Raw genomic sequence first — 57,552 nt, forward strand, 5'->3', positions numbered from 1 at the left:
GGGGACACCTTCATCTACAACGCCGGCTACGGTCAGCTGGAGATCAACGAGAACGGCAACGGGCTGAATGTCCTGCATCTGGGAAACGATGTGCAAGAGGGGGGCGTCGCGGTCTCTACTTCCGGCTCAAACGTTCTGCTCACTGATGGTGTCGCCGGGGATCGCGTTCAGCTTGACAGCGAGACAAATGGGCCTGGACAAGGGGTTTCGGCTATCGACTTCGCCGATGGCACAAGTTGGTCTCAAACCCAGCTCCAGTTTCTCTGCAGCCACGGCTCGACTGGTTCCGAAGTTCTGCAGGGAACTATGACTAGTGACATTCTCGATGGCCGCGGCGGCACCGACACCCTGATCGGAGGCGGGGGTAATGACACATATATCTTCAAGGCAGGCTATGGTTCGTTGACCATCGAGAATGGCACATCTACGGGATTGGCAGCTGCCGGGCAGCTCGATCTCAGCAGCGGGCTTACCGCCAGCAACCTCTGGTTCAGCCAGAGCGGTGACGATCTCCTAATGCAGGTAATCGGATCCGCCGATGTTGTGGATGTCAAAGGGTGGTTCGGGGGTAACGCGTCTGCGGCATTGACGAAGATACTCGGTGGCGACGGCAGAACCCTCGATAGCGGTATCGATCAACTTGTATCGGAGATGGCCAGCTACCAGACGTCGCATTCTCTCTTCAACGCCGCAACAGCCACAGCAATGCCCACCGATCCGACCCTCCGTTCGGCACTGGCGACTGCCTGGCACTAATCCACCAAATTGTAAGCGGCTGACCCCAAAGCTAGCTCAGCCGATACGTGTGACGTGGTCTATGAGTGCTCCCGACGCAGCCTCGCTTATAGATGGCCTAAGAGACCGTTTGAAAATGGTTGTGGCGGCTCGGGCTGGGGTGATTCAAGCTCTGGATGTGGACACCGGAGAGCCGTCTCCCTCCGGTGAGGGCCGCCCGCCTTGGTTCTGGGGTTTGAGCCAGTCTGATCGGGTCACAACGATAGTGTGTGTAAGTGTCCACGATCGAGATAATGGACACTATCAAGCGTCGGCGGCGAGCCTGGCCTGAGCCGCTCAAGCGAGAGATCGTCGCGGCGGCGTTCGCGCCAGATGCGTCGGTCTCGGCGGTGGCGCGGCAGTATGACGTCAATACCAACCTCGTCTTCTCTTGGCGTCAGCAATTTAGTGCGCCGATTGAGACCGCGCCGCAGCTTGTGCCGGTGACGATCAGGCCCGATGTGCCGCTCACCAGTGCGTCTTCGGCTGCCCACGACATGATCGAGATCGAGCTTCCGAGTAGGTGTCGCGTGCGCGTCGGCCCGGACGTCAAACCCGCGGCGCTGCGGCTGGTGTTGGACGCGCTGGAGCGGCGGCGTTGATCGCGTTCCCGGCGAGCGTGCGCGTCTGGATCGCGGTCGGGCGCACCGACATGCGGCGCGGGATGGATGGTCTCGCTTTGCAGGTCCAGCAGGCGCTCGGGCGGGATCCGCACGCCGGTGACCTTTACGTCTTCCGCGGCACGCGCGGCGACCTAGTCAAGATCCTCTGGCACGACGGGATCGGCATGTCGCTCTACGCCAAGCGGCTCGAGAGCGGCCGGTTCTGCTGGCCCACACCGACCGACGGCGCGGTCGAGATCTCGGCCGCACAGCTCGCCTACATGCTGGACGGGATCGACTGGAGAAACCCGCGCTACACGTTCCGGCCAACCGCTGCAGGATAAGGCTGGAGCTGTCGATTTCACGAGTCACGGCCCCGCTTTTATGATTCCATTGCCGTCATGGTCAGCGTCTCCGAGGCCCTGCCGGACGATGTCGACGCGCTCAAGGCCGCGCTGCTGGCCGAGCGCGCCGGCCGGCGCGATGCCACCGACCGGGCGCTCGAGCTCGAGGCCGAGATGGCCGCGGCGCGGGCCCATGCCTCCGATGACCAGGCGCTGATCGCCCACCAGCAGCTCCAGATCGCCAAGCTCAAGCACGAGCTCTACGGCCAGCGCTTGGAGCGCTCCGCCCGGCTGATCGCGCAGATGGAGCTCGGGCTCGAGGAGCTCGAGGCCGACGCCACCGCCGACGGGATCGCCGCCGAGCAGGCCGCCGCCCGCGCGACCAACGTGGCCCCGTTCACCCGCAGGCGACCCTCACGCCAGCCCTTTCCCGAGCACCTGCCGCGCCACCGGGTGGTGGCACCCGCGCCCACAAACTGCCTGTGTTGCGGCAGCGACCGGCTACGATTGCTCGGCGAGGACACCACCAAGACGCTGGAGGTGATCCCGCGGCAGTGGATCGTCCTCGAATACGTCCGCGAGAAGTTCACCTGCCGCGACTGCGACAAGATCAGCCAGGCGCCCGCACCCTTTCACGTCACCGCCCGCGGCTGGGCTGGGCCGAGCCTGCTGGCCATGATCATGTTCGAGAAGTTCGGCCAGCATCAGCCGCTGAACCGGCAGGCGGAGCGCTACGCCCGCGAGGGCGTCCCCCTCAGCCTCTCCACCCTGGCCGACCAGGTAGGCGCCTGCTGTGCCGTGCTCCAGCCACTCCTGCTGCGGCTCGAGGCCCATGTCCTCGCGGCCGAGCGGCTGCATGGTGACGACACCGTCGTGCCGGTGCTCGCTCACGGCAAGACTGACATCGCACGATGTTGGGTCTACGTGCGCGACGACCGGCCGTTCGGCGGCCACGAGCCACCTGCGGCCATGTTCCGCTACTCGCGCGATCGCAGCGCACAGCACCCGCAGGCCCATCTGGCAGACTACACCGGTCTGCTCCAGGCGGACGCCTATAGCGGCTATGGCAAGCTCTACGAGCCTGGGCGCAAGCCGGGGCCGATCCTCGAGGCGGCGTGCTGGGCGCATGCGCGACGACCGTTCTTCAAGCTGGCCGATGTCGAGCAGAGCGCCCGCCGTCGCGCTCGGGGAGAGCCAGCAGGCGCCATCTCGCCGATCGCGTTGGAGGCCGTGCGTTGCATCGACGCGCTCTTCGCGATCGAGCGCGGGATCAACGGGCAGTCTGCGGAGCACCGCCGGGTCGTCCGCCAGGAGCTGTCCGCACCTCTGGTCGCGAACCTCGAGAGCTGGATGCGCGAGCAGCGCCCGAAGCTCTCGCGCGGCACCGATCTCGCCCGCGCGATGGACTACATGCTCAAACGCTGGACGTCGTTCAGCCGGTTCCTCGACGATGGGCGCATCTGTCTCTCCAACAACGCGGCCGAGCGGGCACTCCGCGGCATCGCGCTGGGTCGGAAATCCTGGCTGTTCGCGGGCTCAGATCGCGGCGGACAAGGTGCAGCGGCAATGTATTCCCTGATCGTCACGGCCAAGCTGAACAATGTCGACCCGCAGGCGTGGCTCGCCGACGTGCTTTCCCGCATCGCCGAGCATCCCGTCCAGAGGCTCGACGAGCTTCTCCCGTGGAACTGGCAGCCTCGCCCAGTCGCCTGCAAGGCAGCCTGATCAAAACTGCCAAGACGGCAACGCGACGCCGCTCCCCACGAGCGACATAGCGCTTACTGCGGTCTTTACCGGGTGCATACTATGCGAATGCCAAAGCGTACGCCTCTGTTCTCACGGCGGCGCCAACAGTCCGGCCTAACAGGACCATTCTAGGCTTAGCCTTCTCATGAAAGCCGACGTCACGCACAACAAAAGAAAAGCTTTCCGGGGAAAGCCTTCACTGGCGAACGAGAGCTGCAATACTAGGGAGGCTCTATATAGCCTGGCATCTATTTACCCAAAACGACGTAGACTTTATCACTAAGTAGCTCACCCTTTATATAGGATTTAATCGAGCAAGGCGAACTTAGGCGTTTTGAAGACAGACCCTACTGGGCCAGCGCCATGAAAACTATAAGAGCGGTTTGCATCGTAGAAAGCGTCGCATTGAAGAGCCCGTTTTACCTCCTCACGCCGAGAGAGAACAACCTCCGGGTGATTCTCGAGATCATCGATATTTTCAGTTAGCTGTACGTAGACCTTGTCACTGCCTACGCGCTCGACTTTCGCTGCCGGAAGATTGAGGATGGTATCAAGGCCAAACATTTCAATATACGCTTGTCCAAACAGCGTTCCCCAAAATATGTCCGGCAGCCAATGACGCAACACATGTGTAGTCAAATAGAGGTCACTGAAAGGCATTGCGTAACTCGCCCTGGCGCGTTCCTTGTAAGTCCCTGTAACCGCTTCAATAATACCGAGATCCGCATCTAATTCAGCCGATGCCCTCAGCAAGTTCCCGACCCAAAACTCTGTCTTACACTCCTTGAGCTCGCCGCTAATGGTGAAGATAGAATGAGTGTCCAAGCAAGACGGCACTTTGCTAATCCATCGTCCGGCTAGCGAACACAGCAACTTGGGTGAGCTATTCCGTTGCCAACCAATTTGACTCCCAGACGGTAAATCGCCGGCCTCACTTAGTGCGCGACTAAAATCGCTATGAAAAAAGACTAACTCGTCCGGCTCTCCCCATCCCCACTTGGTGGGAAGCGTTTCAGGATTAGCAGCCATGAAAGCCTCGGCAACTTTTTGCATTGCACCCGCTTGGAGAAGAGACTTTCGGCCGAGGGCTTGCATGATGAGCGGTTGATTTAGCTTAATCATCAATTATGGTCCGATTTCCGTTACTGTTTCATAAGTAAAGACGTCAGTGTTAAGCCTTCGGCCCTAAAAGCTCAATCATTCGGTACCCATTTCGAGAAGGTGTTGGTAGCCGGGTCAAATACATCGATCTGACCCATACTCCGCGCAATGGCAGCCTGGAGTGGCTTAGAGATACTGACGTTCTTAAAAGAAATTCACGCTCGTTCAACTGACCCTGTAGATTTTGATTTTGCTATTTTGCATGCTGTGCGTGAGAGCAAGAGTCTCACGAGCAAATTTTATCTCTGGGAAATGAAGTACAACGCTAAATCTAGGACGTGGGACGATGTTCATATTAACACTCAAGTTGGAAGTTCATCATTAGTATTAACAAGAGGAACCGGGGGTTCCCATATAAGGCATGCCGTGGAAGCATGGAAGAAATCTTCATCAGGTGGAACTAGGAGGGCTATATTTTCAGCTTTCTGTGATGCCGTTCTTGGTGCAGCTGATATGAGAAGCGGAGGTGCGCCACAGTTAGTTGGATTATACAGAGACGGACCTGGCCAAAAGTTCGGGTTTGTTGTTGATGGACAACGTTACTTTCTTGGATCGCCAGTGCCATTCGGCACCGAGTTAACCATTGAATGGCGCGACAGGTTGTTTCAACGCATTGATGGGACTTCGCTCGCTTTGGTGTCAGGAGCGCCACAACAGCCACGGCCGAAGGACGTATGAACACCGTTCGAAGCTGATGGAGGTTCGTCTATATCAGTTTCCTACCCAAACCGGCGGTAGGCGTGCCGAAAACTAACGTTTGATGCACGAGCTAAAGACCGTTCGAGCATACGGCCCTATGCGCCTTTGGTTCCGCATCAATCCGTGCATCTATCTACCGCCCGCAAACCCCACTCCGCCTTGTGTTTATGCTGAATCGAACTTTCGGGTCCGTTACTACCAGACCCCCCAGGTTGCGCTCCATCTCGGCGAAGACGGCGCCACTCACTCTGCAGCATAGCCTTGCCCTTGACGGAGGCTGGGTCGATGCCGTCCTGGCACGAACGGAGGTGGATGCCTTCGGTCTCGAACTGCTCCAGCAGGTTGACGAGTTGATGGGTGATGCGGCCGAGCCGGTCGAGGCGCCAGACCACCAGGATGTCGCCGCGACGCAAATGCGACAGCGCGGTCGCAAGCCCGGGCCGGTCGGCGCGGGCGCCGGACGCGCGGTCCTCGAACACGCGGTGGCAGCCAAGATGGGCTAGAGCATCGCGCTGGAGGTCAACCTTCTGATCCTCGATCGAGACGCGGCCGTAGCCGATCAGCACGCCGGTATCCGGTTGGGGCAAGAGGGGAAAGCGGCGCGTCGTTCGTGCCTAATCTCGCTCATGCAAGATGAGCGAGAAAGTTGTCGATCGGCTCACTGGGGATGGGCGCGCCGAAGCTCCTCCCAGAGCTCACCCGGGCCGAGCAGCGTCGACAGAATGCGAGCACGGATGCCCTCCGAACCCAGAGCCTGTTTGCTCATCTCCTGATGGGCGGTCATCGCGTCCATGATCGCGTTTGTCAGCTCCCGCCCCAGGTCGGGCGAGCTGCTGAACTGCTGCTTGGAATTGGCAGCTGCCTGCTCCCGCAGCGTCTTGCTTTCCAGCATTTTGGCTTCGAGCACGCCGTGATACGCAACGGCGTCGCCCTCGGTAATGTCGCCCTCGAACAGGTCGTTGATGGCACGGATGATCTCGGCCAGACGCAGCTTGTGCTTGTCCTGCACCGCGCCTGACCCCGCCTCTGTCACTGACTGCAAGGGCTCGGCTAGATCGCCCCCCAGTAGATTGACCTGCTGTTGCCCCAGGTCGCGCATCCGGTGATGCGTCAGCCGCAGCGCTGACAGGTCCACGCCATCGCGCTCGCGCCCGAACTCCAGCAGCGGCGCCAGCATGCGCGTGAACAATTGCAGCTTCTCGTAATAGGTGTTCCCGTAATCGAACATCTGTCCCATGAACTCATACACTCGCACGTAGGTGCCCAGGTCCGCCCGGAACAGGCGCAGGGCATCCATCTCCCCCTTTGCTCCACTCTGAGCCCCGCTACCCTCCGGCGCTGCACGGAACGCTGCCTGCGCCTCCTTGTAGCGCGTCAGCAGACGGTTGCTGACCGGGCCGATTGCGGCATCCAGCTGTCCTTGCGTGCCCTTGGGGTCAACTACCACGACGGCCACCCGCTCGACTTCGAAGACGTCGTAATAGCCCGTCGCATCCAGCTTGGCCTTCAGGTCCAAGACCACGTTCGGGTTGCTGACATCGGCCAGCTCGGCCGTCGCGTGATACTGCTTGAACGCCGCCAGGACATCCTGGGGCTCGTTGACGAAATCGACGACGAAGGTCGAGTCCTTCCCGGGATGGGCACGGTTCAAGCGCGACAGCGTCTGCACCGCCTGGATGCCGCCCAGCATGCGGTCGACATACATGGCGTACAACAACGGCTGGTCGAACCCGGTCTGAAACTTATTGGCAACGATCAAGATGGAGAACTCGTCGGTCTTGAAGGCCTCGCGGATGTCGCGGCCGCTCAAGCGCGGGTTCATCGTGCGCTCGTTCAACGGCCCTTCACCGCTTTCCGGGTCGTCCACGTCACCAGAGAATGCGACCAGCAGGCCGATGGGATAGTGGCGCTGGGCGATGTAGCGCTCCATCGCCCGCGTCCAGCGCACAGCCTCCTTGCGGCTGCCCGTCACCACCATCGCCTTCGCGTGGCCGCCGAGCAGGTGGGACACAGTCTGGCGAAAGTGCTCAACGACGATCTGCACGCGGGACGCAATATTGACGGGATGCAGGCGGACCCAGCCCATGATGCCCTTGCGGGCCTCGCTGGCATCCACCTCCTCCTCGGTAATCACCTCGCCATCATGCGTCAGCTGAAACGCCATCTTGTAGGAGGTGTAGTTCCGCAGTACGTCGAGGATGAACCCTTCCTCGATGGCCTGGCGCATGGAATAGACGTGGAACGGGCGCGGCAGGTTGTCGGCGGCGGCCGGGCGCCGCGGGTCCAGCCGCGTGCCAAACAGCTCCAGCGTCTTGGCCTTCGGGGTCGCCGTGAAGGCCAGGAAGCTAATGCCCGCATCCTGGGCCACCCGGCTCGCCATCCTGGCGGCCAGCAGGTCCTCCACCCCAACCTCGCCCCCGTCCTCCAGCGCCGCGAGTTCCTCGGCGGTCAGCACCGTCTTGAGGTCCGAGGCGGCCCGGCCCGACTGCGAGGAATGCGCCTCGTCCGCAATCACCGCGAACCGCTTGCCCTCGGTCGCGGCCAGCTCGCGCACCTTGTCCAGCGCGAAGGGGAAGGTCTGGATGGTGCAGACAACGATTTTCTTCCCGGTGGCGAGGGCTTCGGCCAGCTCGGTGCTCTTGGCCGCGCCCTCTCCCTTCACCACGGCGACGACGCCCTTCGTGCGCTCCAGCGCCAGGATGGCTTCCTGCAACTGCGTGTCCAGCACCGTGCGGTCGCTGACCACGATCACGCTGCTGAACACCTTGGCCTGTGCCGCGTCATGCAGGTCCGCCAGGAAATGCGCCGTCCAGGCGATCGAGTTCGTCTTGCCCGACCCGGCCGAGTGCTGGATCAGGTAGCGGCCCCCTGGCCCCTCGTCGCGCACGGCCGCCAGGATGGCGCGGGTCGCATCGAGCTGGTGGAAGCGGGGGAACAGCCAATCTACCAAGCGCTTCTTGTCATCGCGCACCGGGGTGATGTAGCGGCCCAGTATGTCCAGCCAGCCCTCCCGCTCCCACACCTGATCCCACAGATAGGCGGTGGCGGTACCGGCAGGGTTCGGCGGGTTTCCAGCCGCGCCGCCGTTGCCCTTGTTGAACGGCAGGAACCTGCTGTCGGCCCCGGCCAGCCGGGTGCACATCCGCACCTCGCTGTTGCTGACAGCGAAGTGGACGAAGGCACCGCCGGGGAAGCCCAGCAGCGGCTCCGGCGTGTTCTTGCCAGGCATGCGGGGTGGCCGGTCGTGGCGGTACTGGTCCACCGCATCAGCGGCCGACTGCGTGTAGTCGCTCTTCAGCTCCGCCGTCACGACCGGGATGCCGTTCAGGAACAGCACGAGGTCGATGCTCTGCTCGCCATGCAAGGAGTAGCGAACCTGGCGGACGACGCGTAGGCGGTTGGCGGCATACTGCGTGGCGAGGGTGGCGTTCATCCCGAGCGCCGGCCGGAACTGCGCGACCGCAACGGCCTTCTTCAACCCAGCGATATCGACACCCCCGCGTAGCACAGCAAGCAGCCCGGCCTTGTCCAGCGTGTCCCGCACCCGGTCACCCAGCACGTCCGGGATGATGCTGCGGGCCGCCATCGCCGCCCAGGCGTCCGGCTGCGTCTGCTCGATCCAGGCCAGCAGGTCGGGCATGAACAGGGCGCGCTTGCGATCGTATAGCGCCGCGTCATTCTCGGCGTAGAGCCAGCCCTGGGCAGCGAGATGCTGGCAGACGCCGTCCTCGAAGGCTCGCTCCTTGTGGATGCTCATTCAGCGGCCAAGGCAGGCCCTGTGGCGGGGGCGGGGGCACGCACGTCCAGCTTGCCGGTTACTGCGGCAGAGATAAGCGCGGCTCGTCGTTCGTGCAGCAGGCCTCGTGCAATCTCCGCCTCACTAATCAGTTGCCCGATGCTCGGCAGCACCCCAGCTAAGTACTCAACAATCCGCTGCTGTTCGGCGCTTGAGGGTTGCGGTACCTTCAGCTTGCGCAGCATCTCAAGGGTGATCTCCTTGAAGGTGGTTCCCTTTGCGATAGACGCAAAGTGCTGCTGACACGGAACCGAGTTCAGAACATAGCAGAGGAATTTTCCCAGAATGTTTCTGCCTGGTTCAATCTTTGCCGTTCCCTGCGTAAGATTGCCGCCAGCAAGCTCAGGGGGGACGATCAACGTTTTGCCGATGCTGGCCCGGATCGCGATGACGAGGTCACCAGCTTTGATGCTTGATCGCTCATAGGCCGCCGCAATCTCAGGCGTTGTTCGCAAGTAGCCGGTGAGCGGCAACTCAGTGCCTCTCATATCGGAAGTCCGAACGTAGGGTATGCCGCCTTCGATATCAGGGCCGGCCTGAACGATCCCGTAGGTGATCGTCGAAGCCGGCGCTTTAAGCACGTTCGTCGTGGCAACAGACCAATGCGCCGGCACCTGCCCCAGCCATTCCACGCCGCTGTCCTTCATCGGCACGGTTGGGTCGAGGCCCCTGGTGACGGCGTTCGCGATGCCGGTCTGCCGCTTCTCCTCGAGTAGGACGAGAAGGCGCTCCTGCTCCGCCACAAGCGCATCGATCTTGGCCGTCTCGCGGTCAAGGAAGGCGGCGATGGCTTGAGCACGGAAAGGCTCGAAGGGCACAGGCACTTCGACTTCGGCGTAACGCTGTCCGTTGAAGTTCGATATCGTGCTCTCTACTGCCGCGCTCTTAACTTGATCGAGAAATCCATCTGACTTCGTAAACCAGAAAAGAAATCTACGTAAATACGGCTCCTTGGGTCTAAACCTAATGAGGTAGCCAGCAAACGCACATGGGCCGTGGCTGGACAAGTCATAGAGAAATGAGCGTCCTATGGTGCCGCTACGAGAAAGAAGCAGGTCGCCGTCGGCGAGCGTCTCGGAAACCGCGTCGGGTGAGACAAAGACTCCCTCCTCCAATAGCTGGCCGGACGCCCCATCAATATCCGTCGTTCGGATAAACCTCAAACCCTGCGGAACGTATGCCGACGCAGGAATATTCTCTCCATACACAGGGCCGCCAGTGCAAAGCCATTTTAGCTTCCAGTTTGTCCAATCCTTCGAGAGCAAACTCACGCCGCCAGCCCGTCCAGCATCGCCCGCATCCGGTCCGTGCTGGCCTTTAGGTCCGCGTCGATCTCCGCCAAGGGGCGCGGTGGCTCAAAGACGTAGAAATGCCGCGTGAACGGGATCTCGTAGCCGATCCGGGTCCGCGTCTCGTCCACCCAGGCATCCGGCACGTGCGGCAGCACCTCGCGCGCCACATAGGCTTCGACGTCCTCCGCCAGCGGCACATTCTCCGTATCGCGCAACGCCGGGTCCGGCACGGGCTTGCCTTTCCCTTTGCCTTTCTGCGCCAGCACCGGCGGCCCCTTGGCCTCGCGTAAGGGCCGCTCGACGGTGATGCTGCGATAGCCGAACGCCTCGGTGCGGAACAGCAGGGACAGCGGCGCCAGCCTGACCTTGCCGCCAGCGGGCGCCGCCGGCGCCGCCTCTCCCTCCATCACCACCGCCTGCGTCGTACGGCCGTCCGCATCGGTCAGCGTCACCAGCCGGGCGGGCTGGCAGGCGCTGAACAGCCGGGTTACGGTCGCGATGTGCTCGGCGCTCATCCGGCGGCGCTTGCTCCCCAGGCTACGGCGCATCTTCTCCCACAGGGCCGAGGCGTCGATCAACTGCACTAGGCCGCGCCGGGATTGCGGCTTGCGGTTGGTCAGCACCCACACATACGTGCTGATTCCCGTGTTGAAGAACATGTCCGTCGGCAGCGCCACGATGGCCTCAACCAAGTCGTTTTCCAGCAGGTAGCGCCGGATTTCGCTGGCGCCCGACCCGGCTCCGCCCGTGAACAGCGGCGAGCCGTTCAGGACGATGCCGATACGGCTGCCGCCCTCCTGCGCCGGGCGCATTTTAGCGACCAGGTTGAGCAGAAACAGCATCTGCCCGTCGGATACGCCCGGTAGGCCGGGGCCGAAACGCCCGGCGAATCCTAGCTGCTCGTGCTCCTTCGTGACCTCCGCCTGCACCTTCTTCCAGTCGGACCCGTAGGGCGGGTTGGCTAGCATGTAGTCGAAGCGGCGGCCGACGTGCCCGTCCTCGGACAGGGTGTTGCCGGGCACGATGTTCCTGACATCCTGACCCTTGATGAGCATGTCTGCCTTGCAGATGGCATAGCTCTCGTCGTTCAGCTCCTGTCCGTAGAGCACGATGGTAGCTTGCGGGTTGTAGCCGACGACGAACTCCTCGCCGGAGGAGAGCATGCCACCTGTCCCGGCCGTGCAGTCATACAGGGTGCGGACCACGCGGTTGCCGGGGGTGAGGATCTCGTCATCCTCAATGAACAGCAGGTTGACCATCAGCTCGATGGCGTCTCGGGGCGTGAAGTGCTCGCCGGCGGTCTCGTTCGACAGATCAGCGAACTTGCGGATCAGCTCCTCGAACACGAGTCCCATGTCGTGATTGGTGACACGGGCGGGGCTGAGGTCGAAGGCGGCGAAGCGCTCGGTGACCTTGTAGAGCAACTTGGCCTTCCGCAGCCGCTCGATCTGCACGTCGAAACCGAATCGCTCGAAAATGTCGCGCACCACGGGCGGGAAGGCGGCAATGTAGGCTTCCATGTTGGCGCCGATATGGTCGGGGTCGCCGAGCAGCTTGGGCAGATCGAGCAGGGAGGCGTTGTAGAAGGGCTGGTTGGCTTTCCGGAGCAGGAAAGGTTCGGGGTTCACCCCCGAGCCTTCGCGGGCCGCGTGCTCCTTCAGCACTGCGTCCTTGGTGGGGGCCAGCACGCAATCCAGGCGCCGCAACACGGTGAATGGCAGGATGACCCTGCCGTATTCCGCCGGCTTGTAGTCTCCACGTAGCAAGTCCGCGACGGACCAGATCAAAGACGACAGTGACGAACCGCTCACGCGCTTGCTCCACTTCTTGATCCGCCTACCAGGGCTGCAAGATCGTCCATGCGCCGAAGAAGCCGAATGGGTGTGCCCGGTATTCGAATGAAGCTTTCCCGTTCGTAGAAGGACGCGGCGGTCTCATCCTTGGCGTCGAGCACCAGGGCAAAAGACGCGATCTCACTGCGGACAGCCCGCGTGATCGCGTCGATCAGCAGAAAGCGACCGAGCCCGACACCACGGGCAGATAGGTCGGTCGCAAGACGCCCGAGGAGGGTTGCCGGCAGGCGCGGATAACGAGGCAGCTTCTTCGCGAGCGCTGCCGGAACCTCGGTCAATTGTATGGACGTGGCGGAGAGCGTGTAGAAGCCGAGTACCGTCACACGGTCGCTGGATGCCACGAAGGGTGCGGCCACGCGGCGGCGCGCATCCTGGCCAGCCTGTTCCCGCAGATACCGGTCGAGAGCCGGCACGCCGCACGAGAAGGCGCTTCGATCATGCTCGGAGCCAAGGGGCTCGATGCAGATAGCCGCAAGGTCCAACGCCCTCTCAGCCGCCCGTCACGGCTCGGTAGCGCCGAACGCTGTCTCGCAGGCGCGCATTGACCGGTGAGGGATTAAGTAGTGCATCGACAAACGCCCGGCTCTCCGCAGCACTCAATACCATGACGTCGTGCGCCTCAACGGTCCGCTTGGCGGCGTCTTGCACGCTGCTGACGACGTAGTCGGTCACGCTGCGACCTTCGAGCTCGGCGGCACGCTGGATCAGCGCTTTCTGATCGGCGGTGATGCGGGCCTCCAAGCGCTCGCCTCGGGTGCGATCGATCGCCTTTCGTGCGGTGTTGGCCATAATAAACCTCCAGGCCAATTGTACGGCCATCTGCCGGCTTGTTCAAGGCATATGCAGATGTAAACGAGGTCATAAGCAACTGCTCAGAACACGTGAGGGCGCCAATTAGCGACAAAGAACGTCCGATCATCCCGAGAGTCACCGGGCAGGCAGCGTGCGTCCACCCTACAGGGCCGAGCGAGGGCGCTACGCTGCCTCGTCCTGGGTTGTGGGCACCGCTACGAGAAGTTTTTGTAACCGCATTTTCATAATGATCCTACGTGCATCAAAGAAGGCCGCGAACTCGATGGCGGAGTCTGGGACGGAGCCGAGGTCGTGCTTTGAGACGAACTCCACTCCTGCAGCCTCAGTCGCGAACGCCGAGGCGAGCCATGCCTTCGGCAGCTTGGCCCGCTTCTCGTTGTTCTCCGCGCCGCCAAGCAGCTGAAGGTTAGGGAGCCTGTTTGTTCTTGCTGAGAGGTCATCGATGGCTTCCGCGGCGATGCCCGCTCTCCGAAGCTGCGCGGGGGTAAGCATCGACTTGGGGAACACGTGATCGACGTGGAAGTGGTTCTTCAGGTCCACAAATGGATAGAGGAAGGACAGTAGAAGGAAGGTGCGGTAGTCGGGGTAGGAAGTGTCCAAAAGAAAATCCACCTCCGCTTCGGAGAACTCCAGGCCCTTCCCACGCGCCTTCATTTCCGCCTCTAGCGCCCTAGCGGGAAACGCTCCGTCCTGGGAGGCCCGGATGACCCCGCGAAGGGCGGTGAGGAGGGTGTCCAATGCACTGCCCCAGATGCCAGACGGCTTCACGAGGGACCGCACCAGCCAGGACTGGATCGCCGCTCTGTCCGCCGCGCGGGAGCCATGGGTGACGAAGTTGTCAGGCGCCCTGAGGCGATGGAGGTAGTATGCAATAGGTAGAAGGGAACTTTCTGCCCACCGCCCTTGGCCGCTTAGGCCGAAGAAAGCAGCCAGCTCCACGGCTAAAATGAGCGCGCGTCGTATGTCCGACCAGCGTTTCTCCAACTCGGCCATGTTTGGCTTCGTGAAGTTCTCCACCTTAAACCCGACGCTGCTGATGTCAGCGAGCATCAGTCCCGCCTTGAGGATGAAATCGTTCGAGAACGTGAAGCCCGTTCCAATCGCGTTCAGGTCGTCGCGGAGCGAATGGATCTCCTTCCGTGCGTCGAGCTCCTGCCACTGCGCCACGGCAATGCTTAGCAGGAGATCGGAGTAGGAGAGGACCGTGCCGCCGCTGTTGAGCCGGATGAAGATCCGCAACACTCGTTCTAGGCTCTGACTATCCTCCTCGTAGTAGGAGACCTTGTTTTCGGCGTGGATTACACGATGCAGGAGGTCGAGGACCTCGTAGGCCGCCGTGGCGTCCTCCTGGGGGACCATCCCGCCGTCGGTTATCAGCGCCTTCGTGACCCACCCGAGCATCGAGGGGCCACTTTTCATAGTCAGGATGGACGGCACCCTGAACCACAAATCCTTCCCCGGAACATAGGCATGCGGCTCATCTAGGAAGCGGAACTGGTAGGCCTCCCCCTCCTCGTCGGGATCGGGCTTGTGGAGGAGATTTAGATACAGATGCTTGACGGGATAAGCATTCTTGTTCGTCTTCCACTTGTTCGGAAGCCGCCAGGCCATTGATCCGCGGAGACCGATGTTAAGCGCCGAGAGGCGCTGCTGGCCGTCAAGCACCGCGGTCAGCTCCCGTCCAGTGATCGGTCCGAGGTCGGGACAGTGTGGGTTGTCCCTCTCGTGGTAATCGCGGACGAAGCCGTAGAACTTGTAGGCCTCCGCGCTCGTCGGCTCGACGCGCCAGAAGAGGAACGTGCCAAAGGGGATGCCTTGCATGATACTATCGAATAGGCGGCAGATCTGGTCAGGCCGCCAGACGAACTCCCGCTGAATCGCGGGCAGGACGTAGCGCCCCGTCTCAATGGCCTGAACCGCGTCCCTCAGCGTGCCGCCCGGCTTGTACATCCGCATCCCCTAGCTATCGAGCCAGGGTAGCAATGCTTGTGCATGGAGCAAGCTAGTAGTAAACGCCCACGTCCAATGTCCGATGACGCAAGCACGGCTTGGGCGGCAAAGTCGCAGGTATCGAAAAGTAGCGACACGGCGGAGCTGGTGCGTCTCCCTGAGCGCTGCGCCAAGTAACCGGCTCTCGCTGTTCTCTCGGGCTGCCCTACATCCTCAGCCCTCGACGCTGCCCTTGCCGTTCGCTCTCGGCCTGACGCTGAGCCGATGCTGCACCAGCCCGCTCCCCAGCCTTCAAGGCCGAGGTTAACTCAGCCACTTGGTCCAGCTCCGGCCGCTGCTCCGGCGTGATCGATCCCGCTGTGACGGCGCCTGCCCGCCCGTCCGCCCGCAGCATGGCGCGCACGCCCTCCTCACCAAACCGCTGCTCCACGGCGGCGCTAAAGGTCCGCAGCTCGCTGGCGACACGCTCATCCGCCTGCACGGCCCACCACGTCCCTGCCCGCGCCTTCTCGTCCGGTGCCGCGGCCACGACGCCGATCGCCGCCTCGGCCGCGGTGGACAGGCGCGGGATGCCGGTCGCGTCCGCCGCACGCTGGGCGTCCACGCCTGTGCGGTAGGTCCGCTCCGCTCTGGCCTCGTCCTCGCCGATCCGCTCCAGGCTCGGCCCGATCGCGCCAGCCGCGCGCTGCGCCGCCTCGCGTTCCGCACGGGCCTTCATCCCAGCAAAGAACCCCTCCTTGCCGCGCAGCTCCCCAAGCTGGAAAGGGTCGGCCGCAGTCCGGGCGGCGGCACTTGTCCACCCTTGGCTCTTGACCAGCTCGTCCAGCGCTGCCCGGGCTGCATGCGGATCACGGTAGGCACCTTGCAGGTAGCTCCAGCGCGCCTCGCGCTCGCGCTGCACCGCCTTGTCGGCCGCCACCACGGCCGCGATCTCGCCGGCACTGGTGCCGCGCCCGAGGCTGTCCCTGCCGTCCGGGGACACGCGCGGCGGGATGAGCCATCCCTCGCCTGCACCCGGCGTGTCCTGCCCCGCCTGTGCCTGCACACGAGCAGGCGTCCCTGTCCTGGCGGCAACACCGGCTGCTGCCGTCCGGTCCCAGAACGCGCGGACCTGCTCGCGCTCGCTGAGCGGTGCGTTAGGCGCCTGATCCCGGCGCACAGGCTCCGCCGCCTTCTGCTTCTCCTCGTCGCGCGGTCGTAGCTCCGGCCTCAACTCGTCCACTGTCGCCCATGCGACGGACGCGGCCCGCACCTCGCCGCGCCCCATCTGCCGCGCGAGCTGGTGGGCATCCCGCGCCGTGTCCTCGGCCACGAACACCTGCGCGCTCTCGCGCTGCCGGGTCAGCGCCACGTAGCTCGCCGCTGCCCGCCAGTGGTGCGTGTGCAGCAGATACGTGTGGTCCAGTGTCTTGCCCTGGCCCTTGTAGATCGTCCCCGCATAGCCGTGCCGGAACCCCTCGAACTCCGCCGCCGCCCACGTGACCTCCCGGCCCGCCGCACCGGCCGCGGCGTCCAGCCGTGCCGTGACCTGCCCGGTGCGCGCGTCAATGCCGGTGATCACCCCGGCGTTGCCGTTGTAGATGTGCCGCTTCTTGTCGGTGTCGGTGAACTGCACCCGGTCCCCGACCGCGAAGTCTGCCGCGCCATGCTTCGTCTCGAGCCGCACGTCCGGGCTGCCCAGCTCGCCGCGCTCGCGCCGCACCTGGCGCAGGTCGGCGTTGATCCGCGACACGTCGGCGTTGGTGTAGGCGAACACGAACCGGCTCGCTTGCGGATCGGCCAGCGTGTCCGCCTTCCAGCGCTCGACCAGCGCCGCGCGCGCCGCCTCCCCGTTTCCGGTCCAGGTGATCGCCCCGTGCCTGTCATACGCAGCCACCGCGCTGTCGAACCGGCCCTCTGCCAGGTCGCGCGCCGCCTCGCGCTGCCAGTCCACCTTCTGCCGCGTCACCTCGGTGATCTCGGCCGCGCCGTGCTGCTTGCGCAGCTCGGTGAACAACCCGCCGCGCTCGATGCTGGCCAATTGCCGGTCGTCGCCGGACAGGATCACCTTGGCGCCGGCACGCTTGGCCTCTGCCAGCACCTCGCCGCTCACCCGGCTGTCCAGCATCGCCGCCTCGTCGACGACCACTACAGTGCGCCGGTCCCAGCTCGTGCGCCCGTTCTTGATTCCGAACAGCGCCGCGTGGACCGTGCCCGCCTCGGTGAAGCCGTCCTCTTTCAGATCCTGCGCCACCGCGTTAGTCGGAGCCAATCCCACGACACGGTAGCCGGCCGCCTCGTGCGCCCCGCGCACCGCTGCCAGCGTGTAGCTCTTGCCCGTGCCGGCCCGGCCCTCGATCAGCTTCAGCCCGCCACCCTCGACCGCGTGCTCGAACGCGGCGCGCTGATCCTCCCGTAGCGTGCGCGATCGCAGCGCCGTATCCTGGTGTCGGGCTTTCACGCCCTGGTGGTGCCGTGCCCCGGCCACGGCCGCCCCATCGGCTAGTGCCACGCGCTCCTGCTCGCGCACTGTGCGGGTGCTGAACCGCCCGGCCGCCTCGCCGGTCTCGCGGTCGTGCAGCACCAGCACATCCTTGTGCCCCAGCACCGCCACCTTGGCAGCGGCAATGTCCTGGGCCTGCCCCGCGTCAGGCGTCCCGTCCGGACCGGCGCCGAGATGCTTGGCGAGGTAGCGATCCAGCTCCCGCTCGGTGAAGGTGGCATTGTTCCGTGTCAGCGCTGCCAGCACCTGCTCTGGGTCCCGCGCGGCCGCCTCGTTCGCCGTGCGCAGCGCCTCCGCACGCTCGACCGCCGGGCTGTCCACCTTGCGCATCCGCACCGGGCCGATGTGCTCGCCCGGGTGCGCCGCCGTCGCGTCCACCCGCAGCTCGATGCCGTGCTCCGCGAAGTAGCGATCCTGATGCGCCCGCCACGTCTCACCCCACGCCTCGGCATCCGTCACTAGGGTACGAGTGCCGGCCCGGCGCACCTCAGGGTCCAGGTCGCGCGCCTTCTTAGCGGCAAGCCGGTCCCCCTCGATCCGCCGCGTGGTAATCAGCAGGTGGGCATGCCAGTTGGTATGATCCCCACCTGTACCCTCGGTCCAGACGCCCTCGCCTTCCCCGCGATCCTTATGCGGCGCGTGCACGTCGAGCTGCACCGCTAGCCCCTTCGAGACAAAATGCTCCTGGGCGAATGAGCGGGCCAGCTCGATCCGGTCCTCGGTCGAGAGCACCCGGTCAGCAGGAAGTGCCAGCACGATCTCACGGGCGACTTGAGCGTCCTTGCGACGCTCGGCGGCCTCGGCAGCGTTCCACAGCGTCGCGTTGTCAGCGAGTCGGGCATCGGTGCCCTCAGGCAGCAGCACTTCGTGGTGCTCGGGGGCATCGCGATGGCGGAAGTGGAACAGCTCGCCGGTCCGCTCAGCCGTGATTGCCTCGCGGGCGTTGTAGGCTGCCGAGCGCACGGCATTGCCGCCGGATGCGCGGGACAGGTAGCGGGCACGGGCGAAGGCGATAGCCATGGCGTGCTGGAAGGCTAGCGCAGGTTTCTGGCTGCCTTCAAGCAGCGTTGCGCAGCAACGCATATTGCGTCTGACCCACTTCATTCGCTTCCAGCTCACTCCGGGAGCAGAACCCGCTGCGCGGTGGTTAAGCTGCTCAACCACGACCACGCCCGTCCCTTGGTCAAAATTTGTCGTCACAGAAACCGGGTGCACCAGCGACGCTGCGCACCAACACGGATGAGGTCGACCCCCCAACCGTCAATCGTTCGTTGCCCACTCCCACCCCCTCGAGTCTCGCCGTTTCAAACCGCCTCTGATCGGACGATGATCCAGCCCGAACAGGTGACAAGCCTTGAGACGTGTGCTTTTCCTCCGCCCAATACCGAGCAGGAACAGTCTCATGAAGACAGCCGACCTCATCGACCATGTGGCAACCAAGACAGGCTTAAATAAGCCGCTCGCGAAGTCAGTCGTCGAAGCAGTGCTCGCTGGAATTTCTGACGCCGCTGCAAAGGGCGAAGAGGTTAGTCTCTCAGGATTCAGAAAGTTCAAAGTCAAGGAGATGCCGGCGCGTCAGGGACGAAATCCCGCTACAGGTGAGGTCATCGAAATCGCCGCATCTCGTAAGATCGGCTTTGCACCAGCAAAGCAGCTCAAAGACGCCCTCGCCGGCTAACCGGCCTCCCCAACCGTCGAGGATTAAGAATAATGGCACGCACAGCCAAAGCGACACGCGCAACTCAGATGGTCACAACCAAGCGTCCCCCAGGACGCCCTCCCGGGTCGAAGAACAAGGTCAAGGCGACGGCTCAACCCGAGACGATGTCCGCAAGAAAGACCGCGCCACCAAAGCAGAAGGTCACCGCGCCTAAGCGTAACGCAGCCGTTTCACGTCCCCCCATGGTCACAAAGGATGAGCTGCGTACCCAGGTGGACAAACTCGAGCGCGCCAACGCAACGCTCCGGACCAAGAACCGGGAAGCCGGACGTGTCGCCAAGGAAGCAGCGGCTCGGATCGAGACGTTGGAAGCACAGGTCGCAAACCTCGAGAGAGCAGCGATCCGCAAGGATGCACCGGCTCGCACACAGGCAACCCGGAATCAGGAAGTCGCGGCTGAGCCGAAGTCGAAGCGGGCGGCACGCGGTAGAAAGTCCGGCAGCTCTCGCACTCCAGAGCCGATGGAAGCGGAAGCCGAGAGTGAGCTCGAAAGCCCAGAAGCGCATTCCGGCGAGGACAAAGAGTAATCCCAACTCCGTGTCAGTTCAGTCGACCCGTATCGCGCTTGATGACCAGCAAAGCGTGTCCGGGCTTCTGCACAAGCCAGCGCAACCCATCGCCTGCTACGTGCTGGCACATGGCGCGGGCGCTGGCATGCAGCACCCGTTCATGAACTCGGTCGCCGACGGTCTCGCCGACCGTCACGTTGCCACGCTGCGTTACCAGTTCCCGTACATGGAGGCTGGCACAAAGCGGCCAGACCGTCCCGCGGTGGCCCAGGGAGCTGTCCAGGCTGCCGTAGAAGGCGCGGCAGGGCTGATGCCCGGCATTCCCTTGTTTGCCGGCGGCAAGTCGTTCGGCGGCCGCATGACCTCACAGGCGCAGGCAGCGACCCCGTTACCCGGAATCCGTGGCCTGATCTTCCTTGGGTTCCCGCTTCATCCCCAAGGAAAGCCCGCATCGACCCGCGCGGACCATTTGAGCCACGTCGCAATTCCCATGCTGTTCCTGCAGGGTGGCCGGGACAAATTGGCCAGCCCGCCGCTTCTGACCCAGGTCACGCATGGTCTGGGCAAGCGGGCGACCCTGATCGTCATCGAGCATGCCGACCATAGTTTCCATGTCCCGGCGCGATCCGGAACAACCGACATGCAGGCGATGACCGTCCTTCTGGATGCGTTGGCCGCGTGGGTTGGTCGGCTCGCGCAGTAGCGGCGCCTTCGTTTCAGTGTGCAACAGCACTGTCAATTCCACGCAAAAGCTTCCTCCGCAGCTGTCGTCTGATCTCCGGAGATGATTCAGTCGCCGCATAGCGGGCGGCTGACGACCGGTATCGCGACAGGACACCGGAGGAGATCACGCCATGGCCCGCACCCTTGCCGAGCGCCTGCGCGCGCATGAGCAGTCCCGCGCCCGGCTCGCCGAGGCCGAGGCCAGGCTGAAGCTCGACGAGCGCAAGCAGCGCACCCGCCGCCTCGTTGAGGCCGGTGCGCTGGTCGAAAAGACCGGCCTGCTCGCGCTCGATAGCAACGCCCTCTACGGCGCCCTGCTCTCCCTGCGCGATGGCGCCAGCGACAAAGCGCAGGTCGAGACCTGGGCCGCCCTCGGCGGTCGCGCCTTCGACCGCGAGGCCCGCGCCCGCGACGAGGGCAAGGAGCCGGTGCTGCTCAGCTTCACCGGGCCGCTGAGCAAGGACGCCACCACCACGCTGCGCCGCGCCGGCTTTCGCTACAGCAAGGTGATGCGGCACTGGGAGGGCCTCGCCCGCTTCGACGATGCCAGCACCCTTGCCAAGGCGCACGGCGGCAGCGCCCGCCGCGTCGGCGCCACAACCGGGCTTGCGGGCGCATCCAACGCTGCAGCCGCCGAGTGATCGACCGCGCCGGCTACGACCTGGTCCGGGTCGGGCTGCGGATCGCCCTGCAGCTCTGGCCACTCTGGCTGTTCTGGTGGGTCTGGGACATCACCGACGCCGTCTACCGCAACAGCATCCTGCTCGGCTTCGCCCATCTCGGCGGCCTGACCTCGCAGCAGATGAGCTGGAACCAGTACCTGCTCTGGCGCGCCTGGCCCGTCGCCTCGCTATGCGGCCCCGCTGTGCTGATGCTCGCCGGCATCATCGTCTACCGCACCCGGCTGCTCGGCCGCCTGATGGGGATCGGCGGCATCGCCGGCATGGCCATCGCCACGGTGCTCACCGTCCGGCCGGAGGCGCTGCGCCTGACCAGCCTGCTCGGCCAGGGCTACGCCTTCAACGACGTGCTGCGTGACACCAACGCCTCCTTTCTGGCAGCGGCCCTGTTCGGCACCGGCATGGTGGTGCTGGGCCTGCGCGGCCTGACCCGGCCGTTCCCGGTCGGCCGTCGCGGTGCACCGCTGCTGCTGCGCGCGCGCTCCGACAATTTCGGCCACGCCGCCTGGCTGTCCATGCGCGACGCGCAGCGCCTGTTCCCTGGTCCGGATCCCACCTATGGCGGCATCGTCGTCGGCGAGGCCTACCGGGTCGACGAGGACCGCGTCGCCCGTATCGCCTTCGATCCGGCCAACCGTGGCAGCTGGGGCCGCGGCGGCACCGCGCCGCTGCTGGTCGACCCGTGCCGCACCGGTCCCACCCACGCCCTCGTGCTGGCCGGCTCCGGCGGGTACAAGACCACCTCGGTCGGCATCCCCACCCTGCTGACCTGGACCAGCTCCGCCGTCGTGCTCGACCCCTCGCAGGAGATCGGTCCGATGGTGGCGGAGCACCGCCACCGGGCCATGGGGCACACCGTCGTCACCCTGGATCCGGCCACCGCCCGCACCACCGGCCTCAACGTGCTGGACTGGATCGACGTTACCTCCCCGCTGGCCGAGAGCCACGTCGCCGCCGTCGTCGGCTGGATCACCGGCGAGATCCGGCCCGGCACCTCCGGCAGCGGCGAGTTCTTCAAGGGCAGCGGCCAGGATCTGGTCGCCTGTCTGCTCGCCGACCTGCTCTGGGACCCGGACCTGCCGATGGAGCGCAAGACGCTGCGCGCCCTGCAGCGCCGCCTGGTCACGCCGGAGGACCAGATGCGCACGCTGCTGGGCAGCATCCACCAGAACTCCGCCTCCGCGATGGCGCGCGATCTTGCCGGCACCCTCAAGGGCGCCGTGCCCGAGACCTTCTCCGGCATCTACGCCAACGCCAACCGCGACGCGCGCTGGCTGTCCACCAGCGCCTATGCCGATCTGGTCTCCGGCGGCGCCGAGGGCGCGGGGCCCGCCCTGCGCACCGGCGACCTCGCGCGCGGCCGCACCACCGTCTTCCTGCAGATCCCGCTCAGCGTGCTGCAGACCACCCCGGCCGTCGGCCGCGTGCTGGTCGGTGCCCTGCTCAACGCCGCCTACCAGGCCGACGGACGCGTCCGCGGGCGGATCCTGTTCCTGCTCGATGAGGTGGCGCGGCTCGGCTACATGCAGCTGATCGAGCAGGCCCGCGATGCCGGACGCAAATACGGCATCACCCTGCTGCTGCTCTACCAGTCGCTCGGCCAGCTGGTCGCGCAATGGGGCCGCGAGGGCAAGCAGGCCTGGTATGACAGCACCTCCTGGCGGCTGTTCGCCGCCGTGCAGGATCCGGACACCGCGCGCGAGCTGTCGGCGATGTGCGGCGAGTATGGCGTCGTCGCCACCAGCACCGGCGACAACCAGGGCAGCCAGGCCCGCTCCGGCATCGCATCGAGCAGCTCCGGACGCTCGGAGAACCGCTCCGAGCTCAAGCGCGCGCTGATCAAGCCCGACGAGCTGATCCAGGATACCCGCGGCGACGAGGCCTTCGTGCTGGTGCGCGGCAGCAAGCCGCTGCGCTGCGGCCGCGCCATCTGGTTCCGCCGGACGGACTGGCTGCCCCTCGTCGGCGCCAACCGCTTCCACCGCGATGACCAGGATGCAGCCGATTGACGATGCGATGGCCGCTCTGGCGCATCCTGGGCGGGCTGCTGGGCGCCTGGTTCGTCCTGGCGCTGCTCAACCAGTATGCCGGCATCCTGTTCCTGCTCTGCACCGCCGTCGCCGGCTGGCGCCTCTGGCTGACAGCTTCTGGCAGACTGGAGCAGCAGCCGAACGCCAGCCGGCCACCGGCGCCGCGACAGCGTCAGAATCAGACCTCGCCTGATCCGGCTGGCGTTCCAGTCTCGCGCAATTCGCGCGCCCTGGATCGCGCCCTGGCGGAACTGGACGGCATGGTCGGCCTCGCCTCCGTCAAGACCGAGGTGCGCAAGCTGATCGACGTGCTCGCCGCCGAACGCGAGCGCGCCCGGCTTGGCCACAAGGGCGAGCCGCCAACGCTGCACTGCGTGTTCCTGGGCAATCCCGGCACCGGCAAGACCACCGTCGCCCGGCTGATGGGCGAGATCCTGCACGGGCTCGGCTATCTCAGGCGCGGCCACCTGGTCGAAGCCGATCGCTCGGTCCTGGTCGCAGGCTATGTCGGCCACACCGCGATCCTGATGCGCGAGACCGTGCAGGCGGCCCTCGACGGCGTGCTGTTCATCGACGAGGCCTACAGCCTGGCACGCACCGGCGGCAGCGGCCCGGACTTTGGCCGCGAGGCGATCGACACCCTGCTCAAGCTGATGGAGGACCATCGCGGCCGGCTCTGCGTCGTGGTCGCCGGCTACACCGGCGAGATGCGCCGCTTCCTGGACAGCAATCCCGGCCTGCGCTCGCGCTTTACCCGCACCATCGACTTCGCCGACTACACCGCCCCCGAACTGGCCTCGATCTATCGCCGGCTGGTCGCTGCTTCCGGGTTCCAGCTGACGCCGGGGGCGGATGATGCGCTGCTGGAGGGCTGCGACACCCTGCTGCGCGCCCGCGCCGAGACCTTCGGCAACGGGCGCGCCATGCGCACGCTGTGGGAGCGCACCCGCGAGGCGCAGGCCGGCCGGGTGATGCGGCTGCCGGACCGCACCGCCGAGGATCTGGTGACGATCACGGCAGCCGACATCGATGCCGCCGCTGCCATGGCGACGACGGCATGATCCGGCTCGCCGAGGCGCAAGCCCTGCTCACTCGTCTGGCGCAGGCTGCACCGCTGGCCTGGCGGCAGGACAGGCTGTTCCGCAGCGCCGTCATCGGCATGGGCGTCACCCTGGCGGTTTTCCTGCTGCGGCCCGGCGCCTCGCATCAGGATCGGACGCTGCCACCTCTGGACGTTTCTCCAGCAACACCGGCCCTGTTGGGTCCGGCCGGAGGAAGCGCTGCGCTTCCGGCGCAGGGCCCCAGCGATCCGGTGCCGAAGATCGCGCCCGGCCATCCGCTGGGGGACGTCACCGTTGCGCCGACGCTGGACAACGACCGCTTTGGCACCGTCACGCCGGGACACCGATGACACGCTGCGTCCTCTTCCTGTCAGCCGCCCTGCTTGCTTTGCCCCTGGCTTCCAGGGCGCAGACGATAGCGGCTACCCCGACCCCGGCCAGCCAAAGCCAGCTCGACCGGATCGAGAGCAAGCTCGACGCGATCCTGCGACGGCTTGATCAACTCCAGCGACCGCCCCCTGGGGGAGTCCAGAGCCACCCTGTGTCGTCTGGCGCCTCGAGCGCCTCACCTGTTTCTGGCGAGCCGCCTGCACCGCCCCCGGCCGCCTACAAGCCCGGCGCCCTGGTCGTCGCCCGTCCCGCGCCGAAAGATGCGAACAGCCTGGCCGAGGTGCCGGCCGATGACGTCGGCGGCTTCGTCTATGCCGGCGGCCCGATCGCTCTTACCGACATCCGCACCCGCGGCGTGCGCTACGCGGGTCCGGTTGGCGCGGAGATCCAGGGCTGGCTTCGTGCCAGGGAAGCCGGGCGCTACCAGATCGGCACCGACCTCGAGGTCCATTTCAAGACCGGGTTCTACTTCGCGCCGAGCTGCTTCCTGCAGGCCCGGCTGGAAGGCCGCAGCCTCGACCAGCGCTCCACCCTCATCAGCCATCCTGCTGGCAACGACGCCAACGCCACCCTCGTCCTGGGCGCCGAGCTGCAGCCCGGCCTCTACCGCCTGCGCGTCTGGATCGCCTGCACCGCCCCGCAAGGTGTGGCCATCACTTCCGAGCTGCTCCTCAAAGCACCGTCCGAGTTGAACCTGCGGCCTGTCACCGGCAACGACCTGCTGCATCGTGAGGAGTAGGTGTCAGCGCAACAGGCTACGGCTGGGAGGCGTGCAGTCTCTGCGTCTCCTGCTGGATGAGCTGCAGCTCGGGCTGGACATCCAGGACGTGCTGCGGCCTGAACTGATTGCAGATCTGGCGGCTCCCGATGGCTCGAAAGCCGTAAGCGTCAAGCAGCCTACGCGACGGCCTCACCCGTTTCTGTTTGATGCCGGAGTGTGATCCGCCCGTGGATGTAGTCCGCCGCAGCCTGCGCCTTGGCGGCGGCCGTGAAGATTGCCCGGCTATCGCCGCGCAGCACCTTCAGCCAGCTCTGCACGTAGGCCGCATGATCCGGCCGCGGCGTGACGGCCAGACCGAGGTCGGCACACAGGAAGGCCGCACCAAGCTCGGCCACCAGCTCCTCCGCGGCATAGCTCTCGTCACCAAACCGGCTGCCAAGATCCCGCGCACACCGGCTCGCATGCGCCGTCCAGTGCGTCACCTCATGCGCCAGCACCGCGTAGTACGACAGCGCGTCCGCGAATGCCGCGAACGGCGGCATCTGGATGCAGTCCTGCACCGGGCGGTAGAACGCCCGGTTGCCGCCATGCCGGACAACCACACCAACCCCGTCGAAGAACAGCTCGGCCCGCTCGATCCGCTGCGTTTCGGGCAGCAGCACCGGCGCTCCCGGCTCGAAGCCGTCAACCTGGTCCGCGTTGAACACGCTGTAGCCTCGCGCGACGAACCGGCGGCTGCCGGTAGCATCCTCCTGCTTCTCGGAGCCGGCCTCTGCTCCGGAACGGTCCATCGCCTTCCAGAACACCACGGGACTGGCCTGCTCGCCCTTGCGCACCTGGGCGCCGCGCTCCTGCCACTGCCGATATGTCCCCCACACCGCACTGCCATACGATCTGGCCTGCCCCGACGCCCACAGCACCACGGTGTTGACGCCTCGGTAGGTTCGTCCTGTCGCCAGGCTGACCGGTAGCCGCGGTGCCAGCCCATCGGCACCACTGTGCCACGGCATCCGCCACGCGCCGGCCCCGGCCTCGATTGATGCCACGATGCTGTCCGTGACCCGCTTGTAGATGTCGGCCCGCTCGGTGATCGTCTGGTCCATCTGTCTTCCCCTGGCTGCGAAGCAGCGCCTTCTGGCGCGCTGCTTCCCGGGGCCGCGCGAGCGGTGGAGATGGACGGGGACAAGCGGCTTCGCAGGGGCCCGGCTGCACGCAGCCAGAGCGCAGCGCCGGCGCAGGAAGCTGGGTGGAAGCCGCTTGGGGGGAGAGAAGAGGCAACGCCTCTCGGCCCCCGCACCGCCGCGTCCGCGGCGGTATGTGGAGGAAGTGCGATACAATGCAGGGTGCTTGATGAAAGCTTTCTGCCTCTGCACGCTGACCCACAGTGTCGAGAAGCAATAAACTTAAACCTGGGTCTGCTTGTCAGAGGATCCGCGATGCCGCTCACCGGAAGTCCTTATCGCTCGACTGCCTGCTCCCAGGCTTCCGGCAGGGCTGCACTACCCCGCCGAGGCGGCACTATTCCTGTGACTGTTCGCCTGGATCCGCCACGCTGCGACCGGCTGAAGCGGCTTGTCGCAGGGTCACTGTTTTCTACGTCTCGGAGAGAGGCGGCACGTAATAATCCAGTTTATCGCTCGTGCGAGGGCTATTTGTCCTCTTCGTCCTCTTCATCTTCCTCGAGCCGACATTGGTAATACTGCTTAGCCATGCTCCACTTACCGCGCTGTAGGTTTAAGCGCGGTTCAGAAATTGCAGTAGAAATCGCTTCTAAAATATTTAGCACTTGGGCCACATCAGCTTTAAGGCTGCTTGTATCAGCCGACAGAACACCTTGCTTCGTTACCCACTGCGTTCCAAACCATGAAAATCTATTCCAACGCTCTGATAAATGATCGCGATTGTGAGTTCTGAGTCGCTTGAAAAGCCGGTCGTCACCGCTCCCAGTCTGGCCAACATATACCAGCTCGTAGTTCGCATATAGGGCGTATATTCCTCGCTGGTCCCGGAAATCTATCTTCCTTGCCGCTCTGCCTTTGCTTGCCGCCCCCAAGAGCGTTCCGGCAACGCGTGGTTTTCCCCAAAACACTCTGTCGTTGTGCCAATGAAGCCCGTAAGATTTAATCAACCCCAGCACCTCCTTGGCTATCCAGCATTACTCATTATCATACTCGTCTCTGTAATAATTCTCGACGATTTTGTCCACGTCCACGTGCTCTTCCGGAACAATCCCAAAAAACTCTATTGGGTCTTCCTCTTCCTCGACCGTATACACAGCTCCTAATCCGGCCTCTTTCATCTCCTGAAACCCATTAAGAGAAAGTCTGCAATAAGGGCATTGGAACGAATTGGGAAGAACTCTCACTTCCCGTGTAATCGTTACTTCATCGGGATCAATTCGCGCGGGGCTGCGGCCTATAGCCTCGCCTGCCATTGCCGCGGTCATATCACAAGACGGACACTGCCATTTGCGACGAAGCTTGCTCGACTTCACATACAGATCGAGCTTAGCTGCGAACGCTTCGGCTTTTTCCGTTTTCCAATCGTCTGGGGCATTCAGGTAGAATTTCTTTGCCTTAGCTACTTTTTCTTGAACCTCCCGCTTAAGATTATCTCGACGGTCCTTAAGAATGTTTTCAACAAACTTAGCGTGATCTGCTGTCAAAAAATCCTTGAAATTCCGGCTGACGTGCCGAAGCAGCACCTCAACTACTTCATAAGTCGCAGGCAGCCAGCTTGAGTTATCAATATTTTCAAAGGCTGCCGCTCCGGAATGTAGCTCTGAATTCCGGCGATCTGCCATGATAAGGCAGTGAGCGGACATCTTGTCGGTGAAGTCTTTTATGAACACCGAGCAGCGTGCAAAGACGGCCTTGGCCTGAATTGACTTTGGAACACCTTTCGGAATGATGCCGAAGGCATAGTGGGTATTATCTGGCTCACGAGGATCGGCCAACAAGGCCGGGTGAACATGGGCAAGTGCCGCCCGCGCCAAAATCTCCAATGACAGGCTCATCCAAAAGCCCATCAATGCAGAATTCATTGGCTCATCGTGAGCCCTTCGGGCGTAGAGCTTTGCCTTGTTGTATAGCGCTTCGAAAGCCCAATCCATCAAATAACTCCTACGGCCCAGCGACGAAGCACGCGTGATGGCGATGCAACTGCGCCTTCCCCCCGTGCGTGCAGGCAAGTCCAATTATTGATGATAAGCAGAGCGCCTTCTTTCCAAATACACTCTACTCGATTTGTATACTCGTCCAACATAATCTCTACGTCGTGCAGTTCCCAATAGGAACTCGGCAGTAGGCGCATACTAAGTGGATCAAACCGAATGCGTAGACCGTCCTCGCCATCTTCAGCGACATAGCAATACATTGGCGAATGCCCGGCTGCTGTGCTGACCCACCTCGAATTAAAGAGTATTGGTGGCCTTTTCCTCGACAATCTTCTGATCTGTATAGGCCATAGAATGGTCGGACAGAAGCCCTCTCCCACCTTTAGGCATTGCAAGGCAATATATCTCGGAGGCCTTGGTAGAAAGGCGGCATCAGTATGCCGTGGCTGTGCATCGAGCCCCGTCTGGGCTGACATCGATAAAGTTGGAGCGTTTTTCCTTGTGTAAGGCACAAGATCATGATGATCCGTGCCGGACTGCGTCGGGAGCAACGGCCCTAGACATGCCAATATGTCCCTGGCAAATACAGCTTCATCTGGTTCAAGCCAGCACCAACCGCTCGACGCCAAATCCCGCTCAATTCGCCCTTCGTCCGCTACGGTGTTCCGACGGTAACTCACAACGCTATCCGCTCAACTTCATCGAGAGAAATGTCCTCGCCCCGTCGGTCATAGAGCGTGGTTGTACGGGCCGAGCTATGCGCAGCCATCTTCTGCGCGTGTTCGAGCAGGCCGCCATTTTCGAGGTAAGCCGTGATGCCCCTCGCCCGCCAGGAATGGCAGCCGAGGCGAGTTTCCACGCCCACCGCAACGGCGCGGCGCTGGATCATCCGGTAGGCGTCGGCCTGGGCCAGCGGCTTGTCAGTCAGCCGGCCGGTGCGACCCTCGCCGGTGCGGAACAGGAAGCCCTTACGATCTTCCGCAATGCCGGCCGCCTTTTGGTAGGTATCGAGCCATTCCTCCAGAGTGTGATGCACCGGCATCGTGTGCTCCTTGCCGCCTTTTTCGTGCAGCCGCACCCATCCGCGTTTTCCGACTTGGTAATAATCGCCGCCCCGCATGGTGGTGACGGCTCCGATGCGGGCGAAGGTGTAGAGCAGCATCCCGATTAGGGCGCGATCCCGCAGGCCGATAAGGCTGCCCGTCTCGATGGCGGCGATCAATGCCTTGGCTTCCTCGCGGCTCGGCATGTGCGTCTTGCCAGTCGCCATGCTGTGCTTCGGCCCGCGCACGGCGGCCGCAGGATTGTGCGGCACCACTTGGCCGACTACCAACCAATCGAACAGCATTCGCACGGCTGCGAGCTGCTGCTTGACGGTTGGGGCGGAGCGCCCTTCCCGGCTTAGTGTCTCGACCCAGGCCGCGACATGCACCGGCTGAATCCCAGGAAGTGCTAGGCCGAGTCCTTCGCACCAAGCGAAAAAGGACGACGCGGCGCGAGCATAGGCAGCGCGGGTGTTTGAATTGCGGATGTGGGCGGCAAAAAAGTTGAGATAGTGCCAGGCAGCTTGTTCGCCATGTGCGGCGATGATCATCGGCACGACTGCCCCTTTCGGAAGGAAGCTCGCAGCATCAGCACGACTGGGAAGGATCAGCTCGGTCATGCGAGCCCGACCCGGTTCCATTCAGGGCGGACGGCCCGGATCAGCCCGGCTTCCAGCCCATCCACCAGATCGACCGGCAGGCCGTTCCACTCACTTGCGCCGGGCGTGGCAAGCAGGACAGAAGCTGTCATGCCGTCCGCCAAGGCCGCCTGAATCAGCTGCTTCACGCGGTATCGGTTCTTGTCGCCGCGCCGGTAATTTTCGAAGCGGCGGCGAAGGTCGCCCGTCTTTCCAACGTAGACGATCCTGCCGTTCAGCAAGAAGGCGTAGATGCCAGCCTCACGCGGCGACGGCGCTCCGCGCCGCTTTCCGGATCTCTGCCATGTTCGCGATGAGAGAGCTGATGAAAAACTTCATTTGTCGTAGCGCTTCCTATCGGCGCCGGCCTCCGGGCGCATCTAGGCTTTCTTCTTACAGCGTCATACGATAGAATACAATGTAAGACAGGAGCAATGATAATGCACACCGGCGCGCCCAGAGGGGCGATCACTGTTCGGCTTGAAGCCGCCAAGCGCGCCGAGCTGGACGAGCTGGCACGGGCCACCTCCCGCGATCGCTCTTTCTTGGTGAACGAGGCCATCGACGCCTATCTCGCCGTCCATCGCTGGCAGATTGCCCGTATTGAGGAAGGGCTACGCCAGGCTGAGGCTGGCGAGTTCGCCAGCGAGGATGAGGTCAACGCCGCCTTCGCGCGCTGGCAGTGATCGTCCGCTACACGAGGCAAGCGCTGGCCGACCTGGACGACGCCCGCGAGTTTATTGCGCAGGAGCGTCCGGCATCTGCCATGGCGATGGGTCAACGCATCCAGCACGCCATCTCTGGCCTTAGTCAATTTCCAGACCGTGGAAGGCCGGGACGGGTTGCAGGCACACGCGAGCTGGTGATTACCCGAAGCCCCTTTATCGTCGCCTACCGCGCGGGTGGAGGTCATGTGGACGTGCTGGCGATCCTGCATGCCGCTCGACAATGGCCGTCTGCTTTCAGCGGCTAATCCGGGATGTCATTTGGGTTGGTTTGATACGTGACGTCAACCACGCGACCCTGCGGCCACATGCAGGGCAAAGCCCGCGCGCTTCTGCTTGTGTCCTAGCACGTTGAAGAGGTTACGCGCCTGCAAATTGCCGTGCGGGCCGAGCATGCGGATCAGGCTCTTCGGCTGCGTTCCGGTCTCGGCGCCTAGCGCCTCGAAGCCGACGGTCGCGTTGATATAGTCGCGCAGGATCGCCTTTCCGGTGTCCAAGTCGTCGGACAGCATGGTGTCGATGCTTTCACGCAGCAGCGCCTCGCCGTAGGCCGGATCGGCCGCGACCTGCCGTTGCACCAGCTCGTTGAAGTCCCATGTCAGTACCATCTCATTCGCCCCCGCGTTTGGTCGGCTTCCGCCGCCGGTATTCCGTCCACATCGCCTGCGCCGCGTCGATATCCCGCTGCTGGCGCTTCTTTGTGCCACCGGTCAGCAGGATCACCAGCGTCTCGCCGTCCCGGCCGAGATAGACGCGGTAGCCGGGGCCGAAATCGATCCGGCACTCCAGCACCCCTTCCCTACCCCCTTGAGGCTTAAGGCTTGAGGTGTTGCCATGCTCGAGTTGGGCCAGGGCGACCGTCACCTTGGCCATGGCCGTCGCATCAAGATCAACAAACCAGGCTTCGAACGGGCTTTTTCGATCGCTGGCACGAGCCTGTTTGCCGCCGACGCGGCATGGTTTGGCGCCGCCAAGCTTAGGGGCCAGCCCCTCGGCACGCTGCAAGGGCCTTCCGCCCCTCCGCCAAGCGCTCCGGCTCCGTGCAGCCGGGTTCCCCGCGAAGGCCCTTCGGGCGGAGCGCTTCAGTATTATAAAGCAGACACACCAAAGGATTATGGCCAACGAAGATCGTTGCCATTAGCCTTGCCACAACATTCACGTGATTTGGTTCCCGAAGTGCGCCGATGCTTGGTCGAAAACGGCGCTCGCGACCCGGCTTTAGTCTAAGGAATATTGTGAACCCGATCGATGTTAGATGCCTTGAGGGTGTTATGCACCCAACCAGAGGTTGAAAGGCCTGATTGGCCGATCGCGGCTAGTCAGCTTTTGGAAATCGAGGATCGCCAAGCGGACGCGTAAGCCACCTAAGTTTTGAACATTGGGCTCGGCTTGGCCTTCGATACGATCAGCAGGAGTGATGTCGTCGCGCGGCTGAGCGCAACGTAAAGCTTCGCACGGGCCGCCTTAGTGTCCCCGAAATTTGCCCGGTCGCAGGGCAATAACATCACGTTGTCGAACTCCAGGCCCTTTGCCTTGTGGATCGTGCTGATCGCCTTCGCCGGGATCTTTGGTCGCGCATGCGTCCGGCGGCGGGCGATCTCGGCAAAACCGTCATCGGGATCGTCGTATTGTCCAAGCTGGATCGCTTCGGCGAACTCGCGACCGTGATCAAACCTCACATTGGAGAAGGCCGGTTCGTTGGCGACGAGCCCGCGTAGATGGTCGAGCGCACGCGCGACCCCGCGGTGATCCGGCCTCTCGACGATATGCCGCGCCATTGCCTGCAAATGCTGCGGTTTCCCGTTACAGGGTTTGGCACATCCCTGTTCCGCCTCTGCCACGAACCGGTTGCCGAACGCGGTTGGTGAGAAGCCCGTCGCTACGCTGCCGATGAACGTAACGGTGCTCTGTGCCAGCCCGGCGGCATTTCCCTGCTGGTTACGGGTATCGGCGACCAGGCTGGTCAGACCGTCGCGAACATGCCCCTCCCATATCGGCATGCGACGGTTGAAGAAGGCCCGCAGCGCCGTGACACGATCATTGTGTCCGGTAAGGACGAGCATGGATTGGAAGTTCGCGCGTGCGTAGATCGGCTGGCTCAGACTGCCCGCCACTCTGAACCCCATATTTTGCTGGGCGACATTGTCGGCGTAGTGCACGGTCAAGCCGGCCGGCAAGGCGCCGGTCAGATCGATCTGGTTCCCGTTACGAAGTGCCGCCCGCGCCTCCAGGATCCAGGCCCCAAGCGCCGGTTGCGCATTCGCCCAACGGTGCGGGGTATCGAGCTCCTCGAAGCGATCGGCCGCGTTCTTCAGATCCGCCCAGCGTTGCTCGGCTGCAGCCGTCTCAGCCGCAGTGCCGGTGAAGATCATCTGCATAGGATCGGCGAATACCCGGAGCATCGACCCTGCACTGTGCAGACTTATCACGACCGCATGCCGGTCGGCGCAGGCATCCTGATGCTCGTCGCAGATGATGATGGGGTAGCGACGCGCCACGCACGACGCGATCATCGGATATCGAGTCAGTAGCAGCGCCGTGCGATCGGCGAGGACGGCATAGCCGTTCGGATCGCGGCGCGCCCAGGCCCCGACATCGGCGGGCAGGCCGAGCGCCTGGTGATAGGCGCTGGCGATCTCGATGATCAGCCCGTCGATCGTACGTATCTCGACCCGGCTGAGTCCGTGCGTCCGGTCGGCAAAGACGTCACACGCCGCATTGGTATGCGTGACGATGAGGAGCCGCCCCTCCCCCAAGCCAGGTGCCACGTCACGGGCGTAGCTCGCGCCCTGATAGGTCTTGCCGCATCCACCGGGCGCTTCGACCACGACCAGCGGCGCGGCCGACCGCAGGGCTTCCGCGACCGTGGCGTCACTCATCAGTCGACCGTCTGCGCCGCGGCGAGACCAACCGCAGTTCGTACGGCATTGACGAACGGGAGCAACTGCGGCGACAGGTTCGGCCAGAGCCCGAGCGCAAACACCTTTTCCCCAAGCTCAGCGCCACCGGCGGTCGATTTGAACCAGCGCTGGCCGTGCTTCTTCCATTCCTTCTTCTGGTGGTTTGGGGAGCCGGCATCGGCAGGCGGGCTGCCGCAGGCCGCTCCGACGATCAGCTGGCGGATATCGCCGGTCGCGGCGAGGATGGCCGCGAGCGATTTGTCCTGGATGCCGAGCCGATCCGCGAGCGTCCTAAGTCGCTCGCCGGCGTCTCCCTCGGCGTCGGTGATGAAGGCTTCGATCTGGTCGTCGCAGAGGTGCGGGACGATGTTGGTTTCGAGACAGCCATTGGGCCAGCGCATCAGGAAATCGCCCAGCTTCTCCTTGACCTGTTGCCATAAACCCTCCTGAGTTCCTTCATTGTCGGCAAACCCGGCCACCGCCAGCCCGCTCGCCGCTAGACCGCGCAAGACCGTCAGCGCCTCCGAATTGCTCCCGCCGTCACTCACGCGGATGCCGTACCGCCGGATATCCTCGCCGATCGACCGCGTCAGCAGGGTTGTCACGAACCCGACCTCGGTCGCGCCCTCGGCTATCACCGCAAGTCGCGCGAGGAAGGTTTCGGGGTCGCGCTTCTGCTGCGCGGCGACTGACGCGGGCAAGCTGCCGACTTTGCCGCCCGTATCGACATACCAGAGCGCGGCACCCACCGCGGCGTTGACCGCGGGTGCGCTATGGGTGGTCACGAACACCTGGGATGGGTTCGCGATCAGCTCTTCCATCAGGATGCGCTGCCGATAAGATTCGAGCCCGCGTTCGATCTCGTCGACGACGATGATCGGATGGTCGACTTGGTGAAGGGCCGCGACCTCAAACGCCGCCAGTCGGCGTGTCCCCGCGCCCCAGCTGGATAGTGGCAGTTTCGTCCCGTCTTTGGTCGCCATGAGCCCGATCAGGGCGTTCAACGAAAACCCCTGACCACCGACTAGGCCAAGACCGAGTTGGCTCGGGAGTAACCGGACGACAAACCTCCTATTGAGGGCGGCCAGCGCCGTTTTCGCTTCGTCTTTGAGCTCGCCATCGACGTCGGTCTCGCCCAACTTGTCGGCAAGACGCGATCGCAGCGTCCGATCGCTCAGCAAGCGATCGAGCGCCGATCCCTGCAGCAGGCGTAGGTCGCGATCGTTGCGATCGTCACCGCTTAACCGCACCACGCCGATATTGCGGCGGACCGACACGGGAAAATGGTCGAAACTCTCGTCAGGCTGGCAGATTTCATGCTGGAGATCGAAATTGGGCGTGCCGCAGACCCGCACGCAGAATACCGGATCGTGCGGCTGTCCGTTATTCACCTCAAGATCGGGCAGTTTGGCGCCCTCGCCACACCATTCCCACGGCCAAACCGACTTGCGCTGCTCGACGATTCCACAGGTCAGCGGCAGCGCCATGACGGCGAGGATTTCGAAGCCCTCCTCGTGGCGACGCTGCCAATAATCGGCGTCCGACAACGTCGTCGCATTGGTCGGGTTCAAGAGCAAAGCGATCGCTTCGAGGATCGTTGTCTTGCCGACATCGCCGCCGCCGAGCAGGACATTGACGCCCTTGGCGGGAAGCCAAGTCAAGTCTTCGATTCCCCTGAACCGCTTGATGCTCAGAAGCCGGATGTAGGGTGCCTCGTCGGCGGGTTGCTGTCCATCATCTGGCATGACGCTAAATTACCGCTTGACGAGACGCTGGTCTAGCAACAGATTGGTTCAAAGAGACTAGAGCCAATCATCCTCCTCGCCGACCTCCTGCGGTTGGATGAGCGGCCAGGACGCCGATCGGAAGGTCCTCAGCGCTGCCGCGCCGAATGCCGGCTCGACCTGCGTTGCCCAGGCAATCAGTCCACGAACATGATGGTAGAGGCTCGACGTCCCGGTCTTGCGGGCGAGCGCATGTTTGGCCGGGCCGTGATCCGGCGAGGTCAAATAGTGTAGATGAAGCCGGATGTTGTCCTTGAAAGCGCGCGACAGGCGCGGCGTCGGACCATTGACCAGCAAACCGAGGACAACCCGACGGGTGCCGGGTCCGCGGATGACGGTTTTCCGGTGATTTGGCCGGAAGCCCGCCTCGTTGAGGATGCGGCAGACCTCGCGCTGCAGGCCGCGCATCTCGGCAATGGTACGGGACTTGTCCGACGAAAAGGCGAGATCGTCGGCGTAACGCGAATAACGAAAACCACGGGCCTCAGCGAGCATCGAGAGAAACTCATCGGTCCGGACCATGGCAAGATTAGCCACCATCGGGCTGGTCGGGGCCCCTTGCGGCAAGAATCCTTCGAAATTGCTTTGGTAGAGAGCAATGGGGCTGGGATGCGGCGCTGGATTGCGCCCCGGCCCGCGATCAAGGCCAATCGTGCACAGCCGCGCGAATTCGAACGCCAACAACTTGGGGAACCCCAGGCTTGCGAAGATCGCCGATACGTGCCTTTCGCTGACTGAGTGGAAGAAGTCCTCGATGTCGACCTTGAGCAACCACTGCGTATCGGGATGCTGCTCGGCCGCGAGAACCGGCGACGAGTCGGGATGAAAGGCGAAGCTCGCTGGATGGGGCTCGACGTACCGCAGGACATTGTCGACCAGCCAGCGCTGGGCGGCTGCCAGACTCGGCGGCGGAATTGAGATCATCCGCATCGATGATCGGCCGGGGATACGCTTGCGCAAGTAGACGAAGCGGTATCCGATGTGCGCGCGTCGGGCGACGCTCCTGCGCAGGAAGAAATAAGGGAGGCCGGTCACTACCGAAAAATGGCGCAGCGTCAGCACCGGCGTGATCCGCGGATCGGTCTCGCGAAGTCGGGCGAAAGCGGCGAGTGCGTTATCGAGCGTGACCGTGGCGACGCCTTGCCGCCGACCCCCGGACAGATAGCGTTGAGGGCTTGGCGCTGCCATCTACTTCGGCCCACCGGGGTGGGTGGGACAGCAAGTCTCGTCCAAGACTCCGCCAGCCGAGACTTGCTGTCTCGCGCAGCGCGAAGGTCCTGCTCCGATGCGCGGGCTCAGGGAATCCCAAGCCCCAGGTCCCCAAGGGACCAGACGCCGCTTGCGCGGCGCATTTCTAAATGCCCTCACCGGGCCCTCAACTGGGTTGGATAATAATAGGGTTGCTCGGTCGAGGGAAGCATTACCGTGCGTGCGCGGCGCACTTGCAGGCGGCGCAGCTCGCGTCGTCCCAAGGCAGTGAGCGTGCGGCGCGGCGACGTCCAATGGGCGATCTCGGTGAAGACGAGGATTTGCTCGACATCGGCGATCGGGAGCCGCGTGCGGGCCGAAGCCGCGGCGGCGCTGCTTGCACCATCGAGCAACGCGGCCAGCACCAGCATGGTCTCGATCCAGCGCCGTTTGAGCGGATCCTCGAGAAACTTCTTGGCAGCGCGTAACCGCAACATGCTCCGCGCCCGTTCGGCAAGCGCGTCGGCATTATCAGCCGGAAACTTCTGGTCCGCCGCCAGCGCGCTGCGATTGACGAACAGCGGGAGCCAGCCGCCCTTGCGGCTATGTAGGATCGGCGGCGCATTGTTCGGCATGCCGTGCCCAAACGCGATCAACGCGCCGCCATGACCATACCCTAGCGGCGTTTGATGCTTCTTGGGATGGGCCCGACAGAGTGCCGTCACCTCCTTCTGTTCCTGACCCCCGAAAGAGCTCCACAAGGTCGGACAGGCGTTGAGGACGCGCACGCTCGGCTGGCTGCGGTGCGAACGGACCCGATCGAGCCCCGCTTCGGTGCCCGAATAGGCAACGACCGCCAGTCGAATGCGTCCGTATGAAGCCCAGCTGCGAACGGTCGCCACGCGCCAGAAGGCTTCGATCATCTCCCATACGCGCTGTCCCGACCCTATGAAGTCGGTGACGATGACGATATGGCTGGCCCGTGTGCTGCGCAGCGTGTCGGGCCCCGGATGGCTCGTAACCAGGTTACGGTGCAGCCGCTGATAGCCGGTGATGAAGTTGGCGATCGCGCCTTCGCTGCCGATTTCCTGATTATTAGGATCGATGACGATCGGCGGGACCCCCGCACCCGTTGCTCGCCCTTCCTCGGTCCTCGGAAAAATGGGCAGCACTTTGGTTAGCTCAAGCCCATAGTCGCCCTCGACATCGCGCGTTTCGACCTCGCGCTCGGCATAGAGTGCGACCGGACGATCGATATCACTGTCGGGACGCGTCGCCAGAATTTCGTCGAGCAACGTGCGCAAGGCACGATACAGAGCGTCGTGGCTGACCAACATTACCGCGTCAGCCAGTCGCGCTGCGGTGCCGCGCTCGCTGCCCGGAAACTGCTCCAGCCAGGTGCGGGCAAATTCAGACTGAGAGACCGTCATATTGCACAGCATACTGCAACGCGTGAGGCTGCAAACCCATTCAGGCTGTGGAATAAGTCCAGAACCACCGCGATCACCAGCGCCGGCCCGCCGAATTGCGTGCTGGCACTGTCACGACCGCAAGGCGCAGGGCGCTCTCAACGCCGCGGCTGGCGAGACGAACGAATGACTGCTTTCCGAATCGATTGCTCTCCAGTCGAATGACCGACTTGGGCGCATAGCGGTCACTCAAGCGGCGTCCGGTCAACCGTCAGAAGCCTGCTTGATCAGCTGATCCTCACGGCAGGCGCCTTACGGCGGCGCGGATCACGTCCGATTGGCGGCTTCCACTCGCCTTGCTGCTTCGCCGTCCAGGCATAGCGCGGGTCATCGTCCAGCAGGTGCAGGTGCTCGGCGAGCCGGTTGCGTTCCAGCCAGCCGATCGCCGCCTCGAGCTCGGCCATCGTCATCCGCGCCCGGCTTTTGTTGCCCGTGACCCGCTTCAGCGCCGCATTGTAGCGGTGGTAGAGCCCACGACCGGCATGGCCGTGCTTCAGCCCCGCCCGCCCCGCCCCGTCCTCAACTGCTTGCACCCCCACCATCTCCCCCAGTCGCGCCCGCAGCCGCCGCTCGATCACCGATGGCGGCTCCAGCAACTCGGTTTGCGGTTCCTCAATCTCGGGGCGGTGCAGCGCCAAATCCGGCCCGGGTCGCAGCGTGTCGTAGCGCATCGCCAACGCGTTCGACGACAGAGGCTCGATGCCCGGCCTGGGTTCGAGCTGGTCCAGCAGCCACAAGGGCAGCGCGCTCTGCGACCGAGCGGGCTTCGGCCGCTTCGCCAGTGTGCCCTGCTCCGTCTCCATCCGCCGTCGGAACTCTGCGAACAGCGGATCGTCGGGGTGGAACACTACCGCCCGCTGGTCCTCGTATCGGCCGCCCTGTGGATCCACCCGCGTGGCCCGCGCCACCATCTGCTCGAGCCAGGGCCGCGAGCGGATGTGGGTCAGCGCCGCCACCACCGCCACCTCGGGCGCGTCCAACCCTTCGTAGGCCATCGCCACCGTGACCAGGATCGAGGGCTCCGCCCGCAGGCGAAACCCGGCAAGGGTCGCGTGCGCGCCCGGCATGTCCGCGGTCGCGATCTGCGCCACCTTCCCTGCCTGCGCCGCAGGGATCCAGCTGCGGAGGATCTCAAGGTAGCGCCGCGCCGCCGCCTGGTCCGGCGCCACCACCAGCAGCTTGCCCAACCCTCGCGCCGAGGCCGCAGGTGCCAGCCCGCGCGCCGCGCGCCGCCTCGCACGGAGATCGCGGATCGCGACGAAGGCCTCCCGCAGCAGCGCCTCGGCAAAGCCCGTGCGCAGCGCCGTGAACAGCGCAGGCCGGGTGGTCTCGTCCGGATAGAGGGCGGCCAGTCGGTGCGGGCCGAGCTCCAGACCGGTCTCGTCGCGCCAGGACGCTTCGCCGTCCAGCGCCCCAAACGTCACCGGCAGCACCGCGCGCTCGGCCAGCGCCTGCTTGCGCGAGTAGCCCACAATCGCCCAGCCGGGTGCGTCGAGCTCGACTTCGCGGGTGCGGGCCTTCCGGCCCTTGCGGTAGGGCAGCCATAGGATTCCCCGTCCGTCGGCCCGCTCCAGGGTGCCGCTGAGCAGTAGCCGGACGGCCGCGCACTCGAACAGCGGCAGCAGCGCGCGCGACCAGGCACTGGCCACGTCTTCGGCACCCGCTACGACCTGGGCCGCAGCCGCGGGATCGACCTCGGCCAGCGCCGGCAGGTGATGAACCTCGTCCACCACCAGCAGGGTGCGGTGGCGCCGGAACTCGGCGAGGTGCAGGTCTGGCGCCGCCGCCACAGCCTGGTAGGTGGTGATGTAGCCCGCCAGCCCGCGGCTTGGATCGGGGGCATTGTCGGCCGCCCGCACCGCCAGTGCGTGCGGCAGGGCCGCGCGCCAGGCCGGATCGGCGAACGCCTCCTCGGCCTGCAGCCGCAGGCTGTCGCGCGGCACCACCCAGCACACCCGCTCCACCAGGCCGGCGGCGACTAGCCGGGCGGCCGCGATCACCGGCAGCAGCGATTTGCCGCCACCAGGCGTCACGGCGGCCAGGATGTCGCGCACCTCCGCTTCACCGCTAACAATGGCGGCGGTGACCCCGTCGAGGAGACGCTGGTGCGAGCGAAGCGAACGGGACAGCAGCGGACGGACCCTGGAACGTGAGCCGGAATCCTGAGTCCTCCGGAGTCCAACGTCTAGTCACCAGACGACAGGACAGGCGAGATCGTCATCAGAACCGGCTTACGATCAGGGCGCTCACCCGATCGGAACTGGCAGCGATCACTGCGATGGCTTGGGTCATTGCGTGGGGGCGGTCGCGCGACCTGTTCACGTTGGCGCCGCTTTCTGCTGAGTGCTGTTAAGCGCCTATCATGGTAAGCTGCTAGGTGCTTACCATCCGGAGCCGGTTGCTATGCCTGACGACACCACCACCCGCTGGACCGTGTCGGTGTCGCGCGACACCGACATCGCCGTGCGCAGCTTCCTCGCCCAGCGCGGCATGAAGAAGGGCGACCTGTCCAGGTTCATCGAGGACGCCGTGAAGTGGCGCGTGCTCGACCAGACCATGGCCGAGGCCCGTGCCGGCTTCGCCGATCTGCCGCCCGACGCCATCGAGGCCCTGGCCGACGAAGCGGTGACAGCGGTGCGCAGGGCCCGTACGGCGCGCTGAGGCGTGCGGCTGGTCATCGACACCAACATCCTGGTCAGTGCCCTGCTCGCCGCCGCCTCGCTGCCGGCCCAGCTCGTCGTGCTCTGGCGCGCCGGCCGGTTCGACCTGCTGACCACCGCCAACCAGCTGGACGTAGCTGATGCGCGTCACTCGCTACCCGAAGATACGCGAGCGCCTGGCGCCGGCCGTAGCAGGCCGCATGGTCAACGATCTGCGCGCGCTCGCCATCACCGTCGATGCCGTGCCTCGCGTCGCGATCTCGCCGGACCCGGACGACGACTATCTGCTGGCGCTCGCCGCGGCGGGTGCTGCCGACTTCCTGGTGACGGGCGACAAGCGTGACCTGCTCGGCCTCACGGTCTACGAAGGCACGAAGATCCTCACCGTGCGGGACTTCCTGGCTCAGCATGGATGGCAGTCATGAGTAGCTCCTGGCCTGCGCTCGGCCAGGAGGGCTTGTTGGCCGGGATCCGTTTCCTCGAGTTCTTCGCCTCCACTCTGCGCAACCCGCACACGCGGCGCGCCTATGCCCGGGCGGTGAACCGACTTCCTGGCCCGGTGCGAAGCACACACGGTGCCGTCGCTCGCGGCCGTGCAGCCGCTACACGTCGCCGCCTGGATCGAGCTCCAGACGCAGGAGCGTTCGGCGCCCACGGTCAAGCAGCAGCTCGCCGTCCGCCACCTGTTCGACTGACTGGTGATGCCCGCTTAGGGTCCTCAGCCGCCATTTCGAGCTCAATCACAACAAGCTCTAGGCCGAGGGTAATGATGAAACTGAGCACAGTTCATCTGTCCGTCTTGTTGGCGGAGGATAGACTCATAATCAACTTGACTGGGGGGCCGTAGCCTCCGGGCGTGATAGGTGGCTTAGTCCGGCAGCCATCACGTCGACGAGGTCGCGAACCTGCTGTCTCAGCTTTGCTGGCGAGACCCGACCGATCTTCTGCTGCAGGCCAAGCGTGACAACACCATGGACGGCCGAGAACAGCATACGGGAAAACTCACCCCTCTGCTGGATTGAGGCGTCTTCAACCGCGCGCGCCACGACGGCAGCCAGATCCTGGAACATTGCGTCGCGCTTCCTGGCGTACCACGTCGGAACTGGACGCTCGTCCGCCATACGGTGCGAGAACAGTGCATCCCATCGGGGTGTCTGCTCCTGGGCGTAGTCCACATAGGCAAGCGCCATGTTCCGCATAGCAACCTGAGGCCTGTCAGCAGCGGTGACGGCGTTCCTAAGACGCGCGCCGATAGCATCGAGGGTTCGAGCGTTGACCATGAGGATCAGCCCGTCCTGATCCACACCGATCTTGTAGATCATGCCCGGCGAGCATCCGACCGTCTTGGCGATGCTCCGCATACCCAGGCCAGACAGGCCTGAGGTGCCAATCTGCCGCTCCATCACGTCCAGGATGGTCTCTCGCAGGGCAGCATATCGGGCCTTAGTGGTCAGCGACATGGACGGCCTCCCTCTCAGCAGAAGAATTAGCTTGTGAACGTTGTTCACGCAAGCTACAAGGCTCTCCGTGAACAACGTTCACATCGCAGCAAGGAGAGCCTCATGACCCGCCGCGACAGCCACTCGCCCGCCTGGAACGCCTTCACCTACCTGTCCTTTGCTGCCGCGGTGACCATGGCGGTGCTTGGCATCTGCTACCTGCCGCTTGGCATCTGGGAGCGCGGCTACATGGGTATCGCCGCCCTGTTCCTGGTGCACTCGTCGATCTCGCTGACCAAGACCCTGCGGGATCGGTTCGAGGACGAGAAAACCGAGGAGACGGGTCGATGAGCCAATTGCTGCTCACTGACCGCCGCTTCCGCCCGGTCTTCCTCAGCCAGTTCTTCTCGGCCCTCGGCGACAACCTGCTGCGCAACACGCTGGCGGCGCTGGCACTGTTCGCCGTGGCGGGCTCCAGCTGGATGGTTGCAGCCGCCACCGCTGCTTTCGTGGCTCCGGCGGCTGTGCTGTCAGGTCTCGGTGGCGAGCTGGCCGACCGCATGGACAAGGCGCGGCTAATCCGCGCCCTCCGGCTAGCCGAGATGCTGGTCGCAATGGTCGCTGCGATGGGCCTCGTGACCGGACACCTGCCGGTCGTGCTTGGTGCCCTGGCTGCCGCCGGCGTAATCGCGGCGCTATTCGGCCCAGTCAAATACGGCATCCTGCCCGACCAGCTCGCGGCCTATCGGCTGCCGGGAGCCAATGCTCTTGTCGAGGGCGCCACCTTCGCCGCCATCCTCATCGGCTCGGTCGGCGGCAGCATGCTGGTGTCATTGCAAACTGGCCCCGGCCTGGCGGCCATCATGATACTGGCCGCCGCAGCACTGTCATGGCTGAGCGCTCGCGGTATCCTCTCCACCGTCCCAGCAGCCCCCGGCTTGCAGGTGCGGGTCAACCTGATTGCCTCGAGCTGGCACCTGCTACGCGACCTGCGCGCGGAACGTCGCTCCTGGCGCGCAGCACTTGCCAACGCCTGGTTCTGGATGTCGGGCGCCGCTGTGCTGACGCTGCTGCCAGGCTTCGTGCGCGACGCGCTGGGCGGCAGTGCTGCGCTGAACGGCCTGTTCCTCGGCGTGTTCGCTGTCGGCATCGCGGCCGGCTCGGGGCTGGCCGCATCTCTGGCCGGCGGGCGCGTCGTGCTGGCCACCGCCTCGATTGGCTGTGTCCTGCTGGGGGGTGCCCTGCTCGAGGTCTGGCACCTGGCGCATGTCTCAACGCAACCGGCGCCGCTTGCCGAGCTCTGCCTGTCGCTGTTCGCAGCCGCCGCCGGAGCCGGCCTGATCGCGGTGCCGACCCAGGCTGCTATCCAGAGTTGGGCCGCCCCGAGCCGCCGCGCCCGTGCTGTCGGCGCCATGAACGTGCTGTCCGCACTCGGCATGGTATTGTCCAGCGTCGCCCTGATCGTCGCTCAGGCCGAGGGTCTGGAAGCGGTCACACTGCTCGGCATCACCGGATTGCTCAGCCTGCTGCTGGCGCCCGTCATGCTGCTCGTACTGCCGGCTAATCCTGTCGGCGACATACTCTGGATGCTCTACCGGCTGCTGTTCCGCATCGAGGTGAAGGGGCTGGAACACCTGCCCCGGCCCGGCGAGGCAGCCTTGATCACACCAAACCACCTGAGCTGGCTCGATGCCGGACTGGTCATGGCGATCGCCGAGCACCGGCCACTGTTCGTGGTCGACGCGCAGGTCGCACGGCTCTGGTGGGTGCGTCCGGCACTCAGGCTAGTCTCCTGGCTGCCTGTCGACTCAGCCGGCCCGCAGTCGCTCAAGACGATGATCGCCGCGGTCTCAGCTGGCAACGCCATGGTCATCTTTCCCGAGGGTCGCCTGTCGGTCACCGGCTCGCTGATGGAGATCCTGCCCGGAACAGGGACCGTTGCGGACAAGGCGCATGCGGTCGTCGTGCCAGTCCATCACCAGGGCCTCGAGCGCACGCCCTTCTCACGCCTCGACCGCAGCCAGACCCGCCGCAGCCTGCTGCCGAAGGTGAGGGTAACAGTATTTCCGGCACGACCCCTGGAGGTGGCCGATGACCTGGTGGGGCGTGCTCGGCGTCTGGCGCTGACCGAGGCGCTTCGTGACGCCATGGAGGAGGCCGTCTATCTCGATCGGCTGAGCGACGACACCCTGTTCGAGGCGGTCGCCCGCGCCGCGCGCCGGCACGGCATGGGCCGACTGGCCACGCAGGATCCGGTGTCTGGCGCCCTCTCGTATCGCAAACTGCTCGCGGGCATCGACGTGCTCGGCGGCAAGATCAGCCTCGGCACCGAAAAGCGCGAGATCGTCGGCCTGCTGCTGCCGACATCCAACGCCGCCGCGGTCTGCCTGCTCGGCCTCAGCTCGTATGGGCGTACTGCGGCGATGATGAACGCCACTGCCGGGTTGCGTGGGCTGCGCGCCGCCATCCAGGCCGCACGGATCCGCACGGTGGTGACGTCGCGCACCTTCGTGGCCAAGGCCAGGCTAAGCCAAGTGATTGATGATCTCCATCAGGACGTGCGGGTCATCTATCTTGAGGATGTCCGTGCGACAGTCACGCGTCGGGATCGCATCAGCGGCTTGCTGCGAGCGATGTTCCATACCGCGACGCCACGCGTCGCTTGCGCGGCGGACGATCAGGCCGTCGTGGTCTTCACCTCCGGTTCCTCCGGCACCCCAAAGGGCGTGGTGCTGAGCCACCGCAACCTGCTGTCCAATGTGGCTCAGGTGGCCGGCCGCATCGGCTTCGGACGTGACGACAAGGTGCTCAACGCGCTGCCGATGTTCCACGCCTTCGGGTTGATGGGCGGCTTCCTGCTGCCAGTCATCAACGGCATCCCGGTCTTTCTGTACCCCTCGCCGCTGCACTACTCGACTGTTCCGGTGATCGCCTACAACTGGAACGCCACGGCGATCTTCGGGACCAGCGTTTTCTATAACGGCTACGCGCGTCGCGCGACGCCATCCGCCTTCCGCTCGCTGCGCCTGGTCGTTGCCGGGGCCGCTCGTGTGGCGCCTGCCGTACGCGAGCTGTGGATGGAGAAGTTCGGCCTGCGCATCCTGGAAGGCTACGGCGTCACCGAATGCTCGCCGGTAGTCGCCGTCAACACGCCGGCCTCCAACCGCTCCGGCACGGTGGGCCGCCTGCTGCCCGGCATGCAGATGCGCCTGGAACACATCCCGGGACGCGACGATGCCGGACGTCTGGTGGTGCAGGGTCCCAACGTCATGCTTGGCTACCTGAAGGCTGACCAGCCGGGCGTGCTGCAGCGGCCCCAGGATGGTTGGTATGACACCGGCGACATCGTCTCGCTGGATCAGGCTGGCCATCTGCGTATCCATGGTCGTCTGACACGCACAGCGCGCCCCGGTGGCGAGATGGTCTCGCTGGAAGCCATCGAGGACATCGCCGCCGACCTGTGGCGCGATGCGATGTCGGTTGCAGTGACCGTTCCGGACCCGCGCAAGGATGAGCGCGTCGTCCTGCTGACCGACAAGACCGGAGCGGTCCGCGATGATTTTGTCGCCCGCGCCCGCAGCCTGGGCGCTCCCGAGGTCATGCTCCCTGCGGAGGTCAGGGTGCTGGGCAAGCTGCCACTGCTGGGGGCCGGCAAACCCGACTACATGGCAGCGACCAGGCTCGTGCTCGAGGACCATCCTCTCAAGGTGGATCGGGTTTGATGCCGGTTAACAGGGTAATCGCGACGTTGCGGGGGTCGAACGCCCACGCTGATAGACTAGAGGGCCAGGATTCCACAGCCTTGCTGGATCCTCCTGCACGGCATCGCCGGTTCGGTCGCGCAGCTCGCTAAACTGGAGCGCGCACTTTCGAGTGCCGGTTACGAGACACTCAACCTGAGATATGCGGGACGTCACAAGCCGATCAAAGATCTGCTTGAGGACGTACACCGAGATGCCGCTTGGTTTCTCGATCGGGCAGCCGGACGGACCCACTTCGTGACCCACTCGATGGGGGGACTTGTGGCACGAGCGCTCATCAACCGATATCGACCCGCCGCCTTGGGCCGCGTTGTCATGCTCGCACCTCCCAATCAAGGCAGTGAGTTGGCTGACCTGCTAGCCAGAACTACGGCCTATCGGCGCTTCTTTGGTCCGGCTGGTTTGGAAATTGGCACAAAACGGGGCGAGCGACTGTGTCAACTGCTAGGCGCCGTCGATTACCCGCTGGGCGTCATTGCTGGAAGTCGCTCCCTGGACCCGTTCTGCTGGTTGATCATCCCAGGCCCGAACGACGGTCGGGTTTCTGTTGCACGCACCGCCGTCTCTGGCATGGCCGACAGTATGACCATCCCCGCGACCCACACTTTCATCATGCGAAATCGCCGGGCAATTGAACAGACCATCCACTTTCTTCGATATGGCTACTTCCGCTCGGTGAGCTGGTAGGCCCGGTCTAGACCGGGCCCGTTTTTATCTGAGTTGCCGAAGCATCACTTCGTCAGGCCTCTGATCTTGAAGCTGAACGCGGAGGTGTTCCAATAAAGACCCGGGTAGTCCCTTGCCGAACACATGCCGGAAGACGCTGAACCCGTTCGAATAGGGTCGCTTTCTTGCTTGCCGAACGGTTATGCTTGGAGGTCCAGACCCTAAGCGAACGGAATGCGGCATGTTGGTTGGCTATGCGCGGGTATCCACTGTCGAGCAGTCGGTCGACCTTCAGATCGAGGCCCTCCGGGCAGCTGGCTGCACGAAGGTCTTCTCCGAACAGCAGTCCGGCACCTCAGTCAAGGGCCGCCTCAAGCTCGACGAGGCGATTGAGTTCGTGCGCGAGGGCGACGTCTTGGTCATCACGAGGATTGACCGCCTGGCGCGCTCGATTGGGGACCTGCAGGACATCGTCCGGCAGCTCAAGCGCAAGGGCGTGAGCCTGCGAGCGACTGAGCAGCCGATCGACACCAGCACCGCCGCAGGCAAGGCCTTCTTCGACATGCTCGGCGTCTTCGCCGAGTTCGAAACGAACTTGCGCCGGGAGCGCCAGAGCGAGGGCATCGCTGCCGCCAAGGCTCGAGGGGTCTATAAAGGTCGCAAGCCAACTGTCCCGACTAGTGAAGTGGTTCAACTGCTGGCCAGCGGCATGCGGCCGTCAGACGTCGCGCGGAAGCTCGGCATCGGCCGAACGAGCGTCTATGCAGCACGAAATATGCAGCAGGTGACGTAAGCATTTGCTGCATCAAATCATTATCTCAGAGACGGCTATGAAGATCGTACCGCAACCGGCTGTAAGTGAGGCTCAAGCTCGAGCAGCCGCCTGAACTACCTCAGGAATGAGCGGGCCTATTATGCCTACGTAAGAATCAATCGCAGCGGCGACAGAAATCAGAGAACTAGCCGGAGAAGGGAAAGCATAAGTTTCGGCCGGGGGAATACCCGCATTGATCTACTGCGGGGCGTCTCGATCATCCTGGTGATGCTACAGCGCTTCAATATCGCTTACACTTTGAGAGATACCTTGCTCGCGAAGCTTTTGGGGTGGTCGGTCCTGCCCGCCGTATTCCGGAAAGGCAACCATGCCGTAACGATGTTCTTTGTCATCTCGGGTTATTTGATGACCGCTAATGCGGACATGCGCTGGGGAAGCTTAGAGTGAACGAGCTCTCGCGGTTTTTGGCGCTATGTGCTGATTATGTGCTGGTCGCAAATGGGGCAGGACCAGACATAGTGACTCGATGAAGATGGCTATGAAGCCGACCACGAAGGCCATTCGCCTTGTCTCATTTACTGAGCTCCTCCTGAATTTTACCAGCTTCATTATTGCAGTACTTTACAAAACGGAGTGTAGATCCATTGTCTAAGACTCAGCCACTCCGTAGGTTACCAGAAGCACTACTCGGTCTCAGCTGCAACACGGAGACACCGTTACGTAAAGTGAGATCTCCCTGATAGCGAAGGGGCACAAGGTGGAGATCACTCAGGATAACTAGGTATGGAGTGTAGGCAGCGGGACCGCGGTTCCGGCCAGCTCGAAGACGGGTTTTCGGGACGCTACAGGCCCCGGAAACCGTGGCTATGAGAATGGTACCGCAAACGGAGGTTTTCGGAACACCCTCCACCCAGGTCAGGCGATCATCCAAGATCGTTGGGTTACAGGAACGGGAAGTCCTAAGCTTGTGTTGAGAAGAGGGCCCTCCAAGAAGCAGCAGTCGCAAAATATATAGAAAGATTGGAGGATGAGGATGAAAACCCGTACGCTTGGCACGTTAATCGGAACGCTTGCGTCCATAATCGGGGTAGTTTTGGCAACATTAGCGCGGAAACTTCCAGCACCATACGGTGAGGAAATCCCACTGCTCTTCATAGCATTTTTACTTACTGGTATGTGGATATTTGTCAAGGTTACGAGGCATAGATGGGATAAGGGTGGAAAATAGCTGGACAGTTACATCGACAATTGAAGCCGTGCTTAAAGATATCTTCCCCTGACTTTTCCCCGTTCCGCAAACGGTGGTTTCTGGAACGGACTGTGCACTGGCCTGGCAGTCACGACTAGGGGTCTGCTTCCGACCGAGGCTGTGTAGAAACTCGTTGTGGACCCTGATGGGCGACAGAGACGACGGGCTCGGTTGGAGGCGTTCGCTTCTCTTAAGCTCGCATGGCGTGCATCAGTGCCTCGGTCCCCATGATCGCGATCACCCGCTTCATGTTGTAGGCTAGAACCTGCAGGCTCATCTCCGTGCTGACCCGTCCGAGCGTTCGGGTCAGGAAGTGTGTGGCGCCCATCCAGGCCTTGATAGTACCGAACGGGTGCTCGACAGTTCTCCGGCGCAGCCGCATCGCCTGTCCCACCTGGTCCAGCCGCTTCTGCATCGCGTCCAGCACATCCTCGTGCTCCCAGCGCTTAATACGTCGCTCCTTGCCCGTGGTGCATTTGGCTTTCACGGAGCAGGTCATGCAGGCGTCCGTCAGATAGCAGTGCAGGGTCATGTCCTTCTCAACCGTCTCGTAGCGCGAAGTCAGCAGCGCGCCAGCGGGACAGCGATAGGCGTCCTGTTTCGGGAGGTAGACGAAGTCCTGCTTGCCAAATCTGTTGTCCGCCTTGGAACCGGAGGTAAGCGGCTTGGGCACATAGGGAATCGCGCCAGCCTCCACGCAGGCCAGCACCTGCCGTCCGGAAAAGTAGCCGCGGTCGGCGAGCACAGTCAGCTCCTGTCGTCCGGTCGCCTCTTGCGCCAGCTCCGTCATCGGCGCGAGCTGCGTGCGGTCATGGCCGGCATTGATTACGGTGTGGGCGACGATCAAGTGGTGCTCAGTGTCGACAGCCGCCTGCACGTTGTAGCCGACAATGCCGCTGCCTTTGCCGCTGGTTGCCATCGAGCGCGCATCCGGATCAGTCAACGAGATCTGCTGGTCAGGTGCGGCCAGCACGGCCTGCTCCATGTCTCGGAATCGCCGCATCTGCTCGCGCAGCTCCGCGATACGTCCTGCCAGCCGCACCGACTTGGCTCGGGAGCCGGCATCATTGTACCGGTCGGCGGTTTCCATCGCTTCCAGGTATCGGCGGATACTCTCGTCCACCTGCTGCATGCGGCGTTCGAGTTTGTAGGGGGTCAGGTTGCGGTCACGGCTATTCACGGCCTTGAACTTCGAGCCGTCGATGGCAACGCCAGTATCGGCAAACAGCCCGATCCGGCGGCATAGCAGCACGAACTGGCGGCACACTGCCTGGATGGCGGGACCGTTGTTGCGGCGAAAGTCGGCGATGGTCTTGTGGTCCGGCGCCAAACGGCCGGTGAGCCAGATCAGCTCGAGGTTGCGCTGTGCCTCGCGTTCCAGGCGGCGGCTGGATGGAATGCGGTTCAGGTAGCCATAAAGATAGATCCGCAGCAGCGTCGAGGGATGGTAGGCCGGGCCGCCGGTGGCTTCAGGGACCATCCCAGCAAAGCCCAGCTCGGCTAGATCGAGACTGTCGATAAACACCTCAACGACCCGGACCTGGTTATCCTCGCCAACGTAATCGTTGAGGCTCGACGGGAGCAGAACTGTCTGACGCCGGTCCAGACCCTCGATAAAACGGCTCATGAACTACCTGCGCTTTGTGTAGGTCGGCTGGATCGTATCGAGCCGCATGCGGCAGGCAAATTTACCGCATGCGGTAAGGCTTCCGCCCGATGTTCAAGCTGTCAGATGGTAGCCAGACTGAGTTCCGATCCTGCCTTGCCGCTTCGCAGCCTGCGCTCGGCGATCATGAACGCGATCCAGGCGCTGATCCCGTAGCCCCAGAGCAGCCAGGCTGCGCCAGTACGCGCCAGATGGTCATCCACCCCATAAACGGTTGGAAACCAACGCAGCGCGGCGCCATCGATCAGCATCGCGTCTCCGAGCACCACCATGGCGCCGGCAAGAATCTGATGCGGCTCCAGTTTGGCCAGGCGGCAGACCAGCCAGACGCAGAACCAGCTCGCGAATACGCTCGTGACAAAGCTCAGATCGCCCCTCAAACCGGGAGCAACCCCACCAGGATCCAGCCTGATGCACAAAGTTGCCAGTATCCAATAAACGCCGGCGAGGGCGGCGCAGATCACGACTTGTCTCGGTCTCAGCATCATCATTCCCTCTTATGTAGCACCCACTACGTAGCAAGCTGACGTAGCGGCCGCTACAAGATTCCGATGCCTGTTGAACGAAAACCATCCCGATCCACCAGCGCGACCGCGGTGGGATCCGAGCGTGCCGCCCGGCGCTCCGAACTTGCGGACGCGCTCGCCGACATCGTTCTGGCGGAGGGTCTGGGCGATCTCGGGCTGCGTGGGGTCGCAGCCAAGCTCGGTACCAGCGATCGCATGCTCATCTACTACTTCGAAACCAAGGAGCAGCTCGTCCTGGAGATGCTCGACAAGGTGGGGACCAGGCTGACCGCGATCCTCGTGGCCAACAGCGACGCCCCTCGCGTGTCGCCGGGTCAGTTCCTTTCCGGTGTCCTGGCCCTCTCCACCGATCCGGCAATCGCGCCGTTCATGCGTCTGTGGACCGAGGTGATCGCACGGGGTGCGCGGGGAGAAACACCGTACGACCAGGTCGGCGCCAAGGTCGTGCGGTCATGGATGACCTGGATCGAAAGCCGCCTCATTGACGCAAACGATCCCGCGGAGAAGGCCAGGCCGGCAGCTCTGCTCTCCATCGTCGAGGGGATCAGCCTGTTGGAACTCGCAGCACCGGGAAGCACCAAAGACGTCCAGCCCTACCTGACCAGGATGCTCGATGCCGTTGTGCCCACGAAGCCCGCAACCCGGCGAAGACGGCCTAGCTCAACCTGAGCCTGTATTTCCGTTTCCACACAGCCTCGACCCAAACGGGACTCTAAAGTTCGGCAGAAGCGGAATCGAGACTGCATTTATTTGCCATTGTCGATGCACGTCTTACAAGGCCGACAGCATTGGCTCACCACGAGGATGATCCACCGCTAATAGTAACTCCGAAATCTATCGTTCGGCTCACCCCAGTCTGCCCACCACACTTGGCAGCTGGACTCGATAAAAATTAGCATTTCGATATCATACTCATACTTCATCTCCTCCGGCTTCGGCCAGTTCTGCTGAAGCAGAGAGACCACTTCCTCAGCTGTAGATGTGGCGCTGGCATCAGGGAACGCGGCTGGGTCTAGTTTGATATGCAGGCGGCCAGATCTAAGCAGCGTGCGCACAAGGTCCAGAAACTCCTTCTGGTGCTCGGCAGGTATGTCCGACGCACAGCGCTCTTGAACAGCTTTAAACAAGCCGATCAGGTCCCGACGCGCACCTTCTTCAGTTGCTTCGTGCCTTGCTTTCTCCGACAGGCTCAAAGCGGCTCCTTCTCTTGCGTTCCTGCATCAACCTACCTCGTCGAAATGACGAGCCAAGCCGCTAGCGGTTGAAATCTAATGCTTGATACCCGCCGGGCATAGTCGCTCTCAACTTCATTGCGGTCAGCCACATGATGCGGCTATTACGGCACCATGCTTGATGGCTCCTGATTCTCCATCAATTGGACACTGGCGTAGAGTTCTTCCACCGAGCTGATGAGAGAGCATACTTTGAGTGAATGAAGCGTATCCTGTGCGTCGCGACCATCTCAGGTGAGGGAAGGCGTGGTTTGGTGGTGAAGCTCAGTCGTAGGCCGGGACAGGACGATCTGCGGCAACTTCTTGCTCTTGGGCACCGCTACGGTTTCGACATGCGTCAACTCGCAAAGTTTGAGACAGACGCCAATCGTGATTGGTTTGGCAATCCACTCGCCTACTGGCATGATGCTGTGTTTGGGGGCGGTTCAGGCGACATCTAACCGTCTGCTTTCCACCAGAGAGCGACATTTGTACCTCGATCAGATACAGGTCCCAGATCGGGGGCTACCGGGCGTACCGCAGACGGTCGTCTGTGGAACGCCTGCCCGCCTCGTCCCCTGTCCCCGTCCACCACCTCCGGCGATAGGCAGAGACCGGTGGACTGCTGTCGGGTTCGACCCAGGGCTGACCCCTGGTTGAGGCACCGCTCGACTTGAGTAACCATCACGCTTCACGTCGCAAGCAACCGATGATGATGATCCAGACCTTCGCTGAACCGATGCTGCCAGCTGCGCTGCAAGATCAGCTGCGTCCCCTACTTGATGACGCGTTTCCCGGCTTCTTCAACGGCCGGATCTACGTCAAGCAGCAGCCGCACTTTCGGATCATCATGGATGATGAGGGTGAAGTCGTCGGGCAGGTAGCCCTGGACTATCGGGTGATCAGGGTTGGTGCCGAAGTTGTTCAGATATGCTTTGTCATAGACCTCTGCGTTAGGAAGGATCGCCGCAGACAAGGCATTGGGTCCAAACTTCTGGCCGAAGCGGAGACTCAGGCGCGCCAAGCTGGCGTGAGCTTTATAGTCCTAATGGCGGACCTCCACGACTTCTATAGCCGCCACGGCTTTCTACGTATCCAAAGCGAATTGACCCGGTGGCTTGCGATAGAGGATCGCGCTTCGCACTCGTTGATCGAGGAAGACCTCGCCGACCAGCTCATGGCAAAGCCTATGACCGAGATCGGCTGGCCGAAGGGTCCAATCGACCTGTTGGGCTACTTGCCTTGAGCCTTTCACCCAAAGACATATCTGCTATCCACCACATGCAGACAATCGGCTGGATTTCGTATTGAGACTTAGACCCTGTCACCGCCGTGAGAGGGCGGTGTCCTACCAGCGGATCGACACCACATTGTGGTCGTCTTCGTCCGAGAGCAGCGGCAGTCGACATCGTGGCCGGTACGACTATACCCGGATCCGTTCGACCTCATCGAGGCTGATCTCGTCGCGCCGTCGATCATAGAGCTGGGTGGTGCGGGTGCTGGCGTGATTGGCCATGGCGGCGGCGTTCTCCAGCGTGCCACCGTTCTTCAGGTAGGCGGTGATCCCCGTCGCCCGGAAGCTGTGGTTGCCGATCTTGGTGCCGATCGCCGCCGCCAGCGCACGCCGCCGCACCATGGCGTAGGCGTTGGCCTGGGGCAGGGGCGTGCGGGTGAGGCGCTGGGTGCCCCGGCCGATAGTGCGGAACAGCGGCCCCTTGGCGTCGCCGGCGATCCCGACGCCGTCCAGGTAGGCGTGCAGGTACTCCTCCAGCGTGTGGTGGCAGGGCATCTCATGCCGCTTGCCGCCTTTCTCACGCAGCCGCACCCACAGCCTACGGTTCTGCACGAAGACGTCCTCCACCTTCATGGCCAGCGCGGCACCGACGCGCCCAAAGCTGTAGACCATGAGCGCGATCAGCGCCCGGTCGCGCAGCCCGATCGGCGTGGTGACGTCGATGCTGTCGAGCAACGTGCGGGCTTCGGCCGGATCCAGCACCGGCGTCTTACCCTTGCGGACGCTGTGCGCCGGCCCGCGCACCGAGGCAGCCGGATTGAGCGGCACCACCTGGCCCATCACCAACCAGTCGAACAGATGGCGGATGGCGGCGAGCTGCTGTTTGACCGTGGGCGCCAAGCGCGCCTGCGTCTGGAGCTCGATCCAGGCCGCCACGTGCAGCGGCTGCACGGCCGTGATCGACGGCACCGCGTGCGCCTCGCACCAGGCCAGGAAGTCGGTCACCGCCCGGGCATAGGCGCGCCGCGTGTGCGGATTGCGCAGGGTGGAAGCGAAGAACTCGAGGAAGCGGATGCCGGCACGCTCCCCGGCCGCGGTGACCAGCACTGGCACAGCGCCCGATCCAGCAATCGCGAGCGCCGTGCTCATGCTGTTTTGGGCACCAGGCGCTTGCTCAGGAAGATTGAGCTGTGCCCGGGCGGATAGTCCGGCAGCTCGCCGAACACCTGATAGCCGAGCTTCTGGTAGAAGCCCGGCGCCTGGAAGCTGTAGGTCGACAGCCAGGCGGCATGGCAGCCGCGGCGGATGGCTTCCTGCTCGGCCTGGTGCATGAGGCTACGGCCGACACCGCTGACCCGCAGCGTCTCCGGCACGAACAGCAGGTCAACATAGAGATAGCCGCGGATCGTCCAACCCCAGAGGCCACCGACGACCTCCTCCGAGCCGGGTGGCGTCAGTGTGACGGCAAGAGGCGTCCGCCGATCGGCGTGGCCGACCCGCTCGTCGTTCAGGCGCGCCAGGGGAACGCCGATCGCCGCCGCGATCTCCGGCCCGGGCGCCTCCACCAGCTCGATCGTCGGGACCATGAGCACCCCCTTACCAAAGTAGTGGTCTACCTCAGCCTTTACATGCGATAAAGGATATTATCACATATACAGTTTTTTTTAAGGTTCAGTTGGGCTTGCCTTTGAGCGAGTAGGGAGGGCAATGATCAGGTTCGCATGAAGCACCCTCGACACACGGCTACAAGACACTTAATCTTTTGCGATCAGGAACGATCTATAAAGGATCCCAGATGAGGCTCCTGGCTATCGTCGCCATTCTGGGCCTTATCGCCGCTCCAATGAGGGCACAAGCCCAATGTAGCGAGATATTAGAGCACGGCCTTTACAACACTTATCAATCTCTTAAAACCAACGACCTGAAGTCTGCGATGGCTCAGGGTTTGTGTCAGTCAAGCGAAAACACAAGCTCTGGCGGTCAAGGTGGTGGTGGTGGATTGACGATACCAATTTACGGTGTGCCAATCGGCATAAGTGGTAACTATGAGACGTCGCAAGCAGAAAGCATCAAAAATTCCTCGTGCCAAAATGGCCAAACCAGTCTTTCTGATCAGAATTATCTTTCACTTCTCTCACTTACTGTTGATCCAGAGATTGTTAAAGCTTGGTCTGCATGCCAGCAACAAGGCGGCCTTTATATTGATGGTATATTAAACGGAAGTCAGCTTATAGTTGAGTTCCGCTTTCGCCCGATGGGCATTCTCTCGCAGTCGAGGTTCGTCGATAACCCAACAATCACTGGAGCAGACTGCTCGCAGTTCCCCAAGACTGGCGACACTATAAACAATGTCTCTCATCAGTATCTATGTTATCGTCACGGAACTGATGCTGTAACGATCCTTGCTAACGACGACTCATCTGGGGCCGCTCAATTCCTCATACCAGCTGTGATATCGGCCCCGCCCCTCGCCCCGGTAATACCGACGCAAATGACCTGTCGATATGTGCCAGTAGCGAACGCAAGCCCACTAAGTCTCCCACCACCAACCTGCACCGGTACAGGTGCCCTTGGTCAGCCCTGCACTTGTCCAGGAGTCTATGGTGGCCTTGCCTACATCACTGCCAAATAGTTCAGTCTACCAGGTGCATGCGCAGCGGCCGTACTTAAAACTGGCCGATGTCGAGCAGAGCGCCCGCCGTCGATCACGCGGCGAGCCAGCAGGCGTCATCTCGCCGATCGTGCTCGAGGCAGTGCGTCGCCTCGATGCGCTGTTCGAGATCGAGCGCGCGATCAACGGGCAATCGACGGAGCATCGTCGGGCTGTCCGCCAGGAACTGAGCGCGCCACTGGTCGCCAACCTCAAGACCTGGATGCGCGAGCAGCGCCCGAAGCTCTCGCGCGGCACCGATCCTGCCCGTGCGATGGACTGCATGCTCAAGCGCTGGCGTCGTTTAGCCGCTTCCTGGCTAATGGGCGGATTTGTTTGTTGAACAACGCGGCGGAACGGGAGGTAGTGCCCCGCACCTGGAAGGTCATCCAGCATGTGCGCGAGAAGTTCTCCTGCCGGGACTGCGAGCGCATCAGCCAGCCTCCCGCCCCGTTCCACGTAACGCCACGGGGTTGGGCGGGTCCGAGCCTGCTAGCGATGATCCTGTTCGAGAAGTTCGGTCAGCATCAGCGTAACCCTCCGGTGAGGGCCCTGTAGTAGCTCAGGCGGCCGACTGCTTGGCGATGAGCGCGTTCGCGTAGTTCCATGGCAGCAATTCGTTCAGGCGCTGTGCAGGGTGGTCGGCGATGCGGCGTAGCGTGTCGCCAAGCCAGGCACGCGGATCAACGTCATTGAGCCTCGCGGTCACGATCAGGCTGTAGATCGCGGCGGCGCGTTCGCCTCCACGGTCTGATCCCGCCAACAGCCACGCCTTGCGGCCGATGGCGATGCCACGCAGCGCGCGTTCCGCCGCGTTGTTGGTGAGACAGATCCGGCCGTCCTCGAGGAACCGCGTAAATGCGGTCCATCGCTTCAGCATGTAGTCCATCGGACCATCGGCGAGAGCGTCCCCAGCGCCCGCGTCCGACCGCCCCGCTTGCGCACACCAAGCCTCTCCTCCCGGTAGAGCCGGAACGACCGCTTGTGGTTCATCCGCACGTCCGCTCGCGCCAGCAGGATATACAGCCGCGGGTAGCCGCCGCCGATGGGCGCTAATGCCCGCAGCAGCCGCCGGATCTTCGTGTCGCCTGGCCGTCATCTCGCTTACCGAGACTTCTTGAGCTCCATGCCCACGAGCCCGCACACTCGCCGCTGCAAGCAGCCCTTCTGTTCCATCGCCCAGGTCACGGCAGCACGCCGCGAGCCGGGCATCAGAAGTTTCTGCCAGCGGATCCCTCAGTGTCGACACGTCCAGCATCGAGTCCGCCAGCAGCCTCTTGAGATTGGCGTTCTCGTCCTCGAGCGTCTTCAGCCGCTTCGCGTCGGACACCTCCATGCCACCATACTTGACCGACACATGCAGAACGTCGCGTCGCTGATGCCGTGCTTGCGGCAGGGGCCATCGCCGCCCCAGCCTGCGCTTCTAGAGCACCGCAAATACCTGCTCCTGGGCAAACCTTTACCGCTTCATCGTCCGTCTCCTGGGACGGCTTCTGGCTCAGACTG

At 63.4% G+C, this 57,552-nt stretch carries 50 protein-coding genes and 6 pseudogenes; 27 read left to right on the forward strand and 29 right to left on the reverse strand.

Translation table 11 applies throughout. The annotated features are described in order from the left end of the window. The 4 genes and pseudogenes from FE263_RS22295 to tnpC all read left to right on the forward strand — a co-directional run. A pseudogene (locus tag FE263_RS22295) lies at positions 1–756 on the forward strand (hypothetical protein); the annotation flags it as partial. Positions 757–1,028: 272 nt separating this feature from the next. Continuing rightward, entirely contained in the window at positions 1,029–1,376 is a 348-nt protein-coding gene (gene tnpA / locus FE263_RS20690; RefSeq protein WP_138327948.1) for an IS66-like element accessory protein TnpA, read from the forward strand. Beyond that, positions 1,373–1,720, forward strand: a complete 348-nt coding sequence (gene tnpB / locus FE263_RS20695; RefSeq protein WP_138327949.1) for an IS66 family insertion sequence element accessory protein TnpB — start codon at positions 1,373–1,375, stop codon at positions 1,718–1,720. Before tnpA ends, tnpB begins: the two co-directional genes overlap by 4 nt. 57 nt (positions 1,721–1,777) lie before the next feature. Continuing rightward, on the forward strand, positions 1,778–3,445 hold the full coding sequence (tnpC, locus tag FE263_RS20700) for an IS66 family transposase (RefSeq protein WP_138327950.1): 1,668 nt from the start codon (positions 1,778–1,780) through the stop codon (positions 3,443–3,445). A 327-nt stretch (positions 3,446–3,772) separates the two neighbouring features. Here the strand turns inward: tnpC and FE263_RS20705 are convergent, their stop codons facing one another. The 9 genes from FE263_RS20705 to FE263_RS20745 form a co-directional block, all read right to left on the reverse strand. Further along, entirely contained in the window at positions 3,773–4,591 is an 819-nt protein-coding gene (locus tag FE263_RS20705; protein WP_138327951.1) for a hypothetical protein, read from the reverse strand. Positions 4,592–5,442: 851 nt separating this feature from the next. Next, positions 5,443–5,892: a recombinase family protein gene (locus FE263_RS22855; RefSeq protein WP_138327952.1), complete on the reverse strand. Its 450-nt coding sequence runs from the start codon at positions 5,890–5,892 to the stop codon at positions 5,443–5,445. Positions 5,893–5,984: 92 nt separating this feature from the next. Then, positions 5,985–9,083, reverse strand: a complete 3,099-nt coding sequence (locus tag FE263_RS20715; RefSeq protein WP_138327953.1) for a type I restriction endonuclease subunit R — start codon at positions 9,081–9,083, stop codon at positions 5,985–5,987. Beyond that, positions 9,080–10,393 (reverse strand): restriction endonuclease subunit S, encoded by a 1,314-nt coding sequence (locus FE263_RS20720; protein WP_138327954.1) that lies wholly within the window; start codon positions 10,391–10,393, stop codon positions 9,080–9,082. Before FE263_RS20720 ends, FE263_RS20715 begins: the two co-directional genes overlap by 4 nt. Beyond that, complete coding sequence (locus FE263_RS20725) at positions 10,390–12,225, reverse strand: type I restriction-modification system subunit M (protein WP_138327955.1); 1,836 nt, start codon at positions 12,223–12,225, stop codon at positions 10,390–10,392. The genes FE263_RS20720 and FE263_RS20725 overlap by 4 nt, the downstream gene beginning before the upstream one ends. Continuing rightward, positions 12,222–12,749 (reverse strand): GNAT family N-acetyltransferase, encoded by a 528-nt coding sequence (locus tag FE263_RS20730; RefSeq protein WP_138327956.1) that lies wholly within the window; start codon positions 12,747–12,749, stop codon positions 12,222–12,224. The genes FE263_RS20725 and FE263_RS20730 overlap by 4 nt, the downstream gene beginning before the upstream one ends. A 7-nt stretch (positions 12,750–12,756) precedes the next feature. After that, positions 12,757–13,056 (reverse strand): type II toxin-antitoxin system TacA family antitoxin, encoded by a 300-nt coding sequence (locus FE263_RS20735; protein ID WP_138327957.1) that lies wholly within the window; start codon positions 13,054–13,056, stop codon positions 12,757–12,759. 186 nt (positions 13,057–13,242) lie between these two features. Further along, positions 13,243–15,030 (reverse strand): DUF262 domain-containing protein, encoded by a 1,788-nt coding sequence (locus FE263_RS20740; RefSeq protein WP_138327958.1) that lies wholly within the window; start codon positions 15,028–15,030, stop codon positions 13,243–13,245. A gap of 205 nt (positions 15,031–15,235) precedes the next feature. Next, positions 15,236–18,616, reverse strand: coding sequence for an AAA family ATPase (locus tag FE263_RS20745; protein ID WP_205880483.1), 3,381 nt, complete (start codon positions 18,614–18,616; stop codon positions 15,236–15,238). A gap of 298 nt (positions 18,617–18,914) precedes the next feature. Between FE263_RS20745 and FE263_RS20750 the strand changes: the two genes are divergently transcribed. From FE263_RS20750 to FE263_RS20785, 8 genes are all read left to right on the forward strand, one after another. After that, the gene (locus FE263_RS20750) at positions 18,915–19,190 is read left to right on the forward strand and encodes an HU family DNA-binding protein (protein WP_138327959.1); all 276 of its coding nucleotides are present in this window, start codon (positions 18,915–18,917) and stop codon (positions 19,188–19,190) included. Positions 19,191–19,222: 32 nt separating this feature from the next. Then, positions 19,223–19,759 carry a hypothetical protein gene (locus tag FE263_RS20755; RefSeq protein WP_138327960.1) on the forward strand — a complete coding sequence of 179 codons (537 nt, stop codon included), beginning with the start codon at positions 19,223–19,225 and terminating at the stop codon, positions 19,757–19,759. Next, positions 19,713–20,444, forward strand: coding sequence for an alpha/beta hydrolase family protein (locus tag FE263_RS20760; RefSeq protein WP_205880484.1), 732 nt, complete (start codon positions 19,713–19,715; stop codon positions 20,442–20,444). The genes FE263_RS20755 and FE263_RS20760 overlap by 47 nt, the downstream gene beginning before the upstream one ends. Positions 20,445–20,595: 151 nt before the next feature. Further along, a complete protein-coding gene (locus tag FE263_RS20765) occupies positions 20,596–21,105 on the forward strand; it encodes a conjugal transfer protein TraD (protein ID WP_138327961.1) in 510 nt (169 codons plus the stop codon). Continuing rightward, complete coding sequence (locus FE263_RS20770) at positions 21,102–23,153, forward strand: type IV secretory system conjugative DNA transfer family protein (protein ID WP_138327962.1); 2,052 nt, start codon at positions 21,102–21,104, stop codon at positions 23,151–23,153. Before FE263_RS20765 ends, FE263_RS20770 begins: the two co-directional genes overlap by 4 nt. A gap of 2 nt (positions 23,154–23,155) precedes the next feature. Beyond that, positions 23,156–24,235, forward strand: coding sequence for an AAA family ATPase (locus FE263_RS20775; protein ID WP_138328014.1), 1,080 nt, complete (start codon positions 23,156–23,158; stop codon positions 24,233–24,235). After that, the gene (locus FE263_RS20780; RefSeq protein WP_138327963.1) at positions 24,232–24,585 is read left to right on the forward strand and encodes a hypothetical protein; all 354 of its coding nucleotides are present in this window, start codon (positions 24,232–24,234) and stop codon (positions 24,583–24,585) included. Before FE263_RS20775 ends, FE263_RS20780 begins: the two co-directional genes overlap by 4 nt. Beyond that, the gene (locus FE263_RS20785) at positions 24,582–25,364 is read left to right on the forward strand and encodes a hypothetical protein (RefSeq protein ID WP_138327964.1); all 783 of its coding nucleotides are present in this window, start codon (positions 24,582–24,584) and stop codon (positions 25,362–25,364) included. Before FE263_RS20780 ends, FE263_RS20785 begins: the two co-directional genes overlap by 4 nt. Before the next feature lie 158 nt (positions 25,365–25,522). On the opposite strand, the gene FE263_RS20790 is transcribed toward FE263_RS20785, so the two are convergent. From FE263_RS20790 to FE263_RS20815, 5 genes are all read right to left on the reverse strand, one after another. Continuing rightward, positions 25,523–26,449, reverse strand: a complete 927-nt coding sequence (locus FE263_RS20790) for an ArdC family protein (RefSeq protein WP_138327965.1) — start codon at positions 26,447–26,449, stop codon at positions 25,523–25,525. 545 nt (positions 26,450–26,994) lie between these two features. Next, on the reverse strand, positions 26,995–27,483 hold the full coding sequence (locus FE263_RS20795; protein ID WP_138327966.1) for a GIY-YIG nuclease family protein: 489 nt from the start codon (positions 27,481–27,483) through the stop codon (positions 26,995–26,997). A gap of 18 nt (positions 27,484–27,501) precedes the next feature. Continuing rightward, positions 27,502–28,458: a hypothetical protein gene (locus FE263_RS20800; RefSeq protein ID WP_138327967.1), complete on the reverse strand. Its 957-nt coding sequence runs from the start codon at positions 28,456–28,458 to the stop codon at positions 27,502–27,504. Positions 28,459–29,137: 679 nt separating this feature from the next. Then, positions 29,138–30,124 (reverse strand): tyrosine-type recombinase/integrase, encoded by a 987-nt coding sequence (locus FE263_RS20810; RefSeq protein ID WP_138327969.1) that lies wholly within the window; start codon positions 30,122–30,124, stop codon positions 29,138–29,140. Further along, positions 30,121–30,384 carry a GIY-YIG nuclease family protein gene (locus tag FE263_RS20815; protein WP_138327970.1) on the reverse strand — a complete coding sequence of 88 codons (264 nt, stop codon included), beginning with the start codon at positions 30,382–30,384 and terminating at the stop codon, positions 30,121–30,123. The genes FE263_RS20810 and FE263_RS20815 overlap by 4 nt, the downstream gene beginning before the upstream one ends. Before the next feature lie 198 nt (positions 30,385–30,582). Here FE263_RS20815 and FE263_RS20820 point away from each other — a divergent pair, with 198 nt between their 5' ends. Both FE263_RS20820 and FE263_RS20825 read left to right on the forward strand, forming a co-directional pair. After that, positions 30,583–30,828: a CopG family ribbon-helix-helix protein gene (locus FE263_RS20820; protein WP_138327971.1), complete on the forward strand. Its 246-nt coding sequence runs from the start codon at positions 30,583–30,585 to the stop codon at positions 30,826–30,828. Beyond that, the gene (locus tag FE263_RS20825) at positions 30,825–31,115 is read left to right on the forward strand and encodes a type II toxin-antitoxin system RelE/ParE family toxin (protein ID WP_138327972.1); all 291 of its coding nucleotides are present in this window, start codon (positions 30,825–30,827) and stop codon (positions 31,113–31,115) included. The genes FE263_RS20820 and FE263_RS20825 overlap by 4 nt, the downstream gene beginning before the upstream one ends. Before the next feature lie 36 nt (positions 31,116–31,151). On the opposite strand, the gene FE263_RS20830 is transcribed toward FE263_RS20825, so the two are convergent. The 7 genes from FE263_RS20830 to FE263_RS20860 form a co-directional block, all read right to left on the reverse strand. After that, positions 31,152–31,475 (reverse strand): transcriptional regulator, encoded by a 324-nt coding sequence (locus tag FE263_RS20830; RefSeq protein ID WP_138327973.1) that lies wholly within the window; start codon positions 31,473–31,475, stop codon positions 31,152–31,154. 1 nt (position 31,476) lies between these two features. Further along, positions 31,477–31,872, reverse strand: coding sequence for a type II toxin-antitoxin system RelE/ParE family toxin (locus FE263_RS20835; protein WP_240760018.1), 396 nt, complete (start codon positions 31,870–31,872; stop codon positions 31,477–31,479). Positions 31,873–32,231: 359 nt separating this feature from the next. Beyond that, positions 32,232–33,746: an ATP-dependent helicase gene (locus FE263_RS20840; RefSeq protein WP_138327974.1), complete on the reverse strand. Its 1,515-nt coding sequence runs from the start codon at positions 33,744–33,746 to the stop codon at positions 32,232–32,234. After that, entirely contained in the window at positions 33,746–35,512 is a 1,767-nt protein-coding gene (locus tag FE263_RS20845; RefSeq protein WP_138327975.1) for an ATP-dependent nuclease, read from the reverse strand. Before FE263_RS20845 ends, FE263_RS20840 begins: the two co-directional genes overlap by 1 nt. Before the next feature lie 57 nt (positions 35,513–35,569). Continuing rightward, a complete protein-coding gene (locus FE263_RS20850) occupies positions 35,570–36,739 on the reverse strand; it encodes a reverse transcriptase family protein (protein ID WP_138327976.1) in 1,170 nt (389 codons plus the stop codon). A 176-nt stretch (positions 36,740–36,915) separates the two neighbouring features. Further along, the gene (locus tag FE263_RS20855) at positions 36,916–38,181 is read right to left on the reverse strand and encodes a phosphoribosyltransferase-like protein (RefSeq protein WP_138327977.1); all 1,266 of its coding nucleotides are present in this window, start codon (positions 38,179–38,181) and stop codon (positions 36,916–36,918) included. Positions 38,182–38,435: 254 nt separating this feature from the next. Next, positions 38,436–40,262 carry a DEAD/DEAH box helicase gene (locus tag FE263_RS20860; RefSeq protein ID WP_240760019.1) on the reverse strand — a complete coding sequence of 609 codons (1,827 nt, stop codon included), beginning with the start codon at positions 40,260–40,262 and terminating at the stop codon, positions 38,436–38,438. Between the two features lie 349 nt (positions 40,263–40,611). Here FE263_RS20860 and FE263_RS20865 point away from each other — a divergent pair, with 349 nt between their 5' ends. From FE263_RS20865 to FE263_RS20870, 3 genes and pseudogenes are all read left to right on the forward strand, one after another. Then, complete coding sequence (locus FE263_RS20865; protein ID WP_138327979.1) at positions 40,612–40,869, forward strand: ribbon-helix-helix domain-containing protein; 258 nt, start codon at positions 40,612–40,614, stop codon at positions 40,867–40,869. 3 nt (positions 40,870–40,872) lie between these two features. Then, positions 40,873–40,941: pseudogene (locus tag FE263_RS23010) on the forward strand (putative toxin-antitoxin system toxin component, PIN family); the annotation flags it as partial. Positions 40,942–41,008: 67 nt separating this feature from the next. Continuing rightward, positions 41,009–41,293 carry a putative toxin-antitoxin system toxin component, PIN family gene (locus tag FE263_RS20870; protein WP_240760022.1) on the forward strand — a complete coding sequence of 95 codons (285 nt, stop codon included), beginning with the start codon at positions 41,009–41,011 and terminating at the stop codon, positions 41,291–41,293. 399 nt (positions 41,294–41,692) lie between these two features. Here the strand turns inward: FE263_RS20870 and FE263_RS20880 are convergent, their stop codons facing one another. Further along, positions 41,693–42,328, reverse strand: a complete 636-nt coding sequence (locus FE263_RS20880) for a TetR/AcrR family transcriptional regulator (protein WP_138327980.1) — start codon at positions 42,326–42,328, stop codon at positions 41,693–41,695. A gap of 102 nt (positions 42,329–42,430) precedes the next feature. On the opposite strand from FE263_RS20880, the gene FE263_RS20885 reads away from it, so the two are divergent. The 4 genes from FE263_RS20885 to FE263_RS20900 all read left to right on the forward strand — a co-directional run bounded on the left by FE263_RS20885 (position 42,431) and on the right by FE263_RS20900 (position 47,527). Further along, entirely contained in the window at positions 42,431–42,658 is a 228-nt protein-coding gene (locus FE263_RS20885) for a YiaA/YiaB family inner membrane protein (RefSeq protein ID WP_138327981.1), read from the forward strand. Continuing rightward, positions 42,655–46,029 (forward strand): MFS transporter, encoded by a 3,375-nt coding sequence (locus FE263_RS20890; protein ID WP_138327982.1) that lies wholly within the window; start codon positions 42,655–42,657, stop codon positions 46,027–46,029. Before FE263_RS20885 ends, FE263_RS20890 begins: the two co-directional genes overlap by 4 nt. A 93-nt stretch (positions 46,030–46,122) precedes the next feature. Next, positions 46,123–46,755 (forward strand): esterase/lipase family protein, encoded by a 633-nt coding sequence (locus tag FE263_RS20895; protein ID WP_276611250.1) that lies wholly within the window; start codon positions 46,123–46,125, stop codon positions 46,753–46,755. A 220-nt stretch (positions 46,756–46,975) separates the two neighbouring features. Beyond that, complete coding sequence (locus FE263_RS20900) at positions 46,976–47,527, forward strand: recombinase family protein (RefSeq protein ID WP_138327984.1); 552 nt, start codon at positions 46,976–46,978, stop codon at positions 47,525–47,527. 1,421 nt (positions 47,528–48,948) lie between these two features. Here the strand turns inward: FE263_RS20900 and FE263_RS20905 are convergent. Continuing rightward, entirely contained in the window at positions 48,949–50,385 is a 1,437-nt protein-coding gene (locus tag FE263_RS20905) for an IS1182 family transposase (RefSeq protein WP_138327985.1), read from the reverse strand. A gap of 101 nt (positions 50,386–50,486) precedes the next feature. After that, positions 50,487–50,888: a DUF5367 family protein gene (locus FE263_RS20910; protein ID WP_240760024.1), complete on the reverse strand. Its 402-nt coding sequence runs from the start codon at positions 50,886–50,888 to the stop codon at positions 50,487–50,489. 87 nt (positions 50,889–50,975) lie between these two features. On the opposite strand from FE263_RS20910, the gene FE263_RS20915 reads away from it, so the two are divergent. Continuing rightward, on the forward strand, positions 50,976–51,620 hold the full coding sequence (locus FE263_RS20915) for a TetR/AcrR family transcriptional regulator (RefSeq protein ID WP_138327986.1): 645 nt from the start codon (positions 50,976–50,978) through the stop codon (positions 51,618–51,620). 146 nt (positions 51,621–51,766) lie between these two features. Here the strand turns inward: FE263_RS20915 and FE263_RS20920 are convergent, their stop codons facing one another. After that, entirely contained in the window at positions 51,767–52,144 is a 378-nt protein-coding gene (locus FE263_RS20920; protein ID WP_138327987.1) for a hypothetical protein, read from the reverse strand. Positions 52,145–52,383: 239 nt separating this feature from the next. Between FE263_RS20920 and FE263_RS20925 the strand changes: the two genes are divergently transcribed. After that, complete coding sequence (locus FE263_RS20925) at positions 52,384–52,623, forward strand: hypothetical protein (protein WP_138327988.1); 240 nt, start codon at positions 52,384–52,386, stop codon at positions 52,621–52,623. A gap of 248 nt (positions 52,624–52,871) precedes the next feature. Further along, the gene (locus FE263_RS20930) at positions 52,872–53,408 is read left to right on the forward strand and encodes a GNAT family N-acetyltransferase (RefSeq protein ID WP_138327989.1); all 537 of its coding nucleotides are present in this window, start codon (positions 52,872–52,874) and stop codon (positions 53,406–53,408) included. A gap of 177 nt (positions 53,409–53,585) precedes the next feature. On the opposite strand, the gene FE263_RS20935 is transcribed toward FE263_RS20930, so the two are convergent. Further along, positions 53,586–54,503 carry a tyrosine-type recombinase/integrase gene (locus tag FE263_RS20935; protein WP_240760028.1) on the reverse strand — a complete coding sequence of 306 codons (918 nt, stop codon included), beginning with the start codon at positions 54,501–54,503 and terminating at the stop codon, positions 53,586–53,588. A gap of 38 nt (positions 54,504–54,541) precedes the next feature. Further along, on the reverse strand, positions 54,542–54,982 hold the full coding sequence (locus FE263_RS20940) for a GNAT family N-acetyltransferase (protein WP_138327991.1): 441 nt from the start codon (positions 54,980–54,982) through the stop codon (positions 54,542–54,544). Positions 54,983–55,191: 209 nt separating this feature from the next. Between FE263_RS20940 and FE263_RS20945 the strand changes: the two genes are divergently transcribed. The 3 genes and pseudogenes from FE263_RS20945 to FE263_RS23020 all read left to right on the forward strand — a co-directional run. Beyond that, on the forward strand, positions 55,192–56,028 hold the full coding sequence (locus FE263_RS20945) for a hypothetical protein (protein ID WP_138327992.1): 837 nt from the start codon (positions 55,192–55,194) through the stop codon (positions 56,026–56,028). 16 nt (positions 56,029–56,044) lie between these two features. Next, positions 56,045–56,406: pseudogene (locus FE263_RS23015) on the forward strand (IS66 family transposase); the annotation flags it as partial. Further along, positions 56,407–56,577, forward strand: a pseudogene (locus FE263_RS23020) (IS66 family transposase zinc-finger binding domain-containing protein); the annotation flags it as partial. Between the two features lie 31 nt (positions 56,578–56,608). On the opposite strand, the pseudogene FE263_RS22880 reads toward FE263_RS23020, so the two are convergent. Both FE263_RS22880 and FE263_RS22885 read right to left on the reverse strand, forming a co-directional pair. Then, positions 56,609–56,935, reverse strand: a pseudogene (locus FE263_RS22880) (IS66 family transposase); the annotation flags it as partial. A 2-nt stretch (positions 56,936–56,937) separates the two neighbouring features. Continuing rightward, positions 56,938–57,478: pseudogene (locus tag FE263_RS22885) on the reverse strand (transposase); the annotation flags it as partial. Positions 57,479–57,552 lie beyond the last annotated feature (74 nt).

The sequence above is a fragment of the Lichenicoccus roseus genome, from assembly GCF_005844085.1.
Classification (GTDB): Bacteria; Pseudomonadota; Alphaproteobacteria; order Acetobacterales; family Acetobacteraceae; genus Lichenicoccus; species Lichenicoccus roseus.

Bases quoted from the DNA above. Each gene is read 5' to 3' on its own strand.
- FE263_RS20940 (WP_138327991.1), bottom strand. From the start codon at position 54,982: ATGGTCCCGACGATCGAGCTGGTGGAGGCGCCCGGGCCGGAGATCGCG.
- FE263_RS20855 (WP_138327977.1), bottom strand. From the start codon at position 38,181: ATGCTGTGCAATATGACGGTCTCTCAGTCTGAATTTGCCCGCACCTGG.
- FE263_RS20820 (WP_138327971.1), top strand. From the start codon at position 30,583: ATGCACACCGGCGCGCCCAGAGGGGCGATCACTGTTCGGCTTGAAGCC.
- FE263_RS20870 (WP_240760022.1), top strand. From the start codon at position 41,009: ATGCGCGTCACTCGCTACCCGAAGATACGCGAGCGCCTGGCGCCGGCC.
- FE263_RS20900 (WP_138327984.1), top strand. From the start codon at position 46,976: ATGTTGGTTGGCTATGCGCGGGTATCCACTGTCGAGCAGTCGGTCGAC.
- FE263_RS20930 (WP_138327989.1), top strand. From the start codon at position 52,872: ATGATGATGATCCAGACCTTCGCTGAACCGATGCTGCCAGCTGCGCTG.
- tnpA (WP_138327948.1), top strand. From the start codon at position 1,029: ATGGACACTATCAAGCGTCGGCGGCGAGCCTGGCCTGAGCCGCTCAAG.
- FE263_RS20790 (WP_138327965.1), bottom strand. From the start codon at position 26,449: ATGGACCAGACGATCACCGAGCGGGCCGACATCTACAAGCGGGTCACG.
- FE263_RS20885 (WP_138327981.1), top strand. From the start codon at position 42,431: ATGACCCGCCGCGACAGCCACTCGCCCGCCTGGAACGCCTTCACCTAC.
- FE263_RS20715 (WP_138327953.1), bottom strand. From the start codon at position 9,083: ATGAGCATCCACAAGGAGCGAGCCTTCGAGGACGGCGTCTGCCAGCAT.
- FE263_RS20850 (WP_138327976.1), bottom strand. From the start codon at position 36,739: ATGGCAGCGCCAAGCCCTCAACGCTATCTGTCCGGGGGTCGGCGGCAA.
- FE263_RS20925 (WP_138327988.1), top strand. From the start codon at position 52,384: ATGAAGCGTATCCTGTGCGTCGCGACCATCTCAGGTGAGGGAAGGCGT.
- FE263_RS20775 (WP_138328014.1), top strand. From the start codon at position 23,156: ATGCGATGGCCGCTCTGGCGCATCCTGGGCGGGCTGCTGGGCGCCTGG.
- FE263_RS20755 (WP_138327960.1), top strand. From the start codon at position 19,223: ATGGCACGCACAGCCAAAGCGACACGCGCAACTCAGATGGTCACAACC.
- FE263_RS20745 (WP_205880483.1), bottom strand. From the start codon at position 18,616: ATGAAGTGGGTCAGACGCAATATGCGTTGCTGCGCAACGCTGCTTGAA.
- FE263_RS20880 (WP_138327980.1), bottom strand. From the start codon at position 42,328: ATGTCGCTGACCACTAAGGCCCGATATGCTGCCCTGCGAGAGACCATC.
- FE263_RS20750 (WP_138327959.1), top strand. From the start codon at position 18,915: ATGAAGACAGCCGACCTCATCGACCATGTGGCAACCAAGACAGGCTTA.
- FE263_RS20945 (WP_138327992.1), top strand. From the start codon at position 55,192: ATGAGGCTCCTGGCTATCGTCGCCATTCTGGGCCTTATCGCCGCTCCA.
- FE263_RS20810 (WP_138327969.1), bottom strand. From the start codon at position 30,124: ATGACCGAGCTGATCCTTCCCAGTCGTGCTGATGCTGCGAGCTTCCTT.
- FE263_RS20865 (WP_138327979.1), top strand. From the start codon at position 40,612: ATGCCTGACGACACCACCACCCGCTGGACCGTGTCGGTGTCGCGCGAC.
- FE263_RS20785 (WP_138327964.1), top strand. From the start codon at position 24,582: ATGACACGCTGCGTCCTCTTCCTGTCAGCCGCCCTGCTTGCTTTGCCC.
- FE263_RS20800 (WP_138327967.1), bottom strand. From the start codon at position 28,458: ATGGATTGGGCTTTCGAAGCGCTATACAACAAGGCAAAGCTCTACGCC.
- tnpC (WP_138327950.1), top strand. From the start codon at position 1,778: ATGGTCAGCGTCTCCGAGGCCCTGCCGGACGATGTCGACGCGCTCAAG.
- FE263_RS20830 (WP_138327973.1), bottom strand. From the start codon at position 31,475: ATGGTACTGACATGGGACTTCAACGAGCTGGTGCAACGGCAGGTCGCG.
- FE263_RS20780 (WP_138327963.1), top strand. From the start codon at position 24,232: ATGATCCGGCTCGCCGAGGCGCAAGCCCTGCTCACTCGTCTGGCGCAG.
- FE263_RS20840 (WP_138327974.1), bottom strand. From the start codon at position 33,746: ATGAGTGACGCCACGGTCGCGGAAGCCCTGCGGTCGGCCGCGCCGCTG.
- FE263_RS20845 (WP_138327975.1), bottom strand. From the start codon at position 35,512: ATGCCAGATGATGGACAGCAACCCGCCGACGAGGCACCCTACATCCGG.
- FE263_RS20735 (WP_138327957.1), bottom strand. From the start codon at position 13,056: ATGGCCAACACCGCACGAAAGGCGATCGATCGCACCCGAGGCGAGCGC.
- FE263_RS20915 (WP_138327986.1), top strand. From the start codon at position 50,976: ATGCCTGTTGAACGAAAACCATCCCGATCCACCAGCGCGACCGCGGTG.
- FE263_RS20890 (WP_138327982.1), top strand. From the start codon at position 42,655: ATGAGCCAATTGCTGCTCACTGACCGCCGCTTCCGCCCGGTCTTCCTC.
- FE263_RS20740 (WP_138327958.1), bottom strand. From the start codon at position 15,030: ATGTACAAGCCGGGCGGCACGCTGAGGGACGCGGTTCAGGCCATTGAG.
- FE263_RS20905 (WP_138327985.1), bottom strand. From the start codon at position 50,385: ATGAGCCGTTTTATCGAGGGTCTGGACCGGCGTCAGACAGTTCTGCTC.
- FE263_RS20765 (WP_138327961.1), top strand. From the start codon at position 20,596: ATGGCCCGCACCCTTGCCGAGCGCCTGCGCGCGCATGAGCAGTCCCGC.